The organism is Abyssibius alkaniclasticus (genome assembly GCF_020447305.1).
Taxonomy (GTDB): domain Bacteria; phylum Pseudomonadota; class Alphaproteobacteria; order Rhodobacterales; family Rhodobacteraceae; genus Abyssibius; species Abyssibius alkaniclasticus.
The window spans coordinates 1,531,399-1,589,069 of the sequence record NZ_CP095732.1 but is presented as its reverse complement, the minus strand read 5'-3'; the positions used below and the strand labels follow the sequence as shown (position 1 = coordinate 1,589,069).

Genomic DNA, 57,671 nt, shown 5'->3' with positions numbered 1-57,671 from the left:
AGGGCGTGCCAGAATTCGGCAAAGCTCGGGCGGCCGGCGGTTGGATAGTCATAGACCTTTGCATAGCCATAGACCGTGGCCATCAGGCTCAGCCCGATCAGCAGGCCGGGAATGGCCCCCGCAAGAAACAGCGCCCCCACCGAGACCTGCATCACCCCGCCCCAGACAACCATAAGAATGCTGGGCGGAATGATGACCCCCATGACCGACGAGCAGGCGGTAATGGCAATGGCAAACCGCCGGTCATAGCCTTCGCGTATCATGGCCGGGATCAGGATTTTGCCGCAGCCGGCGGCATCGGCGGTGGACGAGCCGGAAATGCCTGCAAACAGCATGGAAACCGCCACATTCACATGGCCAAGCCCGCCGGGCATCCAGCCGGTCAGAACACGCGCAAGCTCGATCAGCCTGTCGGTGATCTTGCCGGAATTCATCAGATTGGCCGCCAGCAGAAAGAAGGGCACGGCCAGCAGGATGAAAGAGTTGTAGGATTGGAACATCCGGTCCAGCACGATGAAGGGTGTCAGGCGGATATCGAGCAGAACAACCGGAATTGTCGCAATGCCAAGTGCAAAGGCCACCGGCACGCGGATCAGCACCAGAAACAAAAACCCGCCAACCAGAATGGCGCAGGCAAGACCTGTTGAAACGATCATGAATTCGCCTTTCGGGCTGCGCGGTAAGTGCCGAATGCCTCGGCCAGGCGGTAGAACGCAAAGATCGCCCAGACCGCGCCGGCCAAGGGCACCGAAATGAAGGTGTAAATCTTGTTGGCCTGAAGCATGACCGATTTTTGAAGCGCACCGAACTGCGCGTATTCAATGCCATACCAGGCAAAGAGCAACGCAAAGACGCCAATCAGCAGCAAGACCAGACCCTGTTGCAAAAAGACCAGCAGCGGGCGCTGCGCATCCGGAATGACGCGCACATCAAAATGTGTGCCCTCCCAGACCGCGACCATCGAGCCGATCATGACCACCCAGACAAAGATGAATGTCGCCAGTTCCTCTGTCCATAAATAGACCGGGATCACGCCGGTATAGCGGGCGATAACCTGCATACTTACGGGAATGGCCAGGGATGCGACGAGAATGCCAAGCACAATCCGCAAGCTCTGACAGAAAGCTTCAAGTATACGGCCCATGAGCCCCCCATTGAATTGCTTGTAGCTCTGCGCGTCGTCGCACAGCCCGAACGTCAGGCCCGGGCTGTGCGCTGCGTCATGGTTCGTGCTTATTTTGCGCGAATCGCTTCCAGCAGCGCGGTTGCACCAAGATCGGCGGCAAACGCATCCTGCACCGGAGTGACCATGTCAAGCAAGGCATCACGGTTCTCAAACTCGAACAAGGTGATCTGGCCGGCATCGACCATTTCTTGCAGTTTGATGCCATCTTCGCTGGATTCAAGCGCACGCCCGTACGCACCGGCTTCGGCACCGGCTTCCAGAATTGCGGCCTGAAGGTCTTCGGGCAGGCTGCGGAAGGTTTTTCCGCTCATCACGATCGGGCGCACGGTAATGGTGTGCTGGGTCAGGGTCACATAGGGTGCAACCTCGTAGAACTTCAGGTTCTGGATGCTGGCAGCCTCGTTTTCAAAGCCGGAGATCACCCCGGTCTGAATGGCGTTATACACCTCGTTATAGGCAATCGCAGACGGGGCCGCGTTCAGCGCCGAGAAGATTTGCGCCTGAATCGGCGCACCCATAACGCGCATACGGAAGCCCGCAAGCTCGTCGATATTCCGGATCGGCTGGCTCGACAGGATGTTGCGCACACCGCCGCCCGTATAGCCGATGATCATGATATCGGCTTTTTCAAGCAATTCAGCCTCGAGCGGTGCCAGAACGTCGCTCGACAGCACGGCTTCCCAATGGGCCAGATCGCGGAACAGGAAGGGCATGTCCATCAGCGGAATTGCCGGGGCGAAGGTGGCCATGTTCGAGGGCGCCATGATCGTATAATCAATGGCAACGCCCTGCTGCAGGAAGGTTACATAATCGGCCTCGACACCCAATTCGCCGTTCAGGCGCAAATCGAAGGTGACATCGCCGTCATATTTTTCTTCAACAAGCTCTGCAAAGCGCACCATTGTGCGTGTGAACGCGTGGGCTTCGTCGAACATGCTTGCGCCGCGAAGGGTAACTTCCTGCGCGCCGGCACCAGATGCGGCAAGCGCACCGAAAAGCGCGGCACCCGTGAAAAGGGCTCGTGTGGACTGTTGTATTGTCATTCGTTCCTCCCTGGAACGAGTTGATATGCATGAGCGTGCCCATGCTGCGAAAGTTGACGCTTTGCACCCAATGCTCCATCCCAAAGGCGGAGGCGCAAATCGCCTAGCAGAATCACTCTGATCTGAATTTCTTAACACGTTGTATTCTAGTATACTAGAATTTTATTCAACACGATCCGACCAACGCGCCGGGGTCATGCGCCCGATCTGCTGCAACCCCGATCTGCTGCAACTATGCCAGCGCGGCAATCACCCCCCGAAGCTCGGCCAGGCCGCGCAATCGCCCGATGAGCGGATAGCCGGGATGCGTTTTGCGGCCAGAGTCATCGAGCAGGTCATGCCCATGATCGGGCCGGAAGGGCAGCGAGATGCCGCGCGCCGATTCCGCTGCGAGCAGCGCGCGCAGAATGGCGACCATATCGCTGTCGCCCCCCAAATGCGTGCCCTCTTCAAACGAACCGTCAGGGTCTTTGACCACATTGCGCAAATGGGCAAAGTGGATGCGCGCGCCGAATTTTTGCACCATTTCCGGCAAATCATTCAACGGGTTGGCCCCCAGCGAGCCGGTGCAGAAGGTCAGCCCGTTTTCCGGTGCGTCCACGGCATCCAGCACCCAGCCGATATCATCGGCACTGGAAACGATGCGCGGCAGCCCGAGAATATCGCGCGGCGGATCATCGGGATGAACACAAAAACTGAGCCCGAGTTCCTGCGCGGTGGGAATGATTTCTTGCAGGAAACGCTTGTAATTGGCGCGCAGATCGTCACGGCTCAGGCCCTGATAGGCGTCAAGCGCGCGGCGCAGTGTTTCAAGGCTGTAGCGGTCATAGGCACCGGGCAGCCCTGACATGATCGACTTGAGCAGCTCTGCCTGATCATCGGAACTTGCCTGGGCAAACCACGCCCGAGCGGCGGCAAGAACCGCGTCGCTGTAATCGGCCTCGGCCCCCCTGCGCCCGACCATGTAAAGCTCGAACGCCGCCATTTTGGGTGCCGAGAAGCGCAGACAGGTGCCGCCACGCGGCAGGGGCGATGCCAGATCGGTGCGCGTCCAGTCGAGCAGCGGCATGAAATTGTAGCAGATCGTTCTGATGCCGTTCTCCGCCAGATTCGCCATAGACTGCCGGTAATTGGCAAAGAGCGGCTCCAATGGCGCATCGCCGCGTTTGATGGCCTCGTGTATGGGCAGGCTTTCGACCACATCCCAGTCAAACCCGGCGGATTCGATCAGATGGCGGCGCGCGGCAATGTCGGCGCTTTGCCAGACCTCGCCATAGGGCACCTCGTGCAGGGCGTTGACAATTCCGGCGGCCCCGGTCTGTGCCACCTCATCTAGCCCAAGCGCATCCAGCGGGCCAAACCAGCGCCATGTTTCCTTCATTTGCGGGCCTCCTTCCATGTTTCAAAACGCACAAGCGTGTCGGGGTCGGTTGGCGGATAAAGCCCGATGATCGCCACCCCGCGCAGCACCTCGCCAAGCACGAATTCCTCGAACAGTTCCATTGGCCCCGCCTCGGCGGCGAGCGCATCGGCCAGATGGCGCGGCACGATCATCACGCCATCGGCGTCGCCCACGACAATGTCGCCCGGATAAACGGCAACGCCGCCACAGGAGACCGGCACATCCATATCCACCGCATGATGTTTGGTCAGGTTGGTCGGGGCCGAGGCTTTGGCCGCGAAAACCGGCATGGCAAGCGCGCCCGCCCCGGCCGCATCGCGAATGCCGCCATCGCTGACAACACCGGCACCGCCGCGAATTTGCAGCCGTGTCAGCAAAATCGAGCCGGCCGAGGCGGCGCTGGCATCCTGCCGGCAATCCATCACCAGAACATGGCCTTTCGGGCAGGTTTCTATGGCAACACGCTGCGGATGGTCGGGTTCGCGAAACGCCTCGATCGGGTCTGTATCCTCGCGCGCTGCGATATAGCGCAGCGTAAAGGCCGGGCCCACCATGCGGGGCTGGTTCTGCCCCAATGGCACAACCCCCTGAACATAGCAGTTCTTATAGCCCTTTTTGTAAAGCAGGGTGGCGATTGTCGCCGTGCTGACCTGTTGCAACTGCGCAAGCGTTTCGGGCGCTACGGGGGTTTCAGATGCCGGTTTCGGGTTCGCCATTGTCCAGGTCCTTTATCGTTGCAGCGCGTCCAGATCCAGCGGCACGAGCGCGCCACGCTGGCCGATCACCTGGCGTGCCACGCCCGATGCCAATTCAATTGCGGGTTCGATGCGGCCAAACTGCGCCAGCCCCGCAAACAGCCCGGCATTGAAACTGTCGCCCGCGCTGGTGGAATCGACCAACTGGCCGACAGGGTCTGGCTGCACCTCTCCCGACTGGCCGCAATGCGCATAGCACACCGCGCCCGGCCCGTTCTTCACAACAACCGAAGCCGCCCCGACCGCCTGGTATCGGGCAATGGTTGCCGACGGGCCGATATCGCCAAACTGCGCCGATTCCTCGTCAAACGAAGGCAGCACGATGTCGCTTGCAGCCGCAGCGCGCATGATCGTTTCGCGCATCTCATCGGCATCGCGCCACAGGCGCGGGCGCATGTTCGGGTCGAACGCAATGGTTTTGCCTGCTTTGCGCGCCCTGGCAATGGCATCAAGAAAGCCGGCGCGGGTATCAGGCTCCAGAATCGCCATTGTGATCCCGGAAAAGAAAACGATATCGGCATCGGCAATGGCGGCGGCAACCAGCTGCGGGTCTTCGGCCAGTTGCCGCGCAGCCGACTGGCCGCGCCAATAGGCGAAACTGCGTTCGCCATTGGCAAGCGATATCAGGTAAAGCCCCACCGTGCGCGTTTCGCTTTTGCGGATATGCGAAACATCAAGCCCATGCGCCGCCATCTGCGCAAGCATATCCGCCGAAATCTGGTCGGCCCCGACACGGCTGAGATAACGCGCGTGCCAGTCCGGGCGCAGCAATTTGGTATAGTAGATCGTGTTGAACGTATCCCCTGCAAAGGCCTGCTTCAACTGCCCGGGGGTCGCCGCCGGGGCAAGCTCGACCATGCATTCGCCAATCGACACAATGCGCAGCCTGCCTGCTGGCAGACCTGTCATCAAGGCTTTCTGCTTCACCATATTCAAACCCGCTTCCATTCGCTAGACTGGCACCCTATTCTGCCCGACAGGACCCATTGGAGCAGACAAAAGCACAGACCTATGGCAGATTTCCCGATTGTGGCGACAGCCGAAAACGTATCGCGCCAGGTTTTGGCCGACCACGCCCAGCTTATGGTGGTGGCATTCAACTTTACCGCAAAAGATGCCGAAGGCGCGTTGCATAGCCATCCTCATATTCAATCGACCTATGTCGAAAGTGGCAGGTTCCGCTTTTCCATAGATGGTGTCATCAGCGAAGTCGGGCCGGGCGACAGTTTTGTCATTCCGCCGAACGCCGTTCATGGCAGCATATGCCTCGAACCCGGCCGGTTGATAGACTGTTTCACCCCCCGCCGGGACGATTTCCTGTAACGCGTCACGAAAAGCCTGCCCCATCGCCTTGCGTGCGATTTGCGGCCAGGGCGCGCGCGTATCTGCATTTCGCACCGCCCGGGCCGCGCCGTTTTCAGCTGAAAACCATACCGCCGTTGATATCGACATTCGCACCGGTGATGAAGGCAGAGTCATCGCAGGCCAAGAACAGCACCAGATTGGCAACATCCTCCGGCACGCCCTGGCGTTTGACCGGGGCCGATGCCTCAAAGCCGCGCCGCGCGGCATCGGCGGTGTGGATATTGTGAAAATCGGTATCGATCATGCCGGGGCATAGCGCATTCACCCGCACATTCGGCCCAAGCTCTTTGGCAAGGCCGCGGGTCATTGTCATGACGGCGCCTTTGGAGGTGGCATAGGCCACCGAACCCGGGCCGCCACCATCGCGCCCTGCCTGGCTGGCAAGGTTCACAATCGCGCCGTGCTTGAGGTGCGGAATGCAGGCCTTGACCATAAGAAAGGTGCTGGTCAGGTTCAGGTCCATCACGGCATTCCAATGCTCCAGCGACATTTCGGAAATGGTTTTACGGGCAATCAACCCGCCCGTGTTGTTCACAAGCACATCAATCCCGCCAAATTCGGCCACGGTTTTGCCGACCAGCGCATCCACCCCCGCCTGGGTATTCAAATCGCCCTGCAAGGCAAAGGCCTTGCCACCCGCGGCCTGAATTTCCGCAACCGCGCTATCGGCACCCTCGCTGCTGGAAAAATAGTTGATCGCAACCGCGGCACCCTCCTTGGCCAGCTTCAAGGCGCAGGCACGGCCAATATCGCGGCCGCCACCCGTGATGATTGCTGTCTTGTTGGTGAGTTTCATTCTGTGTCCTCTCGATTATACAATGCGTCCGGCTGCCGGCATCAGACCTGTCCGGCACCCAGCGCCGCGGCTTTCATGCCTGGCGGACGGTTGCGAATGGGGTAAATGCGATTCGCCTATCTCCGTGCGGGATACTAGTGTATGACAGACTGGTATACTAGTATTGATTTTGGTAAGGTTTCGCATATCAATGCGGGCACAGCCCAGGAACACCATGAATTTCCAGCACAAACACATTGCGCCAGATGCGCCGCGCAGACATGCAGGCAAAGTTGCAAAATGCCAGTTGCATCGCGCTGTTGCCTTGCCGCAACCGCATGGCAATATTGAAAGAGACCGCAACATGGGCCAGTATCACGCGCATCATGCGAAGCCCGGAATGAAATTCTGCTGCGCCAACGCAACGGCCCGCAGGATGAAGTGCGCCAGGGCCCCTGATTCTGGCCCCGAACGGAGGATATAACAATGCCAACACTTGCCCAGGCCCGCGACCGCCGGACCAGTGTCGACCTTGTCTTCGACCATTTGCACAAATCCATCGTCACGCTGGAACTGCTGCCGGGCGACAAAATATCCGAAGCGGATATCGCCGCGCAGTTCGGCGTTTCCCGCCAGCCCGTGCGCGATGCGTTCAGCAGGCTTGAAAACCTGAACCTGCTCATGATCCGCCCGCAAAAGGCGACCGAGGTGAAGCGGTTCTCATCGCACGAGATCACCAAGTCGCGCTTTGTGCGCGCCAGCGTTGAATCCGAAGTGCTGCGCCGGGCGGCCAAACATGCCACCGCACTTGACGGCGCGCTGCTGGAGGCAAGCCTTGCCCACCAGGCGCTGGTTGTCGAGGCCGGAAACTACGAGGAATTCGGCAAGCTCGATTATGTGTTTCATGAAAACCTGTGCAAGATTGCCAAGGTCGACTTCGCCTTCGAAGTCATCGCCTTTGAAAAGGCCCATGTCGACAGGCTTTGTATGCTCGGCCTCGCCAAGGAAGACCGGATGCCGCAGTTATTGGCCGACCATCGTGCCATTGCCGCCGCGGTTGGCGCGGGCAAGGCCGAGGAAGCCGTCGCGGCGGGAATGCTCCATCTGTCACGGCTGGATGCGACAATCGAAAGCATACAGGAAAACAATCCGGACTATTTTGATGACTAGCAAGGCCGCATTCTGACCGATCTGAACAGCAGGCTGCCAGCGGTCATGCTACCCTGAAGTCATGCTGGCTGAAACGGGCTCGAACGCAAAAAATGCCCACCAATGCGGCACGCAACGCAACCAGCCGAACCGTCCCGACCCCACAGCAAACAAAAGCCCCGCCAAAATGGTGCCCCCAGAGAGACTCGAACTCCCGACCCACTGATTACAAATCACTCTCAGGCTGTTTCGCCGCATTTCGCCACATCGCGCCTGTCTTGCATAAATGATTGTTATTGCTCGATTATTCTTGACGAGCTTCACGCCGATGACTCATGCTTAACGCTCCAATCCGCTGCACCGTGCTTCCGTATGGCTTCCGGATTTGGAATTGGGTGAGAGGGTGTTCTGGATATGTTCAAGCTAACCAAGAGAAATGTTGAAGCATTGGAAAGCCGCGCAAATGAGTATTTTGTGTGGGATAGCGAGGTTGCCGGATTTGGCGTTCGGGTGTTCCCGTCGGGACGCAAAACATACCTTGTGCAATACCGTGTCGGGCGGCGCACCAAGCGCATTACAATCGCCCAACACGGCGTGTTGACCTCGGATGAAGCCCGCAAGCAGGCGCGCAAGCTCTTGGGCGAGATTGCCCAAGGTGGCGACCCGTCTGGAGACAAGAAAGAACGCAGCACCGCCCCGACCGTGGCCAGCCTGATTGACAGGTTCCTGAATGACTACGCCGCGCATCACGTCAAACCCTCGACCGCGCGCGACTATGCCAGCATTGCCGCGCGCTTGATCAAGCCGCAGATAGGGCTGTTTCATATTGCCGATGTGACCCGCGCCGATATCGTGGCACTGCACCACAGCCTGCGCGATACGCCCTATCAGGCCAACCGGATGCTGAGCCTTGCCTCCAGGATGTTCAACCTTGCCGAGGATTGGGGTTTGCGCGCCGAAGGCTCCAACCCCGTGCGGCGGATCAAGAAATTCCGCGAGGAAGAAAAGAAGCGTTACCTCTCAGAAGCCGAACAAGCCCGTTTGGGCGAGGTCCTGGGCCAAGCGCTGGAGGACGGCACGGAAACCGTTCACGCCGTGTCAGCGATTCTGCTCTTGCTGTTTACGGGCTGTCGCTTGGGCGAGATCAGAACCTTGCGTTGGGATTGGGTCACGGCGCGGCATTTGGAACTGCCCGACAGCAAGACCGGGCGGCGGCGCATAGGCATCCAGCATGGCCCCGACGATATCAGCATATCACGCGCCGATTTTTGCGTGGACCTGCTTGCACCGGGCTTTGTGCTGATACCCGACCAATTTGTCATGCACAGCGCAGCCGGGCGGCGTGACCATGTAACCGATACCGAAAAATCTGTGAACGGCAAGTCGGGCCGCACAACATCTGTTACCATTGGCAGCAGCCGCAACCGGCAGGCGATTGTCTATGACAAGCGGGCCGAGGTCATAGCGCATTCAAAATCCTATTGGTGGGGTATCTGGAACCATACGCTTGCCCAAATCGGGCCTGACAGAACGCTACTTTCGCCCGACCCCGCACAAGCCGATGCAAACCGCGTTATCCGTGTGGAATTTCGGGCAGGCAAAGACCTGCTTAAAGACACATGGGGCATTCGCACTTGGGCGCAATTCTTTGACCGCTTTGGCGATTTGTGCCGCCAATCGGGGCAAGTCATCCGCTATACACAACCCGTGCCGGGCGATAGCAACCGCGCGCGCTGGCCCGATCATCCGCTTTGGGATGCCGCTTGCGAGGCCATGAATGACGACCTGGCCGAAATGCGCAGCGGCGCCGACCCGAACCCGCTCAAGGCCGTGCAGCGCGAAGATCATATCAACATGCTCTTTCGCAATGTCCTTGGCACCAGCATTACGCTGGGCGCGCTTATGGGCGTCGGGTTTGACGATTTGCCCGCAACCCTTGCGGATTTGGCCAAGCGTATGCGCGCCGAACTTGCCAAAAACCCGGACAAGACCGCCAAGCAGTTGCAAGCTGCGAAGGAACGTTATGTCTTTATTGGGGAAACGGATGCCACATTACAGGCCAGATAGCGGGCGGCGGCAGTGGCAAGCCTATTGCCCTTGGCGGCGGCTATCTGGTCTATAGGGGCAAAGCGTATTTGGGGGCGGGCTGATGACCGAGTTGAATTTCAAGGGCAAGGAATTTGTCTATAACCACCACCTTGCCGTGCCCTTCCGCCCGCTTGTGCCCCAGGCCGAAAAGGGCATTGGCCCGGTCGCGTTGGATGGCAACCTGATCGTGCAGGGCGACAACCTGCACGCGCTCAAGGCGCTACTGCCCATGTATGCGGGCAAGGTCGACTGCATTTTCATCGACCCGCCCTATAACACCGGCAATGAAGGCTGGGCCTATAACGACAATGTCAACGCCCCGATGATCAGGGAATGGCTGGACGCCAACCCGATCGGGATCGAGGACGGGCTACGCCACGACAAATGGTGCGCGATGATGTGGCCCCGGCTGCGGTTGTTGTATGAGTTGCTGGCGGAAACCGGCAGTTTCTGGATGACGCTGGATGACAATGAAGTGCATCGGGCGAAGTTGATGCTGGATGAAATATTTGGAAGCACGAATTTTGTTGATACCGTTATCTGGCACAAGAACTACGCCCCGAAAGCAACAGTCCAATACTTTTCGTCAGACCACGACTATATTTTAGTCTATGCAAAAAACATTAATGCGTGGAAGCCAAATCTGCTCGCGCGGACTGAAAGCCAAGATGATGCATATAAAAATCTAGACAACGATTCTAGGGGCCGATGGCGGCCAAATAATCTTGCAGCTAGGAATTTCTATAGCAAAGGGACTTATAGAATTACTTGCCCCGGAGGCAGAGTTATTGATGGGCCACCACCGGGGTCTTACTGGCGAGTTTCAGAAGATAAACTTCGTGAATTAGACGGCGATGGCCGAATTTGGTGGGGGCAAGATGGCAACAATGTGCCAGCGCCAAAAATTTTTCTGTCTGAGGTCAGACATGGCCGTGTGGCACAAACAATTTGGCACTGGTCGGAGGTGGGCCACACGCAGGAAGCAAAACGGCAGATTTTGGAATTATTTTCCGAGGCTGGGAGTGAGATTTTTGGAACGCCCAAGCCCAGTAGGCTGATTGATAGAGTGGTTGAACTTGGAGCGCCGCCCAACGGAATTATCCTAGACTCCTTCGCCGGATCCGGCACCACAGCCCATGCCGTTCTTGAGGCCAACAGGCGCGATGGCGGCAGTCGCAAATTCATCCTTGTTGAAATGGAGGATTATGCCGACCGGCTGACCGCCGAGCGGGTGCGGCGGGTGATCAACGGCTATGACTTCACCGGCACCCAGAAAACCGAGCTTTTGCGCGAAAAGCTGAATTGGTCCAAACTGCAAAAAGCCGACAAGCTGACCGGGCAGGTTGAAAAAATCGAAAACTTGCTCGGCCATGAATATGACAAGATCAGCAAAACCATCAAAGATGGCGAGTTGATCGTGACCGGCGAAAAGGCCGTCAAGAACAGGGCCGAAGGCCTGGGCGGCGCGTTTACCTATTGCACGCTTGGCGAACCGGTTGATCTGGACAATATTCTGACCGGTAAAGACCTGCCAAGCTATGAAGCGCTTGGCGCGGTGCTGTTCCACATGGCCACCAGCGCCCCGCTGGACCCGGCGCAAGTGGATGCAGGCAAGCAGTATCTGGGCACGGTCGATGGCCAGCACCTGTGGCTGATCTATCGCCCCGATCTGGACTGGCTTAAATCGCCCGAAGCGGCGCTCACGCTGTCTTTCGCCCGCCAGATTGCCGGGGCTACACCCGATGCGCGGCATCTGGTCTTTGCCCCGGCGCGGCATGTCTCGCAGAAAATGCTCAACGATCTGAACCTGCCGGTCGAATTTGTGCCCCTGCCCTTTGCCCTTTACCGGATAGAACGGGAGTAGCGCGATGCGGCAGCTCGACTATCAACTTCGCGTGCTGGATGTGCTGGACGCCTATCTGGACGTATTGAAACCGGAAAAGGCCAAGGCCGAAAAAGTGGCCGTGCTGGCCGCTCAAAACCCCGAGCTGGGGCTGACCCCGCCCGACTATGCCGAGGCCGCCTGGAAGAGCTTGCGCGCGGCAGGCAGGTTGCCAGCATCGCGCGCCGACATACCGTTTTCGCCCCGCCATGATGGTATTGGCCGTGTCGTGCCCAATGTAACCTTCAAAGTGCCAACCGGCGGCGGCAAAACCTATCTGGCCGTCAACGCGATTTCACGCATCATGGGGCGCTATCTGGGGGCCAATACCGGCTTTGTGCTTTGGGTTGTGCCGAACGAGGCGATTTATGCCCAAACGCTCAAACACCTCAAAGATCGCCAGCACGCTTATCGCCAGGCGCTTGACCGTGCGGCAGCGGGGCGGGTCAGGATCATGGAAAAGGGTGACAGGCTGCACGCCGCCGATGTGGACAGGCATTTATGCGTAATGGTCTTGATGCTGCAATCGGGCAACCGCCAGAACAAGGAAACGCTGCGCATGTTCCGCGACCGTGGCGATGTGCATGGGTTTTTTCCGCCCGAAGGCGACCAGTTGGCGCATCGCGCCGCGCTGGAAGCGACCCCGAATCTTGACGGCTATAACGACCTTTACCCAATGGTGAAGGATAGTTTGGGCAATGCGCTGCGCCTGATCCGCCCCATTGTGGTGATGGATGAAGGGCAAAAGGCAACCTCTGATCTGGCGCATGAAACGCTATACGGGTTCAACCCGATCTTTGTGCTGGAACTGACGGCGACCCCCAAGGATGTTGCCGAAACCCGCCCGCCAAACCCGCGCCCCGCGCGCTATGCCAATTTGTTGGTCGAGGTGACGGGCCGCGAATTGCACGCCGAAGACATGATCAAGATGCCGCTGAACCTTGACCCGCGCCAAGGCACCGACTGGCGGGCAACACTGACAGCGGCGGTAGCGAAGCTGGACGAGCTTCACAGGGCCGCTGACACCTACCGCGCCGATACCGGGCGCTATATCCGCCCGATCATGTTGGTGCAGGTAGAACGCACGGGCAAGGACCAGCGCGACGGTGCGCATATCCATTCCGAAGACGTCAAGGAATGGTTGCTGCAAACCGGCTATGATGAGGCCGAAGTTGCCATAAAAACCGCCGAAACGAATGACCTGAACCAGCCCGAAAACCTTGATCTGCTTGCGCGCACCAACCGGGTCCGGGTGATCATCACGAAATCGGCGCTGCAAGAGGGTTGGGACTGCCCCTTTGCCTATGTGCTGTGTTCACTGGCCGCCAGCAGCAACAAGAGCGCCATGACGCAATTGATTGGGCGCATTTTGCGCCAGCCCGATGCTGTGAAAACCGGCATTGCGGCGCTGGATGAGTGCCATGTGATCACGCATCATGCCGACACGGCGCTTGTTGTCGGCGCGGTCAAGGACGGCTTGGAGAAAGACGGGCTTGCTGATCTGGTCCTGACGGTAGCCGGTGGCGCGGCCAGTGCGATTGCAGGCAACAGCCGCCAGCTTGAGCGCCGCGCAGCGTATCAAAAGCTGGACATATACCTGCCGCGCGTGTTGCGCGCAGACGGTGCAAGCCTGCGCGAGCTGGATTATGAAACCGACCTGCTGGCCGCAATTGATTGGCGCGACTTCGACCCTGCAACACTGGCCGCGCAGATACCCGAAAACCCTGTAGAAACCGCCACGCAGCTCCAGCGCATAAGCCTTACAGACAGCGGCACAGAGGCGATCACGGGGCACAGTGTTGCCGCATCAACCGAAGTGCTGGCATTCGACCCGGCCTATGCGGTGAGGGTCATCTCGGATTTGGTTCCCAACCCTTTTGTTGGTCGCGATATTGTCGCGCGCGTATTGGGCGCGCTGCGCAAGCGTGGCTTTGACGATGCCAAGCTGGGACGCCATGCAAGTTTCATTATTGATGAGTTGCGCAAAGGGCTGGATAGTGAGCGCAGCACACGCGCCGAAGCCATGTTCAAGGCGGAAGTCGAGGCGGGAAAAATCCAGTTTCGGCTGAGGCTCGACGGTCGGAACTGGCAGATGCCACATAGATCAATAACGACCGCGCCCGATGGCGCGCCTCAAGTTGTAAGCAGCCAGGGCGGGGCACTGGAACGCAGCCTGTTCGCGCCCGTCTATCAGGCCGAGTTGAACACTGAAGAGCAAAGCGTGGCCGTCATGCTAGACGCAAGCGCAGCCATCAAATGGTGGCACCGCAACGTTGCCTTGGCGCAAGGCGGCTATGGGCTGCAAGGTTGGAAGCGCGGCAGAATTTATCCCGATTTTCTGTTTGCGGTGGATGGCGCCGGTAGCAAACGCAAGATAGTTGCCCTTGAAACCAAGGGCGATCATCTGCAAAACCCCGACACTGACTATAAGCGCGACGTGCTTGAATTCCTGACCAAAAACTTCAACTGGGAAAACGCCGTTGAAGCCGGGCAGCTCGAATTGGAAAATACCGGCGAAACGGTGGAATGCGCTTTGATCCTGATGTCTGACATCAAAGCGCAACTGCCCAAACACCTTTCGGCCGACGCTACAGGTAGCTAACGGACGCGCCCGCCGCTAACTGATCCCAATAAAGCAAAAACAAATGGCATTCACGTCGTTGCCGGTGATGCAGATTCGCCACAGTAATTTTGACGAACACCGTGCTTCCGGTGTGCTTCCGGAAATAAAAACATAGCCGCCGCAAAAGCTCTGCACCAAGTAACCGCTTGTTATCGTTGAATAAATGGTGCCCCCAGAGAGACTCGAACTCCCGACCCACTGATTACAAATCAGTTGCTCTACCAGCTGAGCTATGGAGGCACGCGGCGGGTGATAGCGGGTTCTGGGCGGGCTTGCAAATGCTTTTGCGCAGCCGCGGCGATGGATTTGCGCTTTTATGCGCGTGGGGGATAAGATGCGCCGCGCGAAAGTCTTAACGTATAGTGCAGATTTAAGCCCTATTTTTGCCACTGTTTACCGTATATTGAGCTAAGCACTTTGAAAAGTTTCGGCTTTCGGCTATCATTGAAGAATCCAGAAGAGGATATAGGGCGAATAGTTTTAATCGACCTATGGTTGTATAGTAATCTCGTCTTTTGGTTGTGTTGTATTGGGTTTGTGTAAATCGTAAGGGTGTATTTTGTCTTGCAGTGCTTTAGGTGGTCATCGGTCATATAGTCGTGCTTTGTGCAGTCTGCCCATATCTGGGGTTCACGCTTTCACAAAACACGTGTCACAGCGCCTTGGCCACAGCCGGTGGTCGCAGCTTCTGGCGCGCGACATTCCCAGCTGCGCCTGTTTCTGGCGCCCCCCTCGCTGCACCTGCAGGCATGTATCCCGACCGGGGGGCTGCGCATGATGAATGCATTGCAACTGGCACCCAGCCGCTATGTCAGTGACCAGTTTGACGCATTGGCCGAAAACCTGCGCGGCATGATGCTGGCGGGCCTGCAACGCGTGCTTTCACCAGATCATGACCCCGCGACGCTGCTGTCGCTTGAGAACGGCGCCGCGCGGCTGTTTGAAGACCTGCTCAGCCATAGCGCCGAGGCCCAAAAGGCGCGGCCGGGCGCTCAGGCTTTCGGCAAGCTGTTTTTGGTCACAACGCCCCCCACGCTCAGCCCCACACAGTCCACGCTGCTGGCGGGCAAAGCGGCCCCCGGCCGGCGCGCGCGGCTGCGTATAAAGCTGCTCAACCTGTTTCGCCCCAGGCGCCGCGTGCCGTTGGAACTTGCGCCCGATGCCGCACATTTCGCCGATCTCTGGCAGTTCCACATTTTTGCGCATTTCGCCATTCAGGCCAGGGTTGCACATGCGCTGCAACGCCACCTGTCCGGCCGCGTGTTGCTATGGCCGCCCGACAAACTTCCGCCCCGGCTTGAAACCGCCACCTTCTGGTGGCTGGCATCGCTTGGTTGCGCGGGGCCGGGCGGGCTGAAGCGCCAAATCGCCACCCTTGCCGATGCGCTGAGCCAGCGCGCCGGCTGGGCCGGGTTCTGGGACCAGTATGTGCTGCGCCTGGCACATGAAAATGGCGCGCAACTGCCGCAATCCGCGCCCGACCTGCCGCTTGTTGCATCTGCCGATGCCGCGCTCGCCACCCCGCCCGATGATGATGCCGCGCAGGCCCGCAAAGGCTGGCGGCTTGAGGCCCCCGCCTATGCACCCGCCCTTCTGGGCCAAGGATTTTAGCGATTTGAACCGAGGTATTTCATGTTCCACCCAGAAGACCTGACACGATTTTACGAAAAACACGCCCCGACTCTGGCGCTGCTCGATGAGGTCTCGAAAATCCTCAACAGCCGCTTTTATCAAATGGAAGATGCGGTTGAGGCGATGATGCTCGCCGCGCTTTCGGGCGAGGCGATGGTGATGATCGGGCCGCCGGGCACGGCCAAATCGCGGCTTGTCCGCTCGTTTTGCCACCTTGTCGGGCTGGTCGACAATGATGCGCTGAATTTCAATGCCTCGCGCGATGACGCGCCGCGCCAGCACCGCGATTATTTCGAATATCTGCTCACGCAATTCACCGAACCGAGCGAGCTTTTCGGCTTTTACGATCTGCGCGACCTGCAAACCACCGGGCTGGTGCGCAAAAGCGAAAACATGATGCAGGAAGCCAAGGTTGTGTTTCTTGACGAGATCTTCAACGCCTCCAGCGCCATCCTCAACTCGCTTCTGACCTTTGTGAACGAGCGCAAGTTCCATGACCACGGCAAGGCCGAGCCCGTGGCGCTGGAACTGCTCTTTGCCGCCACCAACCACCCCCCGCAAGAGGCGGGCCTCACCGCGGTTTACGACCGTTTCCTGCTGCGCTGCCATGTGCAGAACATCGCGCGGCGCGATGTGGACGTTGCCGAAATTTCAGACCTGATCAAGGCCGGCTGGTCGGAGACCCATGCCACATTGCTCGACCGTTCTGCCTTTGAGGGCCATGACCTGATGGCCGGGCTGGCGGCCTTGCGGCTTGATGTCGATGTGCAAACCAAAAACGGCGGGCTGCGCATCAACCTCGAAGACCCTATCTATACCGAGTTGACAGACCTTGTGCGCGAAACCGTGCGCCGCGATCTGTCGCTGATGTCCAACCGCCGCATGATCAAGCTCACCGGGCTGATGTTTTACATGCGCCTGCTGCGGGCCGTGCGTGAAGACAGCAGCGAGGTCGCCATCCAGCCGCGCGATCTGGACGTTGTCACCCGCTTCAGCCTCGACCGTGAAGACCCGTCGCTTTTGGCGCGCTACCAGCAAAGATGGGCCGAGCTTTGAACATGACGGCCCCCATCCGCAACGAGAACACCGCGCTGCGCATTCATTTGCACGCCGCGGATGACGCGGTTTTGCCAAAATCACCGCGCGCTGTGGAAATGCTGAACCTGCTGCATGACCGTCATGTGCCGATCACCCCCGATCTGGCCAGCGCGCTTGTGCTGCTTGAGGGCGAAGGCGCTGCGATTGATCTGCCCATTTGGGGACTTGCGTTTGAACGGGCCTCGGAATCGGTTGGCCTTTTCGGGCGCGCCGGGCGCAGCCGGGTCTGGGCGCAGTTGCTGGCCGAGTTTACGCAAATCATTGTCGAGCCGGTCTTGCGCAGCGCGGCCGCCGATCTGGTCGAAGTCCGCCTGCTTTCACCCGGCAACTTCCCGCCCCAGGCCGGGGCATTGGCCGATAGTCGCTGGCCCGATTACCCCAGCTATTGCGCCGCGCTGGAAGGGGTGGTGCGCCTCAAGCTTGGCGCGTGCAGCGCAATGGGAATGCGCTTTTGGCATGGGGCGGCGGTGCAGCTTCATGCCGTTGCCACCAGCCTTGCTCAGCGCCAGCGTTATGCGCGCGCCGATTATGCCGCGCCCCTGCCCCTGCCGTTCGAGCCGGACCATGCGCTTATCCGGTCTGTGTTCGAGATCGAGCCGGAATTCGCGCGAAAATCCGAGCTGAAGCGCAGCTTTCCCAAGCCGAATATCCGCTCCAATCTGGAACGGATGGGGATGCGCCCGAAGGAAGGCGGCATCAGCGGCATTCTGCATTCGCACCGGCTGGAAGACCTGCCCGATACCCTGGTCAGCGAATTGGCCTATCCGAACGAATTGTTTTTGCTGCGCCTGCTGGATGAGGGCTATCTCATCCGCAACCGCCCGCCCCTGCGCAAACCGGCGCGCGATTTGCTGGTGCTGGCATTATGTGAACCCGCCCCGCCCTCGCGCCCGGCCACGGTGCTGAACGCCGCCTGGGCCGATGCCAGCCTGCGCCTGCGCGTATTGCTCAACCAAACCGGCCTGCCCGCCAGTGACCTTGGATTCTGCGACTTTCACACCGCCGGCCCGCGTGCCGGGGCGGTGTCCAGTGCGCTGCCGCCCGCGGCGGCCTATCTTTCGGCCTTTGATATTCACGGGGCGCAGCGGCTGGCGCAGCACATGCAATCAACCATGACACCGGCGCTGTTCTCGCTTCTGCCCGGCCAGCTTGACACCACGCCAAAGGAAGAAATGCTTCCGCCGCTTCAGCAGGGCAGTGCCGCCATTCTGAAAGCGGTCAGCGCGGCGCGGCGCGACCGGATTGCCGCTGACTGGCCGCGCCTGAAGGGCAAATTCGGCGGCCTGCCCAATGCCGACCAGTTCCGCCCTGCGGCCATGTCGGATTACACGCGCGCCATGTCGCTGCATTTCGCGCCCGATGCCCGCACCGATGAGGCCGGGTTCGACTGGTCGCGCTTTCGCAGCGAAACCGCGCGCAGCCTTGGCCTGTCGCGCTTGGCGCGCACGCATGTTGCCGCGCTCCACTACCCGAAAGACCTCAAGGAAGGCGCAGTATTCTACGGCTATTCCGGCATGAATGACCGCCCGACCGAATTTCGCCTGCCGCCCGCCGATGTGCATAACGGCATTGGCCAGCTTGTCGGGGCGCTTTCGGCCTGGATCATATTGCGCGTGATGGAGGTGGCCCATGCCGGATAACCGCGACTCCTTCGTCTGGCCCTATCTGGACGATGCCGCCATGCTCGATGTGCTGGATGCCTTCAGCGCCGATGACCACCGCGCGCTGAACGCCGCCGATCTGCGCCTTCAGATCAGCGAAAGCGAGACCAGCCGCTTTGTGCTGCCCTATAACAAAGACATTCCGCTTGCCCCCCTGCGCGAACGGCTCGTGCAACTTGTCACCGAAATTGGCCGCAAAGCCTGTGGCCGTTCAACCGAGCAGGCCCAGTCGATGATTTTCGATACGCTGGTCAGCCCGCAAAACGCGGCCCTTATCCTGACCCTGCGGCTGGCGGCAACCCAGCCGGGCCTTGGCCGTCAATCAGCGCATGATGGCGACCGTCTGGCGCTCATCTCCTCGGCCGATGCCGACAGGGCCGCCAAATGGATAGCCGATATCACCAAACGCGCGCGCGATGCCCGCGTGCTTGTGGCCCGCCATCCGCGCGCCAAATCGCACCTGACCTTCATCCATGCCAAGGATGATCTGACCCTGCATTCCACGCTGCGCGGCCTTTCGGCGCATCTGAAAGACAAGGGCGATGTGCGCCTGTTCCAGCCGACCGAGCTTGGCGAGCTGCGCCTGTGGAGCGATACGCGCCGCCGCCCGCTGGCCGAAGCCATGTCCGACCGGCTTGGCCGCATTCTGGGGGCCGCGCATCAATCCAGCGACAGGCACCTCGCGCATGATGTGGCGATATTTGACGACCGTCACGGCCCCGTGCTGCTTTACATCAACGACCTTGGCCCGGCCCCTGCCGCCGCCGATGTGTTTACCGGCCATAACCCCGCGCAAGATTTGCAGGTGCAGGTCTATGATATCGTCCCGCATCCCGAGGCCGTTGCCGCGCTGCAAGATCGCATTTCACAGCCGGGCTTTCCGGTTGGCTACCGGATGCACCTGCACCCGCTGCGCCGCCTTGGCCCCAACGAGACCGACATCGAGCAGGTGCAGGCCCGCATCGAAGAACTGCAAGACATTGTCGACCAGATTCGCGCGCAAGATGCCCCCACCCTGCGGCTGATGCGTTTTTCCGATGCGCAATTGCCCGCGATGATCGACGGTTTGCGCCGCCTGCCCCCCGGTATGCAGAAAAGCGAGCATCTGCGCTATGCGGCGGGCCATGCGGCGGGCCGTGCCGAGCCTTCGCATTTCGTGCTGTATGACCCCGGCCATATCAGCCTTGATGTGCCCGAGGCCTATTGGCGCGGGCGCGCCGATAGCGGCGGGGGCAACCGCCCGCTCAGCTATTGGCTCGACCCGCATATCCTGCAAGCCGATGCCGAGCGGCGTGGCAATTTCGCTGTGTTCACGCCCTATGGCACCGCGCTCACGCCCTCTCTGGCCGATTTTGGCGGCACACTGTCTGAAACGCTGAAGCTGGTTCTGGGGCGGCTGTTTGTCGATACCGCGCATATTGTCGAAAACGCGGATGCGCAGCCGATGTTCATCTTCTCCAGCCCGACCGAGGCAGGGTTCCGCCTCGATGTCGAGGTGCTGGATGCCAACAGCTTTGCCCCGCTCAAGCTGCAAATCCGGATGCTGAACGACTATCTGAAGGTGCGCGGCCCGAACCTTGTCGATGCGACCGACCTGCAGGATCTGGCCGAAAACCTCTATTCCGGCAGCCTTGCCGAAGGTTTGCAAAGCGAGGCCCGGCACCAGCAGGCCCGCGCCGAAGCGGCATGGGACGAAGCCCTTGGCCGTATCGAGGATGATGCACAGGTGCTTTTGCGCGCCCTGCGCTTTGAGGTTGGCGCCGTGCAGTCGCGCTTTACCGCCGCCGAGACCTATTTGCTGCACGCCGCCACCCGTATGGAGGCGATGGAGAAAATGGTCGGCGTGGCCGAAGACGCGCTGTCTGGCAGCGCCGATATCGCCCGCCTGCTCGATGCCAAGCTGGGCGAGATGTCCGATAGCCGCGATGAATTTGTCGAGCGTGTGCTGGGTGAATTCAGCGCCGCCGAACAGGCACTGGCCGCCGCCACCAGCCGCATGAGCGAATTGCAATCCCAGATCGAGGCGTTTTTGAACCCGAAATGAACAAAGACCGCCCAGATAACCTGCAACAGGCCGCCGAGGCGCTTCAAGCCGCGCTGCAGGCGGGCAAGGCGCCCATGCCCCTGCCGCCCCTTGCCCAAAAACAGGCGAAGCTGCAAAAAGCAAGGGCACGGCTTTCGGCGCAAAGCCCGGCCGCTGTGCAAAAACTGCGCGACGGGTTTGCCCCGCTGGCCGAAGGGTTTGCCGAGGCGAAATATGCGCTGGATAGCCAGATCGTGCTGTTCGAGCGTGAGTTGCGCAGCCAGCGGCTGAAACGCGCGCTGCTGGCCCCGGTGCTGGCAATACTCGTCTCGCTTTGTTTCGTCGGCGTGGCGGTCGGCATGTGGTTTGGCTGGCCCTATCTGCAATCGGGCCTGCGCTGGCTGCTGGCACAGGTGGCCGCATTATGACCGCGCAGACCAGCCCTATGCAGCCCATACGCTCCGCCCTGCGCCTGGCGACCCAGCGCCACCCGGCCCGCAAACGCCGCTATGGGCTGCGTCTGCTGTGCGTCGCGGCGGCAGTCGCGCTGCTCGCCGGGCTGGTCTGGCTGGTTTATAGCCGCATTTTCGCCCCCGACAGCGCCATCCGCCCGCTTTACTGGCTGCATGACACTGTCTATCTGCCGCTTTACGGGCGTTTATGGACCGCGATGTTCCCCTATGCCATGCTCTGGCTCATTCCGCTTTTGCTGCTGATCGCCCTGCTGCTTTGGGAATTTCTGCTGCCGCGCAGCCCCTTGCGCGCCCTGCATCGCTGGCTGGTGCGCACGCTCATCACCCTGCCCTTTGGGCGCAAGATCGTGGCGCTGCTGCCCGGCGGGTTTTCGCGCCGCGTGGTTGATGAATATCTCACGCAAGGCATGGGCGAGCTGATGCTTCTGCGCAATGCCGTCACCGCTGCGTCCAATGCCCAGTTGGGCCTGTTGGCGCGGCTGGTCGCGCTGCGCTGGCACCTCAGCCGCAAGGACGCGCTTGACGAGTTGGAACTCTTTGAAAGCACGGCCCTGTTGCGGATGCGCGCAACGGCGCCCCATGCGCCGCTCAAACCGCTCATGCAGGTGCTGGCCACCCTGCCCCGGCCCGGGGCAATGACCAGCGATTTTGCCCTGCTTCTGGCCGAGGATTCCGAGGCACCGACACTGGCCGCCGCCTATGGCTTCATGGCCAGGCTCAACACCCCGCCCGAGCATCTGGCCGATGTCACCCAAACCCCGCTCGACTTCGCGGCGCTGGCCATTCACGTGGCCCTGCTCAGCGCGCGCAGCAAAAACCCCGTGGGGGGCATGGTCTTTGCCGCCTGGGCGCGCGGCATGTCCGACAGGGTGCGCTCCGATCTCGCCGCGCGCTTGCGCCAGGCACAAAGCCTGATCCGGTTCGAGTTCTGGGCCGCGCTGGGCGATCATCCCGGCACGGTCATTTCCTTTGACGATGCCTATGCGCATATGTCGCCACGCGCGGCCCCCGAAAGGGGCGACTATTTTGCATGGCGGGGCGAGGTGTAGCATGGCCGGATGGGACAAATTGCGCCACGCCGCGCTGAATGAGGCACGCAAAGCCAAGAAACGCGCCCAGCGCGATGCCCGCGCGCGTGAACGCATCGACCTGCCGCTGATCTTCATCACCATCGCGGCCCTTGCGCTGGTGGGCGCGGGTTCGGCCACATTGGCCTTCTGGATGGACCGCACCGGCTTTGCCGACCCCCCCGTGCTGAATGCGGCCCCCGATGACCGGATACTGGAAAATTTCTACACAAATACCGCCCCGATCATTGATGCCACCCTGCGCGAAGACCGCCCCATCGCCCTGATCGGCCGCGCCGATGGGCAGGTGCATGGCTACAATCTGCAAACCGGGTTGTTTGCCGATAGCGCCCTGCCCGGCGCCCCCTATCTCACCTCCGACCTTGCCCTGCTGGCAGCGGGCTGCGGCGGGTTCATGGACGGCGCGGCGGCCGATTGCCCGATCGCCGATCAGGCCTTTGCCGTAACCGAGGCGGGCGGGCTTGCCTGGCAGGAAGATGGCGGCCCGTGGCGGCTGGTCATGGCCGATTCCGTCTGGATCGGCGCCAGTGGCACCCCCGTTGAACAGGCCGAGCTTACCCATCTCGCCGCCAGCGAAAACGGCCGCTGGCTTTTGGCGCTGGCCGGCGCGCAAGGCGGCGCTCTGCTCGACCAGACCAACGGGCTCTGGCATGTGCTGCCCGATGATGACAGGCTGCGCGCCCAGCTTGCCGATGCCAGCACACAGGTGCTTGTGCGCGGCGGCGAATTCTGGCTTGGCGGCCCCGAAGGGCTGGCGCGCATCACGCCCGCGATTGATCCGACCCAGATCGACTGGGCCCAAAGCCCCGGTCTGCGCATCCGCGATCTGGCGCTGGACAGCGATAACCGCCTGCTGGTGCTGGCCGACTCGCCCTGTGACACGGGTGATGCCACCTGCCTGTCGCTGCGCGTCGTTGAAAGCCTGACCAGCCAGCCGCGGCTGATCGGCGAAACCGCGCGCTTTGCAGCCTTAAGCGCCGCAAGCGTGCAACATGCCGCCATTCAGGCCGGCAAAATCGTCACCCTCGGCACGGCGGGCGTGTATGTTTATGACATGGCCCAGCGCGACTGGGCGCAGCTTGATGACACCCCGGTCACCACCGTCATTGCGCCAGAAGGCGGGGCGCTGCTGGTCTATGCGGCGGGCGATTATGTCGCCGCCTTGCGCGATGCGATGCGCACCGACCTCTGGCAGATGTCGACCCCCGTCACCCAGCTTGTCGCGCTTGCAAACGGGCGGCTTCTGGGGCTGGGTGCCAGCGGGCAGGTGCTGGATATCCGCACCAACACGGCCTTGGATGCCGCCAATACAGCCATGCCCGAAGATGCGGTATTCAGCACCGGGGCAAGCCTTGGCACCACGGTGCTGCTGCGCGCCGCCAGCGGGGTTTTACTGCACGATGCTGCACGCCGCCGCTATAGCTGGATAGATGCCAGCGCCCTGCCCGCGGCCTTTACCCCCGATGCCGCACTTTATGCCGCCGATGGCACATTCTGGCTGGCCGATGCCAGCAGCGGCGCAGTGTCGCGCCTTATGGTCGAGGGCGAATTCCCGCGCCAGAGCCTGCGCGCCGTGGCGCTGGAGCCCCTGCCCGCCCCGCTGCGCAGCGTCACCCCCGGCCCCGATGCGCTGAGCATTGTCGACAGCGCCGGGCGCGGCTACGCCCTGCGCGCCACGGCACCCGATCAGGCCAGTCTGACCCCGCTCAGCGGGCCAGCGCGCGGCTTTCCGCTGCGCTTCAATACCGCAACGGCAAGCGGCAGCCAGATCACCTTTGCCACCGATGCCTCGTTTCAAACCTATGACCTTGCCAGCCGAAGCTGGTCGCTTCTTGCCCCGTTCGCAGCCGAGGCGCCTGTCACCGATATTGCCACTATTGGCCCGCGCCTTGTGTATCGCAGCGCCGATGGCAGGGTGGCGGCGGTTGACGCACCGCAAACACCGCTGCTTGGCAATGGCCCGACCGCGGCCTTTGGTCTGGCCGATGTAAGCGATGCGCAGCTGCGCGATGGCCGGCTTTACCTTGCGGGTGCCGGGCAGGTGCAGGCCTATAACCCGTCCGGGCGCAGCTTTGAAGGCACATGGACGGGCGGCAACGGGGCCGTGCGCCTGCTTGGCCTGCGCGCCGGCCTGCCGGCCTGGATCTCTGGCCAAACGCTGTTTTTCGGCGATGCGCCACAATCCGATGCCAGCCTGCTTGGCGCCTGGCAAAGCAGGGATGGTATTGTCGCCCAGGCCCAGGCCCCTGAAGGCGCCTATGCGGTGTTCTGGCCCGATCAGGCAGATACGCCCAGTTGCTATTTCCGCTCGGCTCAAGCGCCATCGGGCCAGATCATCGACGCCACGCTTTTGCCCGGCGGCGATATCGTTGTGGCGGCAAGCGGTGGGGCGGGCATTTATTCGCCGCAATTCCGCCGCTGGCTGACCCTTGCAAACATGCCCACCGATCCTGGCACGCGGCTTTACCAGTTTGGCACGCATCTCGTGGCCACCACCCCGACAACGCTGCAAACACTGCCGCTGCGCGACCTGCCCGCGGCCAGTTCCTGCGCGCTGCCAGACCTTGCGCTGGCCTGGGAAACCTCGGTTACGGCGCAAAGCGTGGCTGTCTCGGGCACCGCGCGCAGCGTGGCTGTGCTGGAGGCCGATGGCCGTGTGCAGGTCTGGGCCGATGGCGTGCTTGGCCAGCTTCTGCCCGCCAGCACCGATGCGCCCGATCCGGCCAGCCTGCGCCGCGTCTACGCAACCGACCAGGGGCTGGCCTTTACCACGCGCAGCGCCATCTGGCACTATGATCTTGCAACCCGGCAATGGCAGCAAACCCGCCTGACCGGCCTGCCCGCCGATGTGATCGAGGCCGATCTTTCCGGCCTGACCCCGCGCGGCGGCGCCCTGACACTCTGGACTGCAAGCGGCCAGTCCTTCGGCGCAGCATGGGAGTTGGGGCAGGAAAGCCTTGCGCCAGAGCCGCTCGCCCCGGTTTCCCTGCCCGCCATCGCCACCCCGCCCGATGCCATTCGCGACATTGCGCAATCCGAAGGGTTCTGGGCCATTGGCAGTGAAACGCGGCTGGAGCTTGCCCGCATCGACGCCCCCGGCTTCACATGGTTTCTGGACCTGCCCAGCGACAATTTTCAGCCCATGCCCTATCGCATCGGCCGCTCGCTTGCGCTGGTCGAGGGCGATGAGTCCGCGCCCGAAAGCCTGTGGATCTTTCCGCAAAGCGCGACCGTGCCGCAAATGCGCGGGGCGCTGCAAGGCCTGGCCTATCGCTATAGCCCGGGCGATGACCGTGCCTTCCTTCTGGCCGCCGACGGGCTGACGCTGACCCGCATCGCCGCCGATGGCACGGTGCTTGCCTGCCCTGTGCGCCTTGGCGCGGCGGCACCGCAGAACTGCGTTCAAACCCTGGCGCCCCCGCTTGGCCTGACCAGCGCCAATGCCCGCATCATTGCACATGGAGAAGGCTATCTGGTGGCCGATGGCGCGCGGCTTTTCGGGCTGAATGATCAATGGCGCGGCGCGCTCGCCATTGCCGGGCCCGCCCCCCAGCCCGATGCCCGCTATCTGGCCGGCGCGGGTGGCACGCTTTTGCTGCATGAAGGCGCGGGCAAGGCGCTTTGGGCCATTACGCCCGCGCTGCAAGCCGTGCTGATCGGCGCTGAAATCGACCAGATCGCCAGCATCGACGGGCGCATTTTTCTGGCCGAAGGCGCGATGATCACCGAGCTTTCGGGCACGCAGCGCCAGCCCCTTGCGGCATTTGCGAATGATACCGTGCTGGCTGCGGGCCTGGCTTTGGGCGACAGGCCAATGCTGGCCTATCTCACCCCAAGCGGCACCCTTTATGATGCGCTGGATGGCAATGTGCAAATCGTCACGCGGCTGGAATTTCCCTCCGATGCCCGTGTCATTCTGCCGGGCCGCTGGGCCGCGGCGAATGACCGGCCCGCGCCGGGCTACTGGGTGCAGAACGCGGCCGGCGACGTCAATTTCATCTACCAGGCTTTCTGTGCGAGCGGCACCGATACCACGCCGGTTGCCTGCCAGAAACAGGCGCTGGCCACGCCCTTCACCCTGCCTGAAGGGGCCATGTTGCGCGGGGTTGCGGGGCCAGCCGAAGCCCCGGTTCTGCTGACCGACCGCCAGCGCATTACCCTGCCACGCCCGGCCTCGGCTGAAACGCCCGGCACCGCAGCCACCCTGCAAAACGACCCGGCACTCGCCACGCTTTGGCCCGCCCCGCCAGCGCGCCGCGAAGCCACCGCCGAAATGCAGGGCGAAATCGTCGCCACGGGCGCGGGCTTCGTGCTTGCACCGCCGCGCATTTCCGGCGCCTCCAGCCGCCTGCAATTGCGCGACGGTGCGGGCAATATCCTGGCGACCGGCCAGAACGGCCTTATCCCCTGGGCGCCGCTTGACCTGACCTGGCTGAAATGGGAGCGCGCGCGCCGCACCATTACCTTCAACCACAATGCCACACCCCTGACATTGCCCATTGCCGAAGCCTTGCAGGGCGGCCAGTTCCTGCCCAGCCTGCCGGGCCGCGCCGCCATGATCAACAGTTCGGGTGCCTTCACATGGCTGAACGCGGCCGGGCTATGGCGCTATGCCAACAGCCTGTCCGGCCCCGCGCCGGTGCTGGCTGAGGGGTTTGAAGCCCCAAGCGGCCTTGCGCATGGGCAGTTCCTTATGGGCCCCGGCCTGGGGGTTGATGCGCAAACCGGCCAGGCGGTTGAAACCGCCGAAACCCGCAGCATTACCCGCGACCGGCTTACCATTTCCGAAAGCCTGCAAAGCGGGCAGATCAGCGCCACGCTCACCCGCCCCGATGGTGAAAGCCTGAATGCGTTTCAGCCCGAAGGCTTTGTGTTTGACAGCCGCTTCGCGCTTGGCTGGCTTGGCGGCCAGCCGGTGCTTGTCACCCCTGTCGGCCTGTCATCACCCGCCCGGTTTGACGGCTTTGTCGCCAGCCCGCTGCCCAATGCCCGGCCTGCGCAGATTGTCGAACATGAGGGCCAGTCCTATGCCCTGACGGCGGGCCGCTGGTTCAGCCGCAGCGCCGAAGCCTGGGCCGAGGTGGCAAACCCGCTTTCCCGGCGCCGGATGCTCTCGGCCGCCGGGCTTCACTGGGATATGGCCGAATCCGGCCCGGTATTCACCCCGATCATCGCCGCCGAAACCTGGCGCGCCCAGCGCTATGGCAATGCCTTCACGGCCGATGATTTCCGTGCGATTGCCGCCACACCCGACCAGCTTGTGCTGACAACCGCCCTTGGCACCCATGCCCTGCCCGATGCCACCGCCCTGTCCAGCCTGCCTGCCCCGCTTGTGGGCCCAGCCCCGCCCGGCAGGCTCGATGCCGCCAAGCTGGCGCGCGACCGTTTCGTTCTGTTCGGCCAAGACGAAAGCGGCGCATTGCTGGAATGGCGCGGCGATGATGGCGGCTGGCAGCCGGTTGCCAATGCCAACCACCCCGATGCCCCGCGCCGCGTGGTTGAAAGCGATGATTTCACCATCACGCTTGCATCGGCCACCGCCCCGCAAGCCCAACGCGCCGTGGCGCTGGTCGATGGCAGCCGCCAGATGCAGGCTTTCAGCTGGCGCGCGGGCGAATACATGCCCTTTGACCGCGCGCAATCCATCTATGCCGAGGGTGACAGCCTGCTCGTCGCCACCGATTTCGCGCTGCGTCGCCTGCGCTTTTCCGGCCCAAGCGTTGTGGATGATGCGTTCTTCATTGCACCGCGCGGCTTTGGGGCCAGCACCCAGCCCAATGGCACCGCCTTCAGCCTGCTTGGCCGCCCGGCAGACGCGCCTGAACAGATCGTGGCGCTTTCCGCCGAAGGGGCCTGCCTTGCCTTCGCGTCCGCCGATGCCGCCCCCCAAAACTGTGACGCGGCCTATTCGCTTGCCAATCGCAGCATCCTGTCCACCCCTTTCTGGCGCTGGACAAGAACCGCCAACGGGCTGAGCGGCGCCTATCGGCTTGATGATGGCGGCAGCCTGCCCATCGACACCGCCACGCTGACAACCTTTGCGCATGACCGGCTGCAAGCCGCCATGTCCTGCAACGGGCAAACCTACGAGCTTTGGGCCGATGGCGCGGTGCTGCTGCGTGGCGACCCCGGGGCGGCTCCGGTGCAGTCTTTGCCGCAAGCGCCTTATATGCAGCTTTATTGCCAATCCGAACCTGCCCGGCTTGATGCGGGCGAAATGCTTGCCGCCGGCGCCTATGCCACCGGCCCCTTCTCGGCGCTGGCGCTTGACAATGCCGCAAGCGCCCCCCTGAGCGCCCCCCTGAGCGCCACGCAAAGCGCCGCCGCCAGCAGCTTTGCACGCGGCACGCTGGCCTATGACAGCGCGCGGCTGCGCATCACCACCGGCCCGGCAGCATCTGCCTTCCAGCATTACTGGGACGACGCGCGCTGGCGGCCCATGCCGCTGCAAAACGGCCTGCCCGCGCTTGACGCCACGCAGGCTTTGGCCGCGCAAGGCACCGCGCTGCTGCGCCTCACCCCGCTTGGCTTTGTGCGCCATGATCAGGCAACGGCCGATCTGGCGCTTGCTCCGGATACGCTGTCCATCCAGACCGGGCCAAGGCCCGATGCGCTGGCGGGTTGCGCGCCCGACCGTATTGAAACCGCCGATGGCAGCCAGCAATCCAGCCCGGCGCTTGAAGGCGCCCCGGTGCAATTCACCTGTGCCGATGGCCGGGCCTGGCGCCTGTCCGGCCCCGAACAAGAGCTTGGGGCCGTTCAGCCGCTTGCCGAAAACCCCTTCCAGACGCGCAGCTTTTTTGCCCCGGACTTTGCGTTGCAGTGGCGCATCACCGATGGCACAAGCCGCATCAGCCTGCTGGATACAGACGTCACGCTGAACGCGGGCCGCTTCTCGCTTGACGCCTATGAGCAGCTTGCCGCCCCCTTTGCCGGCCAGTTGGAACTGCTTGGCCCTTCGGGATGGTGGCGCTACCCTGCCGCAGCGCCCGGCCTCGATGCCGCCACCCGCCCCGAAGATTTTGCCAATGCCGCCAATGCAATATCCTTCGCCCTTCAGCGCGATGACGCGGGCAGCCAACAGCTTTGCGTCACCACCGCCGAAGAGGGCCGCATCATCCGCCCTGGCCAGTTTCCCCGGCTGGTGGATTTCTGCGCCGATGACCAGGGGCGCGATGCGATCTGGGCCTATGCCGCCATACCCGGCCAGCCGCCGCTGGCCAGTGGCACCAGCCTGACCCGCGCCGCGATCAACCGCAGCCTGCTTGCCGGCCGCTTTGCCGATCTCACCGTCACAGCGCCCCCCGTCTATGCCGGGCAAGGGGCCGAACTTGGCGCGCGCTACATCTGGGCCACGCCAAAGGGTTTTGTGCTGGCCGATGAAAACTTCACCCGGCTCGGCATTCTCGACCTGCCCTACCGCGCCATTCCGCTTGCGCATCGCGACCTGTCTGGCGCAAGCCCGCTGAGCGGTGAAAGTGCCGCGCAAATGTCACGCGAGGTGCTGGAAAGCTGCCCGGCCTTGCCCATTGCAATGGCGATCATGTCGCCCGACCAGCCCCCGCGCCGCGCCGAATATGAAAGCGACCGCGTGATCCGGCTGTTGACGGCGCGGCCCGAGGGGGGCAATGCGCTGCTGCGGCTCGATTGCCAGACCGGCGCCATTGTCACCGCCGCCGACCTGCCGCTTGGAAGCCGCCTGCGCTTTGAGGCGGTCGATGCCAGCCTGCCCGGCGCCACAGGCCGGGCCGAAATCACCATTGCAGATGGCACGGTCTGGCTTTCCGGGGGGGGCGACAGCGCGCTCGACCTTGGCACAATCGGCGCGGCGGCCCCGGTCAGTATTCTGGCGCGCGGCGGGCTTGCGGTAACACTCATCGTCACCCCGCAATCGCTGTTCCTGATTGATACCGATGCCGCGATCACCGCACTGACACGCACAGCCGCCACAGCCGCCACCGCCGAAACACCGCCCCCGCCTGCCCCTGCCCCAGCCCCTGCCCCAGCCCCGGAAGTTACGCCCGAAGCTACGCCACTGCCTGAACCGGAAACGCCCGCCGATAATGACAGCGCGGCCAGCCCGACTGTTTCAATCTGGGGCGCGCCGGCCGCTGAAAACCCGCCCGCCCCCGAAGCCGCCCCCGAAGCTGCCCCAGAAGCCGCACTGGACGATGCTTCAGCCCCGCCCCGCGCCGATGGCAATGCCCCGGCCGTGCTGACGCGCGACCAGGTTCTTGCCCTGCAACGCGAACTCAAGGCGCGCATTTTCCCGGCGCTTCAACTGACCGGCACGCTTGACCCAAGCACATCTGCCGCCATGCTGCGCTATCAGCGCAGTATCAGCGCGCCGCCCACCGGCATTCCGACCATCGCGCAGTATGAACTTTTGACAGGCGAGGCCTTGCCATGACCGGCCTGAACCTGCTGCTTGACCTGCCCGCCGCCGGCCCGTTGCGCATTGTGAAGGTCGAAAGCGGCACGCATCTGCGCGGCCGCCTCAACCCGGCCTACCGGTTTGAACAGCTGCATTACCCCGCCACGCTTGGCTACAAACCCCGCCGGGGCCGCCCCACGCCGCCCCCGCTCGACCTCGAATTCCAGTTGCCCGAATTGTGGTGGATCGACAAATCCGGCCAGCGCATCGATATGGCCGCGCTTGACATCGGCGCGCGGCTCGATACGGCGGCAATTGAGATCGCCCAGAAGCTCAATGCCGTTTTGCTCTTGCCGCGCAGCGCGCATCAGGTGCAGCGCCTGCGGCTTGCGCCGATCAGCTATTTTGCCGAAGCCCCCCCGCGCCCCGACGCGAATGCCGAGCCCGAAGATGGCGCGCCCGCGCTCAGCTTCCGGCAGGCCCATAGCAAATGGCTGCTCGATTGTGCGCTTGCCGCCGAGGCCCGCCGCCAGCAGGACACCCCGCTGGCCTCCGATATGCTCAAGGCGCGGCTACAGGGCCTGCTTGGCCAGTTTGACCGCCCCGCCGATATGCAGCTTTCGGCGCATTTCGAGGCCGAGGCAAACCAGCTCGACTTTACGCTTGTCGTGCCCGCCAGCCTTGCGCATAAGGAATTCAGCTTCATCCCCGAAGGCCCGCTCGTGCGGCTGGAGATGGATACGACCATGCTGCTGTCGCGCATTGCGCTGCTGCGTGAAATCGCCGTCTCGCAGCTTATGGCCGTGGCGCGCTGCCTGAACCTGGCCATGCAATATTACGCGCCGCGCATGGTGGGCAAGGTGCAGGTCATCACCGATGACGGGTTGCAGGACGTGCTGTCGCTTACCATTCTGCCACAGGCATGGGGCCTGGATATTCCGGCGCTCAGCAAACAGCCCGCTGAAACACTGCTCAACCCCAGGCTTGAAACACTGCGCTGCGACATCAACGCCGATATATCGCTCGACTAACCCCGCCTAGTCGTTGCGCGCCTGGTTTTGCCCGTGTTCATGCCGTGCAATCAGCACAAGCGGCAGCAGGCTCACCAGAATCACCAGCAATGCGGCCGGCGCGGCCAGCGGCAGGTTTTCAAGGCTGGCCTGGTTGTAGACATGCGTGGCCAGGGTCTCGAAATTGAAGGGCCGCAGAATGAGCGTGGCGGGCAATTCCTTGACCACATCCACAAAAATCAGCAGCGCACCCACCTGAATAGAGCCTTTGATCAGCGGCAAATGCACCGCCCGCAGCACCTGGCCCGAATTGCGCCCAAGCGAGCGGGCCGCCATGTCCATACTGGGTGTAACGCGCCCCAAAGCCCCGTCAACCGCGCCCTGCCCGATGGCGAAAAACCGCACCGTATAGGCGAAAATCAGCGCGGCGACCGAGCCGGTCAGCAACAGCCCGAACCGCCCGCCGAACAGCGCCTCCAGAGCTTCGGCCAGCCAGTTATCCAGCGCGGCCAGCGGAAACAGCACGCCAATGGCCAGAACCGCGCCGGGGGCCGCATATCCAAGCGTGGCCACCGGCAGCAGCAGGCGCGGCAGGCGGTGGCGGCTCAGGCGCACGCCATACACCACCACGGTCGCCGCGCCCAGCACCACGACAGCCGTCAGCCCGCCCAGCAGCAGCGTATGCAGCGCCGCGCGCCACAAATCGGCATTTCCCCAGGCCGAAAAATAGGTTAGGCCCAGTTGCACCAGCACGCCCACGGGCAGCACAAAGCCCAGCAGAATCGGCACCAAACAGGCAATGGCCGCCAGGGCCGAGCGCAGACCGCGCAGCTTTGTCGGCACATGCGGCGCGCGGCGGCTGTTCAGGCTGTGGTAGCGCCGCGCGCGGCGGCTGAATTTTTCCGTGCCCGCCAGCACCAGCACCAGCACCAGAATGACACAGGCGATTTGCGCCGCCCCGGCGGCATTGTAGCTTTGCAGCCAGGTGGTAAAAATTCCGGTGGTCAGCGTTTGCACGGCGAAATAGTTGACCGTGCCGAAATCGGCCAGCGTTTCCATCATCGCAATCGCCATGCCGGCGGCAATGGCCGGGCGGGCCAGCGGCAGGGCCACGCGCCAGAACACCATGCGCGGCCCGCAGCCCAAGGCCCGCGCCACCTCGTTCAAACTGGCCGATTGTTCGCGCAAGGCCGCCCGCGTGAGCAGATAAACGTAAGGATAAAGCGCCAGCGTTAGCACAAAGGCCGCGGACCACAGGCTGCGGATTTCGAAAAACCAGTAATCGCGCGCCGATTGCCAGCCAAACAGGTTGCGCAAGCCGGTTTGCACCGGCCCGGCATATTCCAGAAAATCGACCAGCGCATAGGCGCCGATATAGGCCGGCAGCGCCAATGGCGCCAAAAGCGCCCATTGCAGCCAGCGCTTGCCGGCAAAGTCATACATCACCACCAGCCAGGCGGCCCCGGCCCCCAAAAGCCCGGTGCCAAGCCCGACCAGCGCCATCAGCAGCAGCGAATTCATCAGGTAGCGCGGCAAAACCGTGCTGGTCAGATGCGCCCAGACAGGGTCGCCCGGAGTGGCGGCAATCCAGACCACGGCCACGATCGGTGCCAGCACCAAAGCCGCCACCACCAGCGCCCAGACCGACCAGATATCGGGCCGCGCGCGGCGGCGGCGCTTGGGTTTCGGCAATACCTGAGTTACTTGGTCAACCATACCGCCTGCTTAGGCGCAAGCCGCCGCCAAGTCCAGCCTCCCAGGCGCAAAAAACCGGGTGCAACGCGCGGCATTTGCGCTAATCTGGCGCCCATGCCACGGCCCAATCTCATCCTTGCAGGCACGCAAAAAGCCGGCACCACCTGGCTGCACCGCTGCCTTGGGGCATCAGCGCAGGTATTCGCCAGCAAATCCAAAGAGCTGAACCATTTCAACAAGGGCGATTTTGCCAGTCGCAACGACGCCTATTTCGCGCATTTCCCCCAGCAGGCTGGCGCGCGCTACTACCTTGAATCCACCCCGCATTACTTCCAGATTCTGGCCGGAAAGGTGAATGTCGCACAAAACATCCGCACCACCTTGGGCGATATCAAAATCCTGCTCATGTTCCGCGACCCCGTGGCGCGCTATGAATCCGCCTATATCCACCATATGATGAAGAAGCGGTTCGACTTCACACCCGAAATCTCCCGTTTCTGCAACGAAATCAAAATGCTGGAGCTTGGCCATTACGCCGATATTCTGCGCCACTGGCAGGGCTATTTCAGCGAAATCGGCGTGTTTTTCTATGATGATCTGCAAAACGCGCCCGATGCGCTGATCGCCCGTGTTATGGCGTTTCTGGGCCTGGAAAACGACATCCCCCAGCGCCAGATCGCCTTTACCGCCAATGCCCGCGCCACCAAGGCGCGGCGCTATTTTTCGCCCGATGCCGCCCTGCCGGAACTCACGCCGGAGCTTCGCGCGCGACTGGCCGACTATTACCGCCCGCATATTGCCGACTTTGCCGCGCTGACCGGGCGCGACCTGTCGCATTGGGCTCAGTCGGGCGCATCGTCATAACGGTCTGAAAGAATGCGCTGCGCCTGCCCCTCCGGGTCATCATATTGCGCAGCCTTCAGCGACCAGAAAAACGCCCAAAGCCCCAGAAGGCCAAGGCCAAGCGATACGGGAATCAGAATCAGAAGCACGGTCATTTCCGCCACCCCAGGCGCATTGCGTTCAACGAAACTACGATAGAACTGCTCGACATGGCCAGCGCGGCCATCAGCGGCGTTGCAAGGCCTGCCAGCGCCAGTGGCACCGAGATCAGGTTATATCCTGCCGCAATCCCGAAATTCTGCAAGATCCGCCGTTTGGAGACACAGGCAATTTCATGGGCCAGCGCGATCTGGCGCAAATCATTGCCGATGATGATCATATCGGCGCTTGTGCGGCTGGCATCGGCGGCCGAGGCGGGCGAAATCGAGACATGCGCCGCCGCCAGCGCCGCCGTATCGTTCAGCCCGTCGCCCACCATCAGAACGCGGCGGCCTTTTGCCGCCAGATCGGCCAGATACGCGACCTTTTCGGCAGGCGTGGCCCCGGCCTGCCACCGGCTCAGCCCGACCGCCGCCGCCAGCTGCGCCACGGGGGCGGCCCCGTCGCCCGACAGCAGGTGCAAATCCAGCCCGCGTGCGGCGAGTGTGGCAATCAGCGCCGCCGCCTCGTCGCGCGGCTGGTCCTCGAATGTCACCGCCACAGGCGCGGCATCGCCAATGGCCAGCCAACTTGCGGTGTTGGTTTGGGCTTCGCGCACCCCCAGCCATTGCGCACGGCCAAGCGCCACGCGCCTGCCCTGCCAAACTCCTTCCACCCCGAAACCGGGGCGTTCGGCAATGTCATCCACATCTGCAATCGGCCCATCCAGGGCCGCCGCCATTGCACGCGCCAGCGGGTGCTGGCTGGCATTGGCCAGCGCGCGGGCCACGGCGCGGGCATCGCCCTGCAGGCTTTCGGCATTGGACAGGCGCAAATCGCCCCGCGTCAGCGTGCCGGTCTTGTCAAACACCACGGTGTCGACCTCGGCCAGACGTTCCAGCGCCACCCCGTCTTTCAGCAAAACCCCGGCCCGGAACAGCCGCCCCGAAGCTGCGGCCAACACAGCCGGCACGGCCAGCCCCAGCGCGCAGGGGCAGGTGATGATCAGCACGGCGGCGGCAATATTCACCGCCAGCCGCCAATCGCCCGTGGCCAACCCCCAGACGATGAAGGCGCATAGCGCAAGCAGATGCACCAGCGGCGCATAAATCCGCGCCGCGCGTTCGGCAAGCGATGTATAGCGGTTGCGCGCGGTTTCCGCCGTTTCCACCAGCCGCATGATCTGCTTGAGCAGCGTTTCCTCGCCAACGCCTGTGGCTTCAATCTGCAAAGCACCCGAAAGGTTCAGCGTGCCGGCCCGCGCCTCATCGCCGGGGCCAATGGCCACGGGCAGGGTTTCGCCGGTCAGCAAGGCGGTATCAAGCTCTGAATGCCCCTTTGTCACCCGCCCGTCCACCGGCACGCGCGCACCGGGGGCCACGGTCAGAATATCGCCCTGGCGCACGGCATCAAGCGGCACGGTTTCGCTGGCGCCGCTTGGTGTGATGCGCCGCGCCATCGGCACTTCCAATGCGGCCAGTTCCGCCGCCGCCGAACGTGCGGCCGCGCGGGTCCGGTGGTCGAGATAGCGGCCGATCAGCAGGAAGAACGCCAGCGTCAGTGCCGCGTCAAACCAGGCCGCCTCGCCGCCTTCGATGGTTTCAGACAGTGAAACCGCCAGCGCCAGAACCATAGCCAGCGAGATCGGCACATCCATATTCAGCCGCCCGACCCGCAGCGCGGAAATGGCATGTCTGAAAAAGGGCACGCCGGCAAACATGACCGCCGGCACCGCAATCAGCGCCGATACCCAATGCAGCAGATCGCGCGTGGTATCCGTGGCCCCCGACCAGACCGACACGCTCAGCAGCATCACATTCATGGCCGCAAACCCGGCCACGGCAATGCGCGCCAGCAAATCGCGTCCCTCGGCATCCTGCCGCGTGGCGGCCAGTGTCGCGCTGTCAAGCGGCTGCGCGCCATAGCCGATGGCGGCAAGCCGCTGAATGGCCATATCCTCCATCCCCGGCACATCGACCGCTGTCAGCGTCACGCGCTTCAAGGTCAGGTTCACACGGGCGGCGGCCACACCGTCAAGGCCCATCAGCCCGTCTTCAACCGTGGTCATGCAGGCCGCGCAATGCACTTGCGGCAGGGCAAATTCATAGCGGCGCAGCGGGGCTTCAACCCCTGCGCTGTCGCCCACCGCGCGCGCCCAGTCGGGCAGCGGCAGGCAGGCGGGGCAAACAGCGGGTGCAGCACGCCCCATCAGCGCACCACAAGTGCCAGACGGCTGGAATATTCGGTGCCATCGGCGGCCGTGGCGTTGACAAACAGCCGCCAGGGGCCGCGGGCCAGCAGCACGGGCGCGAACAGCCCGTCGCCATCAAAGGCAAAGGCAAGCTGCTGGTCGCTGGCGGCATTCGTGGGGTGGCCAATGCGCACGGAAATACTGGCCGGCGCGACAAGCGCGCCGCGCGCATCGCGAATGATCAGCCGCACGCCGCCCGGGGCCAGCGCAACCGACACATCCCAGCCCAGCGCACGCTGCGCACGGGCGCGGGTGTTGAACTCCTGACTGGCCACATAGGAATTCGCCACTTCAAGCCCCGGAAATGTGCGCACCGCCGACACCGCCAGAAAGATGTTCACCCCGATGATCACCGCAAAGAATGACAGGGTAATCGCCAGCACCTTGCGGCCGGTCAACGGCTTGCCCTTGCCTGGTTCCAGCTTCATTGCACTCTCCCGTTGAAGGCCGAATCGGCATAGGCCCGATCGCCGCTTTGCACATCTTCCACCCAAAGCCGCAGCGCAGTGCGCGCGGTGCTGGCCGCTGCATCTTGCGGGCGCGCGGTAATATACATCCGCTGGTTATAGGTGCTGTCGGGCGGCACCACCACGCTCAGCCCCTCGCTGCCTTCAATCGACAGGCGCAGCACGTCATCGGTATCAATCGAAATGCGGAAGGTCCGCGCTTCGCCCTGCATGTTTTTCAGCCGCACATCATAGGCATTGCGCACCGCGCCATCAGACAGCACCACCGAAACCGGGTTGCGGATTTGCGCAACCGATACATCGATATCCGACCGGATGAACAGCGCCACCAGCAGCCCCAGCCCGATGGCCCCCCAGATCAATGTGTAAGCCACCGTGCGCGGGCGGAAAATATGCTTCCAGACCTTGCGCGGCGGCGTGCCGGCCCGTTCGGCCGCCTCGTCGGTGGCGGCCAGATAGCCGATCAGCCCGCGCGGCTTGTCGATCCGGTCCATCACCTCGTCGCAGGCATCTATGCACAAGGCGCATGTGATACATTCCATTTGCTGGCCGTTGCGAATATCAATGCCCATCGGGCAGACATTCACGCAGGCCATACAGTCGATGCAATCGCCCTGATCCGCGTTGTCAATCGTGCGCAGCTTGCCCCGCGGCTCGCCCCGCCAGTCGCGGTAGGCAACGGTCAGCGTGTCCTCATCCATCATCGCGGCCTGAATCCGTGGCCAGGGGCAGGCGTAGATGCAAATCTGCTCGCGGAAGAACCCGCCAAAAAAGAAGGTCGTCGCGGTCAGCACCGCCACCGAGATATAGGCCACCAATGCCGCCTGTCCGGCCAGCATATCGGCCAGCAGGGTTGGCGCATCGGCAAAATAGAACACCCAGGCCCCGCCAGTGGCCACGGCGATAAGCAGCCACACCGCCCATTTGAACAGCCTCAGCCGCCATTTGCGCAGGCTCCAGCGGTCATTCCACAGGCGCACGCGGGCGTTGCGGTCGCCCTCGATCCAGCGTTCCACCAGAATGAACAGGTCGGTCCATACGGTTTGCGGGCAGGCATAGCCGCACCACACGCGGCCCAGCGCCGAGGTGAACAGGAACAGGCCCAGCCCGGCCATGATCAGCAGGCCCGCCACAAAATAAAACTCCTGTGGCCAGATCTCGATCCAGAACATGAAAAACCGCCGGTTGGCCAGATCGACCAGCACCGCCTGGTCGGGCAGGTTCGGCCCCCGGTCCCAGCGCAGCCAGGGCGTGATGTAATAGATCGCCAGCGTCACGCCCATGATCCACCATTTCAGGTTGCGAAACCGCCCCTTCACCCGCCTGGGGAAGATCGGTTCGCGCTTGGCATAAAGCTGCGGTTCCGGTGTTTCGATCTGGCTCACGGTTTATCCTGCCTTGTTCATCGCCCGGGCCAGCTTGCCAATGGCGACGATGTAAAAGCTCTGGCCAGGTTCCCCCGGCCAGAGAGTCGGCACGGCCATGCGAGGGCATTGGCCATGCAGGGGAACTACTCGCCGCCGCCTTGCTGATGCACGAACACCGCCACCTGCCGGATCTGCGCTTCGGTCAAACGGCTCTGCCAGCTTGGCATCACCCCGAAACGGGCATTGGTAATTGTCGTGGCAATGGCCTCGGGCGTATTGCCCCAAAGCCAGATCGCATCGGTCAGGTTCGGCGCGCCCTGTTCGCGATCGCCCGTTCCGGCACTGCCATGACAGCTTGCACAATTATCGGCAAACAGCTCGGCCCCCGTGGCCGCCAGCGTGGAATCATTTTCCTGCCCCGAAATATTCAGCACATGCTGGGTCAGCGCGCGAATTTCATCGCGGGTCAGAAACTCGCCAAAGGCGGGCATTTGCGAAAAGCGCGCATCGGGGTCAGCCTCATCGCGAATGCCATTCTTGATCGTGGTGTAGATGGCGTTCAAATCGCCGCCCCACAGCCAGTCATCATCCAGAAGGTTCGGAAAGCCCGGCGCACCGCCCGCCCCGGCCCCGTGGCATTGCGCGCAAACCGTGCGAAACACCGCAGCACCACCGGCGCGGGCAAAATTACCCACCTCGGGGTCATCGGCAATCTGGTCAAGCTCAAGCGATACGAGCCGTGCTTCCAGCGGCGCGTTTTCAGCATCAAAAGCGGCAATATCGGCGGCCAGTTCGGCGCGGCTGGAATAGCCCAGCACCCCCGGCGTTGCCCCGCTGATCAGCGGCCAGGCCGGATAGGCCACCGTATACAGAAGCGCCCAGACAATCGTGGCATAAAAGCTCCACAGCCACCAGCGCGGCAGCGGATTGTTCAGCTCTTCAATCCCGTCCCATTCATGGCCGGTTGTGCCGACATCCGGCTTTTTCTCTGGTTTTCTGGCCATCAATCCTCTCCGATCTCGTCATTGCGCAGCGGAATATTGGCAATGTCATCATGCATATCGCGGCTGCCGGGGCGAAAGGCATAGATGACCACCGCCACAAACACGACGAACATGAACAACAGCCCCCAGCTATCGGCCATCTCTCTTAGAAAATTATACATCGCGGCCCCCTCCTAGCGGCTTGCATCGGGCTCGAAGGTCGAAAAATCGACCATCGTGCCAAGCACTTGCAAATAGGCAATCAGCGCATCCATTTCGGTGATTTCGGGCGCAGCATCAAAGTTGCGCGCCACGGCACCGGGGTAGCGGGATTGCAGCCCGTCAATATCGCCGAACGGGTCGTGCTGGGTTACAAAATCCTGCGCGGCCATCGCGATCATTTCTTCGGTATAGGGCACGCCCACGCGGGCATTGGCCACCACAAGCCGGGTTACATCGGCAGGCTCCAGCACCGCATCATCCAGCCATGTATAGCTTGGCATGATCGAGCCTTCGACCTGCGCGCGCGGGTCGCGCAAATGTGCCGCTTGCCATTCATCGGAATAGCGCCCGCCCACCCGTGCAAGATCTGGCCCCGTGCGCTTGGAGCCCCATTGGAACGGATGGTCATACATCGATTCCGCGGCCAGCGAATAGGGGCCATAGCGTTCCACCTCGTCGCGCAGCGGGCGGATCATCTGGCTGTGGCAGTTATAGCAGCCCTCGCGCAGATAGATGCTGCGCCCGGTCAGTTCCAGCGGGGTATAGGGGCGCACGCCCTCAACCTTTTCAATGGTGTTTTCCAGGTAGAAAAGCGGTGCAATCTCCACAATCCCGCCTATGGCGACCACAACGAAACTCAGCCCGAACAGCAGCGAGGCATTGCGCTCGATGGCCTTGTGTTTATTCAAGAAACCCACGGTTCTGCTCCTATTCTGCCGGCACGGCAACCGGGGCATTCTTTGCCGGTTGCGCTGTTACTGTTTTCCAAAGGTTCACGCACATGATGACGGCGCCGGCCAGGTAGAACGTGCCGCCAATTCCGCGCAGCACCAGCATCGGCCATTTCGCTTGGACCGTGTCGACAAAGCTGTTCACAAGAAAGCCCTGCGCATCGACTTCGCGCCACATCAGGCCTTCCATGATGCCGCTCACCCACATCGAGGCGGCGTAAAGGATGATGCCGAGTGTCGCGAGCCAGAAGTGCCAGTTCACCATGCGCAGCGAATACAGCCCCACGCGGTTCCACAGGCGCGGCACCATGAAATAGAGCGCGCCGAATGTGATCATCCCGTTCCAGCCAAGCGCGCCGGAATGCACATGGCCGATGGTCCAGTCGGTATAATGGCTGAGCGAGTTGACGGCCTTGATGCTCATCATCGGGCCTTCAAATGTCGACATGCCGTAGAACCCGAGCGAGATCACCATGATCCGCAAGACAGGGTCGGTGCGCAGCTTGTCCCAGGCGCCGGAAAGCGTCATCAGCCCGTTGATCATGCCACCCCAGCTTGGCATCCACAGCATGATGGAAAACACCATACCCAGCGTCTGCGCCCAGTCCGGCAGGGCGGTATACAGCAAATGGTGCGGGCCGGCCCAGATATAAAGGAAGATCAGCGCCCAGAAATGGATGATCGACAGTTTGTAGCTGTAGACGGGGCGTTCGGCCTGTTTGGGCACGAAGTAATACATCATCCCCAGAAAGCCCGCCGTCAGCAGAAAGCCAACCGCGTTATGGCCATACCACCACTGGGTCAGCGCATCCTGCACCCCGGCAAACAGCGTTACCGATTTGGAGCCGAGCAGCGAGACCGGCACCGCCAGGTTGTTGACGATATGCAGCATCGCGATCGTGACGATGAAGCCCAGGAAGAACCAGTTGGCCACATAAATATGCGGCTCGCGGCGCTTCACGATCGTGCCCAGAAACACCGCCAGATAGGCGACCCACACAATTGTCAGCCAGATATCCACATACCATTCGGGTTCGGCATATTCCTTGCCCTGGGTTGCGCCCATCAAATAGCCGGTGGCCGCCAGCACGATGAACAGCTGATAGCCCCAGAACACAAACCAGGCGAGGTTGCCGCCCCAAAGCCGCGCCGCCGAGGTGCGCTGCACGATATACAGGCTTGTCGCGATCAGCGCATTGCCGCCAAAGGCGAAGATCACCGCGCTGGTATGCAGCGGGCGCAAACGGCCGAAACTTGTGTAAGACAGCCCAAGGTTCAAATCCGGAAAGGCCAGTTGGAAGGCGATGAACACCCCCACGGCGAACCCGGCGATGCCCCAGAAGGCGGTGGCGATCACCCCGGCGCGAATCACGTCATCCATATAGCCGGTCGGGCGGGGCCGCGCGGGCTCTCCCATCGCGCGAATCACCATCATCGCGGCAAAACCTGCCGCAAGCATGACAATGACGGCATGAACCCGATAGGCCAGATCCAAGCCGAAATTCGCTGCGATTGCCGCAAATAACGCAATGAATCCAAGCACTATCGCCTGAAAAATCCTGAGCATGGCTGTCCCCTTTTTCTGCCCCCCATTCGGGGGTTCAAGGGGTTATTGCATGTGCGAAGCGCGCGCTGCCTTGATCCAGATCAAACGGCGCCTATTCCAACATGCCACCGTCCGAATCATCGCCGGCCTCGTTCAGCAAGGCGGCATAGTCCGGCACGCGAATGCGCCGCGCCTCCTCCAGTTCGATGAGTCCGTCGCGTCTGAGCGCGGTCATCTGGCGCGAAACCGTCTCGATCGTCAGGCCCAGATAATCGGCCATCGCTTCGCGCGTCAGCGGAAGGTTAAATACCAAACCATCTTTTGGTGCGCGCTTGGCCAGGGCCGCATCGCGCCGCGCGACAATCGCCAACAGGCTGGCAATTTTTTCCCGCGCGGTTTTGCGGCCCAGCAGCAGCATCCATTCGCGCGCCGAATCCAGCTCGTCCAGCGTCATGTCCAGCAGGCGGCGCTCAAGGCTCGGGCTATTGGCGATCATCGCGTCGAACTGCTTTTTCTGAAAGGTGCATACCAGCACATCGCTTGCCGCCACCACGTCGAACGGCGCAATCTTGCGCCCCGGGCGGCCAATAAAGTCGCTTGGCAACAGCAGGCCAACCATCTGGCGGCGCCCGTCTGGCAGGCTGCGGCCAAGCGTGGCAACACCGTTTACCACTGAACCAATGCTCGCCATTTCCTCGCCCGCCCAGAACAATGTCTCGCCGGCCTTATAGGTTTTATAGCTCTTGATCGCGTCAAGCTTCACCAATTCGTCGGGCTGGCTATAGGCGCAAACGGCCTGGTGGCGGATGGGGCAGTCACCGCAGCGCAGGTTCATATCAATTTTGGGTTGCGGGCTTGGCATTGGCACTCCATTCCCGTGCAATCTATCACGTGCTTGATCTTGATCAAGGCGGCGTGGCCGCGGCTTGCGCTATTTGGCTGAAATGACACAGTTACACGCGCTCAAATCTGCCGGATTGTTCGAGGTCAACGCCCCGCGCTACACCTCCTATCCCACGGCCACGCAATTTGCATCGAATATCGGCGCGCAGGACTATGCGCGCTGGCTGGCCGGTCTGCCGCCAGCCGATCCCGTGTCGCTCTATATCCACATTCCGTTTTGCGAGCGGCTGTGCTGGTATTGCGCCTGTCGCACGCAGGGGGTGCGCAGCCTTGGCCCGGTGCGCGCCTATGTCGATGTTTTGCTTCAGGAAATTGCGCTGCTGCGCCGCTATCTGCCGGAAGGGTTGCGCGCCAATCGGCTGCATTTTGGTGGCGGCTCTCCCACCATTCTGCCGCCCGATGAAATTGGCCGCCTTGTCGATGCGCTCACCACCCTTGTGCCGCTGAATGACGGCGCCGAATTTTCGGTCGAGATCGATCCAAGCGCCATCGATACCTCGCGCATGGATGCCTTTGTCGCCGCCGGCATGAACCGCGCCTCGATCGGCGTTCAGGATTTTGCCCCGCAGGTGCAACAGGCGATAGGGCGGCTACAAAGCTTTGAAATCACACTGAAAACAATTTCAGCGCTGCGCGAACGCGGTGTCAATTCCATCAATATCGATCTGGTTTATGGCTTGCCCTATCAGGACTGGGCGGCGCTTGGGGCCACGCTCGACCAAACCCTGACCCTTGCGCCCGACAGGCTGGCGCTGTTTGGCTATGCGCATGTGCCCTGGATGGCCAAGCGCCAGAAGATGATTCCCGAAGCCGCCCTGCCCGGCGCGCATGAACGCTATGAGCTTGCGCAGAATGCGACCGCCATGTTGGTTGCCAGCGGGCTGAATGCCATCGGGATCGACCATTTTGCAACGCCCTCCGATGCCCTGTCGCGCGCTCAGGCCAATGGCAGGCTGCGGCGGAACTTTCAGGGCTATACCGATGATTCTGCCGCCAGCCTTGTTGGCATCGGCGCCTCGTCCATCAGCCAGTTGCCCGGCGGCTATGTGCAGAACGCCCCCGTCACCGCGCAATACAATGCCGCCATTGCCGGGGGCAATCTGGCTGCCGCGCGCGGTGTGGCGCTTGGCCTCGATGATCAGGTGCGCGCGCTGGCGATAGAAATGCTCATGTGCGATTTCAAGCTTGAACTTTCACGGCTCGAGGCGCGTTTTGGCGCGTTCATGTTGCCGCTGTTAAAAAATGCCCAAGCCGCCGCGCGCCGCTTTAACACATTCTGCACCTTCGATGGCCAGACCCTCATCATCCTGCCCGAGGGCCGCCCCCTCACCCGGATGATCGCGCAAATGTTCGACGCTTACGCCGTCGACCAGTCCCGCCATTCCAGCGCAATTTAACCCTTTGTTCATAAAAAACGGGCGCTAAACCTTGCCGTTTTGCGCCCGTTTTGCACGTTTTTGCACGAAAATGCGGTTACAATGTAACTTTAAGTGCGGTTACATTGTAACTTAAAGGAACTTGCCCATAGCAATGGCCGTATCGGCCATGCGGTTGGAAAAGCCCCATTCATTGTCATACCAGGTCAGGATTCGCACCAGATTCCCGTCCAGAACCTTGGTCTGGTCCATATGGAAGATAGAGCTGCGCGGGTCGTGGTTGATGTCGATCGACACCAGCGGCTCATCCGTAAACCCAAGAATTCCTTGGAGTTTTCCATTTGCAGCCGTCCGGATCGCGGCGTTGATCTCCTCCGCCGTCGTGTCGCGCATCGCCGTAAAGGTCAAATCCACCACGCTCACATTCGGTGTCGGCACGCGAATCGAAACGCCATCCAGCTTGCCATTCAATTCCGGCAGCACCAGCCCCACGGCCTTGGCCGCCCCTGTCGAGGTCGGGATCATGCTCATCGCCGCCGCGCGCGCGCGATACAGGTCTTTGTGCATCGTGTCCAAAGTCGGCTGATCGCCGGTATAGGAATGGATGGTCGTCATGAATCCGTTTTTGATTCCAACGGCTTGGTGCAAAACCTGGGCCACCGGAGACAGGCAGTTCGTGGTGCAGGATGCGTTGGAAACCACAAGGTCATCCGCCGTCAGGCTCTCATGGTTCACCCCATAAACGATGGTTTTATCGGCCCCCGCACCCGGTGCGGAAATCAGCACGCGTTTGGAGCCGTTCTCAAGGTGCAGGGCGGCCTTGTCGCGGGCCGTAAAAATGCCCGTGCATTCCAGCGCAATATCCACATCACCCCAGGGCAATGCCTTTGGGTCACGCTCGGCTGTCACCTTGATCGGGCCACGGCCAACATCGATTGTATTGCCTACAACCTTGACATCAAAAGGGAATTTTCCGTGAACCGAGTCATAGCGCAGCAAATGCGCATTGGTCTCGACCGGGCCAAGATCGTTGATGGCAACAACTTCAATATCGGTGCGACCGGATTCGATGATCCCACGCAATACATTCCGGCCGATACGGCCGAAACCGTTAATGGCGACTTTCAAGGTCATGGCAATTTTCCTGTTGGCAGTTGGCAAAAACCGGTTAGGCCGGCGCGGCTGCAATGTGCGAAAATTCGGGTGTAACTGCAAGGGGTCAGGTCTTCTTGGGGAATAACCCGACCCCTGCAGTTTCCGCCGGCCACCTCAGGCCCAATTAGAAGCAACCAGCATCGGCGAGCGCCCGATGGGCTGTCTCGTTGCGCATAACCTCCCCTATATGTGCGATTCGGTCAAGCGTTTTCTTTCACTTGTTTTCATTCATGTTTCTTTATGTCGGCTATTATCGCCATATCATGATGTTTTTGTGTTCTTTTTGTTACTTATTGCGGTCACATCATCATTTTCTGTTTACTCGCGCGCAATTGTATGTGTTAATGCAACATAGTGAACATTTTCTAACACGAGCGGCAAATGGCCCAAAACTTTCGCCATGATGAAATTCTGACATTGGCACGCGAACAGGGCAAGGTGACGGTCGAAATGCTGTCGCGCCACTTCGATGTTACAACGCAAACGATTCGCCGCGACCTTTCGGATTTGTGTGAATCTGGCAACCTGACGCGCGTGCATGGCGGTGCGATCCTGCCCTCGGGCGTGGTGAATATGGGCTATGAAGAGCGCAACAACCTGGCCACAAGCCAAAAGGCGGCGCTGGCGCGCATGTGTGCCGAACAAATCCCGAACGGCGCCAGCCTGTTCCTGAATATCGGCACCACGACCGAGGCCGTTGCGCGCGCCCTGCTCAACCATAAAAACCTGCTGGTGATTACCAATAATATCAATGTTGCCAATATCCTGGCGACGACTCCGCATTCCGAAATCATTCTTGCGGGGGGCGTTTTGCGCCGCTCTGACGGTGGTTTGGTGGGCGATGTGGCGGCAGAGATCATCCGCCAGTTCCGGGTGGATTATGCGGTGATTGGCACGGCCGCAATTGCCGAAGATGGCGTGTTGCTTGACTATGACTTTCGCGAAGTGCGGGTAACGCAGGCAATTATCCAGAATTCCCGCAAGCGCTTTCTGGTGGCAGATGCCATCAAATTCAGCCGCCATGCACCGGTAAGAATTGCTGAAATGTCTGATATGACAGCGTTTTTCACCGATCGCAGCCCGCCTGCCAAGATCGAGGCACAGTGCCGCGAACATGGGGTGAAGATCCATATCGCCGGCGGGGAGCCTTTGGTGGTTTAAGGCTAAAGCATAGCTCGCGAACTGCGGCGCCCCGGGCTTGACCCGGGGCCTCGACCTGGCTGCGAGAGGCCCCGGGTCAAGCCCGGGGCGGCGATGTTCAGAACCTGTCGCGCAGTGAAAACCAGGTCATTGCCAGCACCAGAATCGGCCAGCGCATGAGCCGACCGCCGGGAAAGCTGGGCAGAGGGAAGCTTGCCATCAGGTCGAAGCGTTCAGCCTGGCCTGCAATGGCTTCGGCGATCAGCTTGCCCGCCTGCGTGGCCATTGCAACGCCACTGCCCGAATAGCCACCAACCGACAGGATATTGCCGGAAATGCGCTGAAATGCGGGCATCCGGCGGGTGGTTATGGCCAATGTTCCGCCCCAGGCATAGTCGATTCTCGCGCCTGAAAGCTGTGGAAAAACCTTGAGCATCGGCTTGCGCGCCTTGTCGGCAAGGTTGCGCGGAAAGCGGTAGCCATAGCTTTCGCCACCCCCCCAAAGCATTCGCTTATCGGCGGAAAGCCGGTAGTAATTCACCACGAATTTGCTATCGGCCACGGCAATGTTCTGCTTGATGATCTCATCGGCCAGATCGCCCAAAGGCTCGGTTGCCACAATGAAATTGTTGATGGGCATGACGCGGGCCGATATCTGCGGCACGAGCCCGCCGAGATAGCCGTTGCCCGCCACGACCACAAAGCGCGCCCGCACCTGCCCGGCATCGGTATGCACGCTGGCCGGTTCCCCCTGGTCGATACGCATCACGCGGCTGCGTTCGTGAATGCGCACACCGGCTGCAAGCGCCGCGCGGCCCAGGCCAAGCGCGTAGTTGAGCGGGTGCAGATGTGCCGCACCCATGTCGATATTGCCACCGCAATAGGCATCGGTTCCCAAATGGGCGCGGATGCCTTCGGCATCGAGCGGGGTGATTTGGCTGTAGTCATACCGGGTCGCCAGATGTTCGGCCTCGGCATGGGCATGGGCCAGATCAGCCTTGCCGAAGGCGGCGTGCAGCACACCGGGCGTAAGGTCACAGGCTATTTTGTGCTTGTTGATCAGTGACTTGAGCGTGGCTTTCGCCTCTTGCGCTATGTCCCACATGGCGCGGGCGGCATCCTGGCCAAGCTGTTTTTCCAGCACGTCCTGCCCAAGCCGCTGGCCCGAGCCGACCTGCCCGCCATTGCGCCCCGAAGCACCAAAGCCAATGCGCTGGGCCTCCAGCACGACGACATCATAGCCGCGTTCGCGCAGATGCAGCGCCGCCGAAAGCCCGGTATAGCCGGCGCCGATAATGCAGATATCGGCGCGGGTCTCACCCTTCAGCGCGGGCTGTTGCGGCAGAAAATCAGCCGTGGCTGTGTAATATGACTCCGCCGGATATTGGCCCGGCTGGTCATTCGCGTTCAGAAGGTCAAGCATTAAACGTTTAGGAGCAGATGCTCCCGCTCCCAGGGTGAAATGACCTGCAAAAACGCCTCGGCCTCATGGAGTTTGAGCGCGGTATAGATGTCACAGAACTGATCGCCGAGAATGTGGCGCAACTCGGGGGCGGATTTGAACTCGTCCAGCCCGTCGAGCAAGGAGCGCGGAATGGCGCGCGGCAGGTTATAAGCATCGCCCGCCACAGCCTCGCGCGGCTTGAGCTTGTTCTTCATGCCAAGATAGCCGCAAGCCAGCGTGGCGGCCAGCGCAAGATAGGGGTTGCAATCCATGCCGACCACGCGGTTTTCAATGCGCCGCGCGGCGGGCGATGAGATGGGAATGCGAATGCCCGCCGTGCGGTTATCGGCCCCCCATTCAAGGTTGACCGGGGCGGAACCTGTGGTGACAAAACGCCGGTAGCTGTTCACATAAGGCGCGAAAAGCGTAATGGCGCCAGGGATATAGCGCTGCAGGCCGGCAAGATAGGACATGAAGGCATCGGTCGGCTGGTCATCGGGGCCGTTGAAAATGTTCTTGCCATCGGTATCGAGAATCGACTGGTGGATATGCATGGCCGAGCCGGGCTCGTCCTGCATGGGTTTGGCCATGAAAGTGGCATAGCAATCATTACGGAAGGCCGCTTCGCGGATCAGGCGCTTGAAGTAGAAAACCTGGTCGGCCTTCAGCACCGGGTCGCCGTGGATGAGGTTGATTTCGATCTGCCCGGCGCCGCCTTCCTGGATGATCGTATCTATCTCATAGCCCGCGGCTTCGGCAAAATCATAGATATCGTCAATCACTTTACCATATTCATCGACCGCCATCATCGAATAGGCTTGGCGGCTGGCAACGCGGCGGCCGGAACGGCCCATCGGCGGCTCGATCGGCAGGTCGGGGTCGATATTGGCCTTGGTGAGGTAAAATTCGATTTCGGGGGCAACCACCGGGGTCCAGCCTTCATCGGCGTAAAGTCTAAGAACCTTTTTCAGCACATTGCGCGGCACGATTTCGATAGGGTTGCCGGAGGTGTCGACCACATCATGAATGACCTGTAGCGTGATGTCGCCCGCCCAGGGGGCTGCGGTTGCGGTGCTGTAATCGGGCACCAGAACCATGTCATTCTCGGTCCATTGGTTGGCGATATCCATATCGGCATATTCGCCGGAAATGGTTTGATAGAAGATGGAAAGCGGCAGAAACATCCGCTCGGCCCGGCTGAACTTGGCCCAGGGCATCGCCTTGCCGCGCGATACGCCGGCAATGTCGGAAATGATGCACTCCACCTCTTCGATGCGGCGGCCATCAAGCCACTCTTTGAAGGCCTGCGGGAATTTTGAGAACACAGCGTCGTCAGCTTTTGACATAAAAGTCTCTTATAAACGGCCAACTGCGTGCGGTTTTGCCCCGGCCTTGGCGGCCAGAAGGCACAGCCAGTCATGGGCAATATGCGCCGCAGCCAGCGCGGTGATTTCGGCATGGTCATATGGCGGAGACACCTCGACCACATCCATGCCGATCAGGTTGAGCGGGCCAAGCGCGCGGATCAGATCCAGCCCCTGCCAGGAGGACAGGCCGCCGGGCACGGGCGTGCCAGTGCCCGGCGCAAAGGCCGGGTCGAGCCCGTCGATGTCGAATGAAATATAAAGCGGCGTATTGCCAGCGCGTTCCGCAATGACCTTCACCGCCGCATCAATGCCGTTGCGATGCACCCAGGGCGCGGTGAGGATTTCAAAGCCGTGGTCGCTGTCATTATAGGTGCGCAACCCAAGCTGGGTGGATTTGGTGACGTCGATAATGCCTTCGGCCGCCGCACGGCCAAACATGCTGCCATGATCAAGGCGCGTCGGGTCATCGGGCCATGTATCGCAATGCGCATCGACCTGAAGCAAGGCGACGGGGCCATATTTTTCGGCATGGGCCTTGAGCAGCGGATAGGAGGTGTAATGATCGCCGCCAAGGGTAAGCATTTTGGCGCCCGTCGCGATGATTTTGCGGGCGTGGTCCACAATATCGGGCGTGACGGTTTCGGGGTGGTGCGGGTCGACCATGCAATCGCCCCAATCGACCACCGACAGGGTTTCGAACGGGTCAAAGCCGAAGGGGAAGGCTTTCAGCTCGGCCAGTTGCACCGATGCGGCGCGAATGGCGCGCGGGCCAAGCCGACAGCCGGGGCGATAGGTGACGGACGCATCATAGGGCACGCCGGAGACGACAACATCGACGCCCGCAAGCTCGCGCGTCATCCGGCGGCGCAGAAAGGACAGCGCGCCGCCATAGGTCATTTCTGCCCAGCGTTCGTTATTGCTGGTGGCACGGAAGGCCTGGTCGCCGGTCTCGCTCATCTCTTCATTCCTCTGCGCAACTGCCAAAACGCTATGGCAATGCCCAGCCCTACCACCAGAATGATGAGGGATGCCAGCGCATTGATATCGGGCGAGACGCCAAGCTTGACCTTGGAGAAGATCACCATCGGCAGGGTTGAGGAGCCGGGGCCGGAGACGAATGAGGCGATCACCAGATCATCAAGGCTGAGGGTGAAGCTGAGCAGCCAGCCGGAAATGAGCGCAGGCGCAATGACCGGCAGGGTAATATCGAAAAACACCCGCACCGGGCGCGCGCCCAGGTCGAGCGCGGCTTCTTCCAGCGAATCATCCATATCGCCAAGCCGCGATTGCACGACAACCGCCACATAGGCCATGCAGAAGGTGGAATGGGCGATGATGATCGTGGTCATCCCGCGCCCGGACGGCCAGCCAAGAAAGGCCTCCATGCCGACAAACAGCAGCAGGAGTGACAGGCCGGTAATGACCTCGGGCATGACCAGCGGCGCGGTTGTCATGCCCATCAGCGGGGTGCGCAGACGGAAGCGGCCAAATCGGGTAAGCACCAGCCCTGCCAATGTGCCCAATACCGTGGCGATCATTGCCGAGGTAAAGGCGATTTGCAGGCTGATCCAGGCCGCGCCCATGATCTGATCGTCACGCAACAATTCGCCATACCATTTGGTTGAAAACCGCGACCAGACGGTAACGAGCTTGTTCTCGTTGAACGAAAAGATGATCAGCGACATGATCGGCGCGTAAAGAAAGGCAAAACCCAAAAGCGCGGCGGTGGGAAGGAAGAAGCCTTTACGTTTCATGACGCATCCTTCGGTTGGGCGTTGCGCAACAGGATGATGGGCAGCACCACAACCACCAGCATGACCGTGGCGACAGCCGAGGCGACGGGCCAGTCACGGTTGTTGAAGAACTCGGTCCACAACACCTTGCCGATCATCAGCGTATCGGGGCCGCCCAGCAGCGCGGGGATGACATATTCGCCGATTGCCGGAATGAACACGAGCATGGAGCCGGCAATGACTCCGGGCAGCGACAGCGGCAGGGTGATACGGAAAAATGTTGTAACCGGGCCTGCGCCAAGGTCCTGGCTGGCTTCCAAGAGCGAAACATCAAGCTTCACCAGATTGGCGTAGAGCGGCAGAATCATGAAGGGCAAATAGGTATAGACGATGCCGATATAGACCGCGAAGTCTGATTGCAGCATGACGATGGGCTCAGAGATGATGCCCAGCGACATCAGGGTGTTGTTGATCACACCGTTCTGGGACAGAAAGCCGATCCAGGCATAGACGCGCAGCAGGAACGATGTCCAGAAAGGCAGGATGATGAGCATCAGCAGAAGCGAACGTTTCGGCTCTTCGGCGCGGGCAATGTAATAGGCCATCGGATAGCCGATGAGCAGCGCGAAAGCCGTGGAAATGAGCGCGATTTTCAGCGAAGAGAGATAGGCGTTGATGTAGAGCGGATCACTCAGCAGGAAGCTGTAGTTTTCCAGATCGCCCATGAAGGTCCAGCCATCGAATAGCGGGGTATAGGGCGGGCGGGCAATCGCCGCATCGGTGAGCGAGATTTGCAGCACAACGATGAAGGGAATGACGAAAAACACCGTCAGCCAGACAAGCGGCACGGCGATAACCAGCGCACGCCCGGAGATGACGCGCGACAGGATGCGCGTGATGACATTGCCGCCCGGTGCGCGGCGCATGGGGATATGTTCGGCCTGGCTCATGATGTCAGCACCACGCCCGAGGCGACGCCCCATTGCGCCCAGATCTCCTGATCCCAGGATATCGGCTCCTGGTCGGCAAGGCGGGAGGAGCGGGTGATGCGCACAAGCGTGCCATTGGCCAGACGCACGCGGAAAATGGACAGATTGCCCATATAGGCGACATCTTCGACCATGCCGTGCAACACATTGTCGCCGGTCAGCTCGGTGCGCGAAATGGTCAGCTTTTCGGGGCGCAGGGCAACCGATACGGATTGGCCATGTGTCAGCCCCTCGATCGGTTTTACCAGCACGGGGCCAACACTTTCGGTGATGATGCGCATGGCATCGGGGGCGGCGGTATCGACCTTGCCCTCGAACATGTTCACCGAGCCGATGAAATCGGCCACGAACCGGCTGGCGGGGCGTTCGTAAATTTGCGTCGGCTCGCCGATTTGCACGATCTCGCCCTCGTTCATCACGCCGATGCGGGTGGACAGGGTCATCGCCTCTTCCTGGTCGTGGGTCACGACGATGAAGGTCACGCCCAGTGTTTCCTGAATGTTGATCAGCTCGAACTGGGTTTCCTCGCGCAGCTTCTTGTCAAGCGCGCCAAGCGGTTCATCGAGCAGCAGAAGCTTGGGCTTCTTGACAAGCGAACGGGCAAGGGCGACGCGCTGGCGCTGACCGCCGGAAAGCTGGTGCGGCTTGCGGCGGGCGAATTTTTCAAGCTTCACAAGCCTGAGCATCGCGGCGACCTTTTCCATCGCTTCGGGCTTGGACATCCCCTCGCGCAGCAGGCCATAGGCAATGTTCTTCTCCACGCTCATATGCGGGAACAGCGCGTAGGATTGGAACATCATATTGGTGGGGCGATGGTAGGGTGAGACATTCGACATGTCCTGCCCGTCTATCTCGATTGTGCCGGAGCTGGGTTTTTCAAAGCCGGACATCATGCGCAGCAGCGTCGACTTTCCGCAGCCCGAACCGCCCAGAAGGCAAAACAGCTCGCCCTTGAAAATATCGAGCGACACGTTGTCGACGGCGGTAAAATCGCCGAATTTCTTGGTGATGTTGCGGATTTTGATGAACGGCTCGGCGGCAGGGTCGCGCCAAGGTTTCAGGTCGGCAGCCGTGGCGGAATGCGCCATCATAAACCTCAAATATCTAAAACGAAGGGCGGCACACCATGCGCGCGCCGCCCGTATGCGTTACTGGCCTGTCAGGATTGTTGTCCAGAGGCGGGTAATGGTGCGGTCGAGCCGGCTGTCATAGGGCACCGAATTCCACAGCCGTTCCTTGGCGGCCGGGGTCGGGAAAATGCCGGGGTCGGAGGTGATTTCCTCGTCAACCAGGGGCAGCGACGCTGCGTTGGCATTGGCATACCAGACATAGTTGGTGATATCCGCGGTGATCTGCGCATCCATGATGAAGTTGATGAACGCATGGGCCGCAGCAGGGTTGGGCGCATCAACCGGAATGGTCAGCATGTCAAACCACTGCAAGGCACCCTCATCCGGAATGACATAGGCGATATCTATGCCGTTCTCGGCTTCTGCGGCACGGGCCTGCGCAATGAAGATATCGCCCGACCAGCCGATGGAAACACAGACTTCGCCATTGGCCAGGTCATTGATATATTGCGACGAATGGAAGTAGCGGATATAAGGCCGGATCTGCATGAGCAGCTCGGCGCCCTTTTCGAAATCGGCCGGATCGGTCGATTGCGGGTCAAGACCAAGATAGTTCATGGCAGCGGGCAGCATCTCGACCGGGGCATCAAGCATGGTAATGCCGCATTCGGCCAGTTTTTCGGCATTTGCCGGATCAAATACCAGCGCCCATGAATTGGTTGGCGCATCTGCACCCAGAATTTCTTCGACCTTGCCGGTGTTGTAGCCGATACCGGTGGTGCCCCACATATAGATGACCGAATGTTCGTTGCCGGGGTCATAGGTGGCGGCAGAAGCCATCAGCGCCGGGTCCATATTGGCCAGATTCGGCAGCAGATCGCGGTTGAGCGGCTGATAAACCCCCGCTGCAATCTGGCGCTGCATGAAAGAGGAGGTGGGCACGACAACGTCATAGCCCGAATTGCCGGCCAGCATCTTGGCCTCCAGCACCTCGTTGCTGTCATAGACATCGTAATTCACCGTTATACCCGTGGCGGCGGTGAATTTTTCCAGCGTGTCTTCGGCAATATAGTCTGACCAGTTGTAGACGTTCAGCACATTGTCTTGTGCGCTGGCCGCCTGTGCGGCAACGGCGGCAACAACTGCCGCGACGATTTTAAGTTTCATATGTATCTCACTCCCGTTCTGGATTGCGCAACGCGTTCAGGCGCGCCGTTTGGATTGATGTGCCTATCTGGCCAATATCCAAAGCGTTAAATCAAGCAAAAAGCGCAACCCTGTGCAGGATTGCGCCAATTTCAAAACGGTGCAAGGTCTAGGCGAGGCTGTTCAGCGTGGTGCGGAATTTATCAAGCATTTCGTCGATATGCGCTGTCGTGGCAATGAACATTGGCGCAAGAATGCCGGTATCGCCCGTGAATTTGACGTGCAAACCGTTCCAGAACATGCGTTTTTGCGCCTCGGTGCCGCGCTGGCCGGGGGCCGCGCCCCTGTGCAGCTCGACCCCCGCCAGAAGGCCCATGCTGCGCACATCCATCACCAGCGGATGGTCGGCAAGCGCATGAACCGCCTTGCCAAAATAGGTGGACAGGGCGTTGGCGCGGGCGAAAAGGTCTTCATCCTCAAGCAGTTGCAGCATGGCATTGCCAGCCGCACAGGCCGCCGGATGGGCCGAATAGGTATAGCCGTGGAAAAACTCGATCGCGCCGGGCTTTGCACCATTGGTCACGACCTCGTAAATATGGTCGGCCACGGTGACAGCCCCCATAGGAATGGCGCCATTCGTCAGCGCCTTGGCCATTGTCATGATATCTGGTTTAACATTGAACTTTTCTGCGGCAAAAGGCGCGCCAAGCCGGCCGAACCCGGTAATCACCTCATCGAACACCAGCAAGATGCCATGCGTATCGCAGATTTCGCGCAGGCGTTCGAGATAGCCGACAGGCGGGCACAGCACGCCGGTTGAACCTGCAACCGGCTCGACAAAACAGGCGGCAATCGTTTCGCCGCCATAGGTTTGGCAGGCGCGCTCCAGATCATTCGCCAGCTCATGGCCCTGTTGCGGCTGGCCGGGCCGGTTCAGCTCCTGGCCGGTGAACGTGTGCCGCATCATCACCACATTGGGCATGGTCACGGGGAAGCTGCGGCGGTTATTCACCATGCCCGACAGCGATATGCCCCCGATATTCACCCCATGATAGGCGCGTTCGCGGCTGACAAAGCGGATACGGTCGCGCCCGTTGGCCGCATGATAGGCCATGACGATTTTCAGTGCCGTATCAATCGCCTCGGAGCCGGAATTGACGAAGAATGTATGGTTCATGCCTTCGGGCGTTAACCGCGCGATCCGGTCGGCCAGCGCAAAGCCGCCATCATGCCCCATGCCAAAGGGCGCGGTATAGGTGTTGCGCTGCATCTGGGCGTGAACCGCTTCGATGATCTTGGGGTGGCAATGCCCGGCGGGCGAGCAGAACAAACCCGATGAGCCATCGATGATTTGCCCGCCGCGATGGTCGGTCATATAGGTGCCCGAGGCGGCGTTCACCAGGCGCGGCGCGGCCTTGAAGCCGCGATTGTCGGTAAATGGCACCCAGAAATTTTCAAGGCTGTTGGGCAAAACATCATGTGGCATGGCACGGCTCCGCTTGGGTTTTGTAAACGCTAGGGCCGTGGCCGCGCTTTACTTATGTCCAGATTGGCCGTTAGATAGGTCCAGTCAGGAGGGATATGACGCTTTCAGCCGATACATTTTTCATTGATCCGGCCAGCCCGGGCACGCTGCAAAGCCAGATCCGCCAATCAATTACCGCGGCGGTGCTGGCGGGGCGGTTGCGCAAGGGCGAACGCCTGCCAAGCTCGCGCGCACTGGCGCAGCATCTGGGCATTGCGCGCATCACGGTTACGCTGGCTTTTCAAGACCTTGTGGCCGATGGCTATCTGGAAAGCCGCGACCGTTCGGGCTATTTCGTGGCCCCCACAGCGCCGCTGGCCGAGGCGCCGCGCCGCCGCAAACCCCTGCCGCCGGGGCAAATCGACTGGGCGCAATGGCTGGATATGCGGCATGGCGCTGCGCGCGTGGTTGAAAAGGAGGTGGGCTGGCAACGCTTCAAATATCCGTTCATCTACGGGCAGACCGATGCGACGCTGTTCAACCATACAAGCTGGCGGCTCTGCGCGCATCAGGCGCTTGGCAGGCGCGATTTCGATGCGCTGACCGCCGATTATGGCACGCATGACGACCCGATGTTGCTTGATTACATCGCCCGCCACACCCTGCCCCGGCGCGGCATTTCGGCGGCGCCCGAAAATATCCTCATCACCATCGGGGCGCAGAACGCGCTGTGGCTGATCTGCCAGCTTTTGCTGGGCAACGGGCGGCAGGCGGCGTTTGAAAACCCCGGCTACCCCGGTTTGCGGGCAATTCTGGCGCAGTTTGGCGCAGCCCTGCCGGTGGATGTAGACGAAGCCGGCCTGCCACCCGAAGCCCTGCCACATTCAGCACGGCTGGTTTTTGTGACCCCAAGCCACCAGGCCCCCAGCACGGTGACCATGCCAATGGCCCGCCGCCGCCAGCTTCTGGCATTGGCCAAGGCGCGTAACATGCTGATAGTAGAAGATGATTACGAATTCGAAATGAGCTTTTCCAACCCACCGACCCCGGCGCTGAAATCGCTCGATGCCGAGGGGCGGGTGATTTACGTGGGCAGCTTTTCCAAATCGCTCTTCCCCGGTTTGCGGCTGGGCTATCTGGTAGCCCCGCCCGAATTTGTGGCCGAAGCCCGCGCGCTGCGTGCCACGGTCTTGCGCCACCCGCCAGGGCATATCCAGCGCACGGTGGCCTATTTTCTGGCGCTTGGCCATTACGATGCGCAGATCAACCGGATGCGCGCGACCTTCAAAGACCGCCGCACGGTAATGCGCGATGCCCTTGCCGCCAACGGGCTGCGCGCGCTGCGCGGCGGGGTTTCGGGCGGCACGAGCTTCTGGATGCAAACCGCCGAGGGCGTGGACAGCTCCGCGCTGGCCGCCGCCTTGCGCCATGACGATGTGCTGATCGAGCCGGGCGATCCGTTTTTTGCCGAACCAGGGCCTGGCGGCAGATTCTACCGGCTGGCCTATTCTTCGATCGACGCAGCCCGAATTCCCGAAGGCATCGCGCGTATTGCCCGCGCCGAGGCCGCCTTGCGTTGATGCGCGCCTGCGAATTGCGACTGGCCTTTGGACCTATCGCTTAAACAATCTGGCCCTAATGATGCCGGCTTAAAACCCGGATGTTGAGGCAAATTTCCAGGGATTCCCACCATGAAAATGACCACTGAAGAAGCCTTTGTCAAAACCCTGCAACGCAATGGAATCGAAGATGTTTTTGGCATCATCGGTTCGGCCTTCATGCCAATCTCCGACTATTTTCCAAAGGCGGGCATCAAGTTCTGGGATGTCGCGCATGAATGCAATGGCGGCTATATGGCCGATGGCTATACCCGCAGCTCGGGCAAGATGGCGATGATCATTGCCCAAAACGGGCCCGGCATTACCAATTTCGTGACCTGTGTGAAAACCGCCTATTGGAACCACACGCCCATGCTGCTGGTAACGCCGCAAGCCGCGAACAAAACCATTGGCC

At 61.4% G+C, this 57,671-nt stretch carries 44 protein-coding genes and 1 tRNA gene (2 of these 45 only partly in view); 18 read left to right on the top strand and 27 right to left on the bottom strand.

The features are described 5' to 3' along the window. The 6 genes from LGT41_RS07945 to LGT41_RS07920 all read right to left on the bottom strand — a co-directional run. Positions 1–656, bottom strand: the 5' portion of a protein-coding gene (locus LGT41_RS07945) for a TRAP transporter large permease (protein WP_274129597.1). 655 nt of this gene lie to the left of the window's left edge; the window shows 656 of its 1,311 coding nt (coding positions 1–656); the start codon lies at positions 654–656; its stop codon lies off the left edge, out of view. Beyond that, positions 653–1,144, bottom strand: a complete 492-nt coding sequence (locus tag LGT41_RS07940) for a TRAP transporter small permease (RefSeq protein ID WP_274129596.1) — start codon at positions 1,142–1,144, stop codon at positions 653–655. Before LGT41_RS07940 ends, LGT41_RS07945 begins: the two co-directional genes overlap by 4 nt. 89 nt (positions 1,145–1,233) lie before the next feature. After that, complete coding sequence (locus LGT41_RS07935) at positions 1,234–2,229, bottom strand: TRAP transporter substrate-binding protein (RefSeq protein WP_274129595.1); 996 nt, start codon at positions 2,227–2,229, stop codon at positions 1,234–1,236. 232 nt (positions 2,230–2,461) lie between these two features. Beyond that, on the bottom strand, positions 2,462–3,610 hold the full coding sequence (gene uxuA / locus LGT41_RS07930) for a mannonate dehydratase (protein WP_274129594.1): 1,149 nt from the start codon (positions 3,608–3,610) through the stop codon (positions 2,462–2,464). After that, on the bottom strand, positions 3,607–4,347 hold the full coding sequence (locus tag LGT41_RS07925) for a ribonuclease activity regulator RraA (RefSeq protein ID WP_274129593.1): 741 nt from the start codon (positions 4,345–4,347) through the stop codon (positions 3,607–3,609). Before LGT41_RS07925 ends, uxuA begins: the two co-directional genes overlap by 4 nt. A gap of 12 nt (positions 4,348–4,359) precedes the next feature. Further along, on the bottom strand, positions 4,360–5,295 hold the full coding sequence (locus tag LGT41_RS07920; protein ID WP_274129592.1) for a sugar kinase: 936 nt from the start codon (positions 5,293–5,295) through the stop codon (positions 4,360–4,362). A 102-nt stretch (positions 5,296–5,397) separates the two neighbouring features. On the opposite strand from LGT41_RS07920, the gene LGT41_RS07915 reads away from it, so the two are divergent. Then, on the top strand, positions 5,398–5,709 hold the full coding sequence (locus LGT41_RS07915) for a cupin domain-containing protein (RefSeq protein WP_274129591.1): 312 nt from the start codon (positions 5,398–5,400) through the stop codon (positions 5,707–5,709). 94 nt (positions 5,710–5,803) lie between these two features. Here the strand turns inward: LGT41_RS07915 and LGT41_RS07910 are convergent, their stop codons facing one another. Continuing rightward, positions 5,804–6,547, bottom strand: a complete 744-nt coding sequence (locus LGT41_RS07910; protein WP_274129590.1) for an SDR family NAD(P)-dependent oxidoreductase — start codon at positions 6,545–6,547, stop codon at positions 5,804–5,806. A 465-nt stretch (positions 6,548–7,012) separates the two neighbouring features. Here LGT41_RS07910 and LGT41_RS07905 point away from each other — a divergent pair, with 465 nt between their 5' ends. From LGT41_RS07905 to LGT41_RS07890, 4 genes are all read left to right on the top strand, one after another. Further along, a complete protein-coding gene (locus LGT41_RS07905) occupies positions 7,013–7,696 on the top strand; it encodes a GntR family transcriptional regulator (RefSeq protein WP_274129589.1) in 684 nt (227 codons plus the stop codon). A gap of 393 nt (positions 7,697–8,089) precedes the next feature. Beyond that, complete coding sequence (locus tag LGT41_RS07900) at positions 8,090–9,742, top strand: tyrosine-type recombinase/integrase (RefSeq protein ID WP_274129588.1); 1,653 nt, start codon at positions 8,090–8,092, stop codon at positions 9,740–9,742. Between the two features lie 190 nt (positions 9,743–9,932). Next, entirely contained in the window at positions 9,933–11,627 is a 1,695-nt protein-coding gene (locus LGT41_RS07895) for a site-specific DNA-methyltransferase (RefSeq protein WP_274129587.1), read from the top strand. 4 nt (positions 11,628–11,631) lie between these two features. Then, positions 11,632–14,247 carry a DEAD/DEAH box helicase gene (locus LGT41_RS07890; RefSeq protein ID WP_274129586.1) on the top strand — a complete coding sequence of 872 codons (2,616 nt, stop codon included), beginning with the start codon at positions 11,632–11,634 and terminating at the stop codon, positions 14,245–14,247. Positions 14,248–14,432: 185 nt separating this feature from the next. On the opposite strand, the gene LGT41_RS07885 is transcribed toward LGT41_RS07890, so the two are convergent. Continuing rightward, positions 14,433–14,508: transfer RNA gene (locus tag LGT41_RS07885), tRNA-Thr, on the bottom strand. Between the two features lie 534 nt (positions 14,509–15,042). Here LGT41_RS07885 and LGT41_RS07880 point away from each other — a divergent pair. Genes LGT41_RS07880 through LGT41_RS07845 form a run of 8 tightly spaced genes read left to right on the top strand, consistent with a single transcriptional unit; the run spans position 15,043 to position 31,648 of the window. Next, positions 15,043–15,879 (top strand): hypothetical protein, encoded by an 837-nt coding sequence (locus LGT41_RS07880; protein ID WP_274129585.1) that lies wholly within the window; start codon positions 15,043–15,045, stop codon positions 15,877–15,879. 21 nt (positions 15,880–15,900) lie between these two features. After that, positions 15,901–16,956, top strand: a complete 1,056-nt coding sequence (locus LGT41_RS07875) for an AAA family ATPase (RefSeq protein ID WP_274129584.1) — start codon at positions 15,901–15,903, stop codon at positions 16,954–16,956. Positions 16,957–16,958: 2 nt separating this feature from the next. Further along, positions 16,959–18,638: a hypothetical protein gene (locus LGT41_RS07870; RefSeq protein WP_274129582.1), complete on the top strand. Its 1,680-nt coding sequence runs from the start codon at positions 16,959–16,961 to the stop codon at positions 18,636–18,638. Then, the gene (locus tag LGT41_RS07865) at positions 18,628–20,703 is read left to right on the top strand and encodes a hypothetical protein (RefSeq protein ID WP_274129580.1); all 2,076 of its coding nucleotides are present in this window, start codon (positions 18,628–18,630) and stop codon (positions 20,701–20,703) included. Before LGT41_RS07870 ends, LGT41_RS07865 begins: the two co-directional genes overlap by 11 nt. Beyond that, positions 20,700–21,110: a hypothetical protein gene (locus LGT41_RS07860; RefSeq protein ID WP_274129579.1), complete on the top strand. Its 411-nt coding sequence runs from the start codon at positions 20,700–20,702 to the stop codon at positions 21,108–21,110. The genes LGT41_RS07865 and LGT41_RS07860 overlap by 4 nt, the downstream gene beginning before the upstream one ends. Further along, on the top strand, positions 21,107–22,204 hold the full coding sequence (locus tag LGT41_RS07855) for a hypothetical protein (RefSeq protein ID WP_274129578.1): 1,098 nt from the start codon (positions 21,107–21,109) through the stop codon (positions 22,202–22,204). The genes LGT41_RS07860 and LGT41_RS07855 overlap by 4 nt, the downstream gene beginning before the upstream one ends. A gap of 1 nt (position 22,205) precedes the next feature. Then, positions 22,206–30,653, top strand: a complete 8,448-nt coding sequence (locus tag LGT41_RS07850) for a peptidoglycan-binding domain-containing protein (protein WP_274129577.1) — start codon at positions 22,206–22,208, stop codon at positions 30,651–30,653. After that, complete coding sequence (locus LGT41_RS07845; RefSeq protein WP_274129576.1) at positions 30,650–31,648, top strand: hypothetical protein; 999 nt, start codon at positions 30,650–30,652, stop codon at positions 31,646–31,648. Before LGT41_RS07850 ends, LGT41_RS07845 begins: the two co-directional genes overlap by 4 nt. A 6-nt stretch (positions 31,649–31,654) precedes the next feature. On the opposite strand, the gene LGT41_RS07840 is transcribed toward LGT41_RS07845, so the two are convergent. Further along, a complete protein-coding gene (locus LGT41_RS07840) occupies positions 31,655–33,343 on the bottom strand; it encodes an ABC transporter permease (protein ID WP_274129575.1) in 1,689 nt (562 codons plus the stop codon). A gap of 93 nt (positions 33,344–33,436) precedes the next feature. On the opposite strand from LGT41_RS07840, the gene LGT41_RS07835 reads away from it, so the two are divergent. Further along, a complete protein-coding gene (locus LGT41_RS07835) occupies positions 33,437–34,186 on the top strand; it encodes a sulfotransferase family protein (protein ID WP_274129574.1) in 750 nt (249 codons plus the stop codon). Here the strand turns inward: LGT41_RS07835 and ccoS are convergent. From ccoS to fnrL, 9 genes are all read right to left on the bottom strand, one after another. Then, positions 34,165–34,320, bottom strand: coding sequence for a cbb3-type cytochrome oxidase assembly protein CcoS (gene ccoS / locus LGT41_RS07830; RefSeq protein WP_274129573.1), 156 nt, complete (start codon positions 34,318–34,320; stop codon positions 34,165–34,167). The genes LGT41_RS07835 and ccoS overlap by 22 nt on opposite strands. Further along, positions 34,317–36,512 carry a heavy metal translocating P-type ATPase gene (locus LGT41_RS07825; protein ID WP_274129572.1) on the bottom strand — a complete coding sequence of 732 codons (2,196 nt, stop codon included), beginning with the start codon at positions 36,510–36,512 and terminating at the stop codon, positions 34,317–34,319. The genes ccoS and LGT41_RS07825 overlap by 4 nt, the downstream gene beginning before the upstream one ends. Further along, positions 36,512–36,982, bottom strand: a complete 471-nt coding sequence (locus tag LGT41_RS07820) for a FixH family protein (RefSeq protein WP_274129571.1) — start codon at positions 36,980–36,982, stop codon at positions 36,512–36,514. Before LGT41_RS07820 ends, LGT41_RS07825 begins: the two co-directional genes overlap by 1 nt. After that, positions 36,979–38,406, bottom strand: a complete 1,428-nt coding sequence (ccoG, locus tag LGT41_RS07815; RefSeq protein WP_274129570.1) for a cytochrome c oxidase accessory protein CcoG — start codon at positions 38,404–38,406, stop codon at positions 36,979–36,981. The genes LGT41_RS07820 and ccoG overlap by 4 nt, the downstream gene beginning before the upstream one ends. A 125-nt stretch (positions 38,407–38,531) precedes the next feature. Continuing rightward, positions 38,532–39,392, bottom strand: a complete 861-nt coding sequence (gene ccoP, locus LGT41_RS07810; protein ID WP_274129569.1) for a cytochrome-c oxidase, cbb3-type subunit III — start codon at positions 39,390–39,392, stop codon at positions 38,532–38,534. Beyond that, complete coding sequence (locus tag LGT41_RS07805; RefSeq protein WP_274129568.1) at positions 39,392–39,553, bottom strand: cbb3-type cytochrome c oxidase subunit 3; 162 nt, start codon at positions 39,551–39,553, stop codon at positions 39,392–39,394. The genes ccoP and LGT41_RS07805 overlap by 1 nt, the downstream gene beginning before the upstream one ends. Positions 39,554–39,565: 12 nt before the next feature. Continuing rightward, positions 39,566–40,291 (bottom strand): cytochrome-c oxidase, cbb3-type subunit II, encoded by a 726-nt coding sequence (gene ccoO, locus LGT41_RS07800; protein WP_274129566.1) that lies wholly within the window; start codon positions 40,289–40,291, stop codon positions 39,566–39,568. A gap of 10 nt (positions 40,292–40,301) precedes the next feature. Further along, positions 40,302–41,891: a cytochrome-c oxidase, cbb3-type subunit I gene (ccoN, locus tag LGT41_RS07795; protein WP_274129565.1), complete on the bottom strand. Its 1,590-nt coding sequence runs from the start codon at positions 41,889–41,891 to the stop codon at positions 40,302–40,304. Positions 41,892–41,982: 91 nt separating this feature from the next. After that, positions 41,983–42,732: a transcriptional regulator FnrL gene (gene fnrL / locus LGT41_RS07790; RefSeq protein WP_274129564.1), complete on the bottom strand. Its 750-nt coding sequence runs from the start codon at positions 42,730–42,732 to the stop codon at positions 41,983–41,985. Between the two features lie 82 nt (positions 42,733–42,814). On the opposite strand from fnrL, the gene hemN reads away from it, so the two are divergent. Further along, positions 42,815–44,170 carry an oxygen-independent coproporphyrinogen III oxidase gene (hemN, locus tag LGT41_RS07785; RefSeq protein WP_274129563.1) on the top strand — a complete coding sequence of 452 codons (1,356 nt, stop codon included), beginning with the start codon at positions 42,815–42,817 and terminating at the stop codon, positions 44,168–44,170. Between the two features lie 111 nt (positions 44,171–44,281). Here the strand turns inward: hemN and gap are convergent, their stop codons facing one another. After that, entirely contained in the window at positions 44,282–45,283 is a 1,002-nt protein-coding gene (gene gap, locus LGT41_RS07780) for a type I glyceraldehyde-3-phosphate dehydrogenase (RefSeq protein ID WP_274129561.1), read from the bottom strand. 402 nt (positions 45,284–45,685) lie between these two features. Between gap and LGT41_RS07775 the strand changes: the two genes are divergently transcribed. Continuing rightward, a complete protein-coding gene (locus tag LGT41_RS07775) occupies positions 45,686–46,465 on the top strand; it encodes a DeoR/GlpR family DNA-binding transcription regulator (RefSeq protein ID WP_274129560.1) in 780 nt (259 codons plus the stop codon). A gap of 97 nt (positions 46,466–46,562) precedes the next feature. On the opposite strand, the gene LGT41_RS07770 is transcribed toward LGT41_RS07775, so the two are convergent. The 8 genes from LGT41_RS07770 to aptA all read right to left on the bottom strand — a co-directional run bounded on the left by LGT41_RS07770 (position 46,563) and on the right by aptA (position 55,679). After that, on the bottom strand, positions 46,563–47,867 hold the full coding sequence (locus LGT41_RS07770; RefSeq protein WP_274129558.1) for an NAD(P)/FAD-dependent oxidoreductase: 1,305 nt from the start codon (positions 47,865–47,867) through the stop codon (positions 46,563–46,565). Then, positions 47,867–49,234 (bottom strand): glutamine synthetase family protein, encoded by a 1,368-nt coding sequence (locus LGT41_RS07765; RefSeq protein ID WP_274129557.1) that lies wholly within the window; start codon positions 49,232–49,234, stop codon positions 47,867–47,869. The genes LGT41_RS07770 and LGT41_RS07765 overlap by 1 nt, the downstream gene beginning before the upstream one ends. A gap of 9 nt (positions 49,235–49,243) precedes the next feature. Beyond that, entirely contained in the window at positions 49,244–50,212 is a 969-nt protein-coding gene (speB, locus tag LGT41_RS07760) for an agmatinase (RefSeq protein WP_274129556.1), read from the bottom strand. Then, the gene (locus tag LGT41_RS07755; RefSeq protein ID WP_274129555.1) at positions 50,209–51,009 is read right to left on the bottom strand and encodes an ABC transporter permease subunit; all 801 of its coding nucleotides are present in this window, start codon (positions 51,007–51,009) and stop codon (positions 50,209–50,211) included. The genes speB and LGT41_RS07755 overlap by 4 nt, the downstream gene beginning before the upstream one ends. Further along, positions 51,006–51,914 (bottom strand): ABC transporter permease subunit, encoded by a 909-nt coding sequence (locus LGT41_RS07750; protein WP_274129689.1) that lies wholly within the window; start codon positions 51,912–51,914, stop codon positions 51,006–51,008. The genes LGT41_RS07755 and LGT41_RS07750 overlap by 4 nt, the downstream gene beginning before the upstream one ends. Before the next feature lie 20 nt (positions 51,915–51,934). Beyond that, positions 51,935–53,068: an ABC transporter ATP-binding protein gene (locus tag LGT41_RS07745; protein ID WP_274129554.1), complete on the bottom strand. Its 1,134-nt coding sequence runs from the start codon at positions 53,066–53,068 to the stop codon at positions 51,935–51,937. Between the two features lie 57 nt (positions 53,069–53,125). Then, entirely contained in the window at positions 53,126–54,214 is a 1,089-nt protein-coding gene (locus LGT41_RS07740; RefSeq protein WP_274129553.1) for a polyamine ABC transporter substrate-binding protein, read from the bottom strand. Positions 54,215–54,362: 148 nt separating this feature from the next. Next, complete coding sequence (gene aptA, locus LGT41_RS07735) at positions 54,363–55,679, bottom strand: omega-aminotransferase AptA (protein WP_274129551.1); 1,317 nt, start codon at positions 55,677–55,679, stop codon at positions 54,363–54,365. Between the two features lie 95 nt (positions 55,680–55,774). Here aptA and pdxR point away from each other — a divergent pair, with 95 nt between their 5' ends. Beyond that, a complete protein-coding gene (pdxR, locus tag LGT41_RS07730) occupies positions 55,775–57,238 on the top strand; it encodes a MocR-like pyridoxine biosynthesis transcription factor PdxR (RefSeq protein WP_274129550.1) in 1,464 nt (487 codons plus the stop codon). 111 nt (positions 57,239–57,349) lie between these two features. Continuing rightward, a protein-coding gene (xsc, locus tag LGT41_RS07725; RefSeq protein WP_274129548.1) for a sulfoacetaldehyde acetyltransferase crosses the window boundary here: on the top strand, positions 57,350–57,671 show its 5' portion. The gene runs 1,454 nt beyond the window's last position; the window shows 322 of its 1,776 coding nt (coding positions 1–322); it begins with the start codon at positions 57,350–57,352; its stop codon lies beyond the right edge, outside the window.

Bases quoted from the DNA above. Each gene is read 5' to 3' on its own strand.
- LGT41_RS07740 (WP_274129553.1), bottom strand. From the start codon at position 54,214: ATGAAACTTAAAATCGTCGCGGCAGTTGTTGCCGCCGTTGCCGCACAG.
- LGT41_RS07880 (WP_274129585.1), top strand. From the start codon at position 15,043: ATGATGAATGCATTGCAACTGGCACCCAGCCGCTATGTCAGTGACCAG.
- LGT41_RS07770 (WP_274129558.1), bottom strand. From the start codon at position 47,867: ATGCTTGACCTTCTGAACGCGAATGACCAGCCGGGCCAATATCCGGCG.
- ccoN (WP_274129565.1), bottom strand. From the start codon at position 41,891: ATGCTCAGGATTTTTCAGGCGATAGTGCTTGGATTCATTGCGTTATTT.
- LGT41_RS07905 (WP_274129589.1), top strand. From the start codon at position 7,013: ATGCCAACACTTGCCCAGGCCCGCGACCGCCGGACCAGTGTCGACCTT.
- LGT41_RS07835 (WP_274129574.1), top strand. From the start codon at position 33,437: ATGCCACGGCCCAATCTCATCCTTGCAGGCACGCAAAAAGCCGGCACC.
- uxuA (WP_274129594.1), bottom strand. From the start codon at position 3,610: ATGAAGGAAACATGGCGCTGGTTTGGCCCGCTGGATGCGCTTGGGCTA.
- LGT41_RS07750 (WP_274129689.1), bottom strand. From the start codon at position 51,914: ATGCGCCGCGCACCGGGCGGCAATGTCATCACGCGCATCCTGTCGCGC.
- speB (WP_274129556.1), bottom strand. From the start codon at position 50,212: ATGAGCGAGACCGGCGACCAGGCCTTCCGTGCCACCAGCAATAACGAA.
- LGT41_RS07850 (WP_274129577.1), top strand. From the start codon at position 22,206: ATGGCCGGATGGGACAAATTGCGCCACGCCGCGCTGAATGAGGCACGC.
- LGT41_RS07920 (WP_274129592.1), bottom strand. From the start codon at position 5,295: ATGACAGGTCTGCCAGCAGGCAGGCTGCGCATTGTGTCGATTGGCGAA.
- pdxR (WP_274129550.1), top strand. From the start codon at position 55,775: ATGACGCTTTCAGCCGATACATTTTTCATTGATCCGGCCAGCCCGGGC.
- LGT41_RS07805 (WP_274129568.1), bottom strand. From the start codon at position 39,553: ATGTATAATTTTCTAAGAGAGATGGCCGATAGCTGGGGGCTGTTGTTC.
- LGT41_RS07840 (WP_274129575.1), bottom strand. From the start codon at position 33,343: ATGGTTGACCAAGTAACTCAGGTATTGCCGAAACCCAAGCGCCGCCGC.
- LGT41_RS07860 (WP_274129579.1), top strand. From the start codon at position 20,700: ATGAACAAAGACCGCCCAGATAACCTGCAACAGGCCGCCGAGGCGCTT.
- aptA (WP_274129551.1), bottom strand. From the start codon at position 55,679: ATGCCACATGATGTTTTGCCCAACAGCCTTGAAAATTTCTGGGTGCCA.
- fnrL (WP_274129564.1), bottom strand. From the start codon at position 42,732: ATGCCAAGCCCGCAACCCAAAATTGATATGAACCTGCGCTGCGGTGAC.
- LGT41_RS07915 (WP_274129591.1), top strand. From the start codon at position 5,398: ATGGCAGATTTCCCGATTGTGGCGACAGCCGAAAACGTATCGCGCCAG.
- gap (WP_274129561.1), bottom strand. From the start codon at position 45,283: ATGACCTTGAAAGTCGCCATTAACGGTTTCGGCCGTATCGGCCGGAAT.
- LGT41_RS07755 (WP_274129555.1), bottom strand. From the start codon at position 51,009: ATGAAACGTAAAGGCTTCTTCCTTCCCACCGCCGCGCTTTTGGGTTTT.
- ccoS (WP_274129573.1), bottom strand. From the start codon at position 34,320: ATGACCGTGCTTCTGATTCTGATTCCCGTATCGCTTGGCCTTGGCCTT.
- LGT41_RS07845 (WP_274129576.1), top strand. From the start codon at position 30,650: ATGACCGGCCTGAACCTGCTGCTTGACCTGCCCGCCGCCGGCCCGTTG.
- LGT41_RS07745 (WP_274129554.1), bottom strand. From the start codon at position 53,068: ATGATGGCGCATTCCGCCACGGCTGCCGACCTGAAACCTTGGCGCGAC.
- LGT41_RS07855 (WP_274129578.1), top strand. From the start codon at position 21,107: ATGACCGCGCAGACCAGCCCTATGCAGCCCATACGCTCCGCCCTGCGC.
- LGT41_RS07900 (WP_274129588.1), top strand. From the start codon at position 8,090: ATGTTCAAGCTAACCAAGAGAAATGTTGAAGCATTGGAAAGCCGCGCA.
- LGT41_RS07875 (WP_274129584.1), top strand. From the start codon at position 15,901: ATGTTCCACCCAGAAGACCTGACACGATTTTACGAAAAACACGCCCCG.
- LGT41_RS07765 (WP_274129557.1), bottom strand. From the start codon at position 49,234: ATGTCAAAAGCTGACGACGCTGTGTTCTCAAAATTCCCGCAGGCCTTC.
- LGT41_RS07870 (WP_274129582.1), top strand. From the start codon at position 16,959: ATGACGGCCCCCATCCGCAACGAGAACACCGCGCTGCGCATTCATTTG.
- hemN (WP_274129563.1), top strand. From the start codon at position 42,815: ATGACACAGTTACACGCGCTCAAATCTGCCGGATTGTTCGAGGTCAAC.
- LGT41_RS07825 (WP_274129572.1), bottom strand. From the start codon at position 36,512: ATGGGGCGTGCTGCACCCGCTGTTTGCCCCGCCTGCCTGCCGCTGCCC.
- LGT41_RS07935 (WP_274129595.1), bottom strand. From the start codon at position 2,229: ATGACAATACAACAGTCCACACGAGCCCTTTTCACGGGTGCCGCGCTT.
- LGT41_RS07820 (WP_274129571.1), bottom strand. From the start codon at position 36,982: ATGAAGCTGGAACCAGGCAAGGGCAAGCCGTTGACCGGCCGCAAGGTG.
- LGT41_RS07940 (WP_274129596.1), bottom strand. From the start codon at position 1,144: ATGGGCCGTATACTTGAAGCTTTCTGTCAGAGCTTGCGGATTGTGCTT.
- LGT41_RS07890 (WP_274129586.1), top strand. From the start codon at position 11,632: ATGCGGCAGCTCGACTATCAACTTCGCGTGCTGGATGTGCTGGACGCC.
- LGT41_RS07925 (WP_274129593.1), bottom strand. From the start codon at position 4,347: ATGGCGAACCCGAAACCGGCATCTGAAACCCCCGTAGCGCCCGAAACG.
- LGT41_RS07910 (WP_274129590.1), bottom strand. From the start codon at position 6,547: ATGAAACTCACCAACAAGACAGCAATCATCACGGGTGGCGGCCGCGAT.
- LGT41_RS07775 (WP_274129560.1), top strand. From the start codon at position 45,686: ATGGCCCAAAACTTTCGCCATGATGAAATTCTGACATTGGCACGCGAA.
- LGT41_RS07865 (WP_274129580.1), top strand. From the start codon at position 18,628: ATGCCGGATAACCGCGACTCCTTCGTCTGGCCCTATCTGGACGATGCC.
- ccoP (WP_274129569.1), bottom strand. From the start codon at position 39,392: ATGGCCAGAAAACCAGAGAAAAAGCCGGATGTCGGCACAACCGGCCAT.